General features: G+C 43.1%; 61 protein-coding genes and 1 pseudogene. 17 read left to right on the top strand and 45 right to left on the bottom strand.

All coding sequences use genetic code 11. The features are described 5' to 3' along the window. Window positions 1–606 precede the first annotated feature (606 nt). Together KWJ01_RS28225 and KWJ01_RS02630 are read right to left on the bottom strand one after the other, a co-directional pair. Complete coding sequence (locus KWJ01_RS28225) at window positions 607–1,170, bottom strand: DUF6320 domain-containing protein (protein ID WP_224994775.1); 564 nt, start codon at window positions 1,168–1,170, stop codon at window positions 607–609. A 166-nt stretch (window positions 1,171–1,336) separates the two neighbouring features. Continuing rightward, the gene (locus tag KWJ01_RS02630) at window positions 1,337–2,620 is read right to left on the bottom strand and encodes a hypothetical protein (protein ID WP_224994773.1); all 1,284 of its coding nucleotides are present in this window, start codon (window positions 2,618–2,620) and stop codon (window positions 1,337–1,339) included. 123 nt (window positions 2,621–2,743) lie between these two features. Here KWJ01_RS02630 and KWJ01_RS02625 point away from each other — a divergent pair, with 123 nt between their 5' ends. Then, on the top strand, window positions 2,744–3,634 hold the full coding sequence (locus KWJ01_RS02625) for an alpha/beta hydrolase fold domain-containing protein (protein ID WP_224994771.1): 891 nt from the start codon (window positions 2,744–2,746) through the stop codon (window positions 3,632–3,634). 381 nt (window positions 3,635–4,015) lie between these two features. Here the strand turns inward: KWJ01_RS02625 and KWJ01_RS02620 are convergent, their stop codons facing one another. The 9 genes from KWJ01_RS02620 to KWJ01_RS02585 form a co-directional block, all read right to left on the bottom strand. Continuing rightward, window positions 4,016–4,996: an amidohydrolase family protein gene (locus KWJ01_RS02620; protein WP_224994769.1), complete on the bottom strand. Its 981-nt coding sequence runs from the start codon at window positions 4,994–4,996 to the stop codon at window positions 4,016–4,018. Window positions 4,997–5,575: 579 nt separating this feature from the next. After that, on the bottom strand, window positions 5,576–5,707 hold the full coding sequence (locus tag KWJ01_RS27905) for a hypothetical protein (RefSeq protein ID WP_255651009.1): 132 nt from the start codon (window positions 5,705–5,707) through the stop codon (window positions 5,576–5,578). 57 nt (window positions 5,708–5,764) lie between these two features. Continuing rightward, window positions 5,765–5,962, bottom strand: coding sequence for a transposase (locus KWJ01_RS02615; protein ID WP_370634639.1), 198 nt, complete (start codon window positions 5,960–5,962; stop codon window positions 5,765–5,767). Window positions 5,963–6,109: 147 nt separating this feature from the next. After that, a complete protein-coding gene (locus KWJ01_RS02610) occupies window positions 6,110–6,997 on the bottom strand; it encodes an alpha/beta hydrolase (RefSeq protein WP_224994768.1) in 888 nt (295 codons plus the stop codon). Window positions 6,998–7,260: 263 nt separating this feature from the next. After that, window positions 7,261–7,680 carry a hypothetical protein gene (locus KWJ01_RS02605; RefSeq protein ID WP_224994766.1) on the bottom strand — a complete coding sequence of 140 codons (420 nt, stop codon included), beginning with the start codon at window positions 7,678–7,680 and terminating at the stop codon, window positions 7,261–7,263. Window positions 7,681–7,690: 10 nt separating this feature from the next. Further along, a complete protein-coding gene (locus tag KWJ01_RS02600; protein WP_224994765.1) occupies window positions 7,691–9,157 on the bottom strand; it encodes a GAF domain-containing protein in 1,467 nt (488 codons plus the stop codon). A gap of 855 nt (window positions 9,158–10,012) precedes the next feature. After that, complete coding sequence (locus KWJ01_RS02595) at window positions 10,013–10,312, bottom strand: GNAT family N-acetyltransferase (protein ID WP_224994761.1); 300 nt, start codon at window positions 10,310–10,312, stop codon at window positions 10,013–10,015. Window positions 10,313–10,664: 352 nt separating this feature from the next. After that, window positions 10,665–11,261 (bottom strand): NADPH-dependent F420 reductase, encoded by a 597-nt coding sequence (locus KWJ01_RS02590; protein WP_224994759.1) that lies wholly within the window; start codon window positions 11,259–11,261, stop codon window positions 10,665–10,667. A 136-nt stretch (window positions 11,262–11,397) separates the two neighbouring features. After that, window positions 11,398–12,297: a pirin family protein gene (locus KWJ01_RS02585; RefSeq protein WP_224994757.1), complete on the bottom strand. Its 900-nt coding sequence runs from the start codon at window positions 12,295–12,297 to the stop codon at window positions 11,398–11,400. Window positions 12,298–12,453: 156 nt separating this feature from the next. Here KWJ01_RS02585 and KWJ01_RS28220 point away from each other — a divergent pair, with 156 nt between their 5' ends. From KWJ01_RS28220 to KWJ01_RS02540, 10 genes and pseudogenes are all read left to right on the top strand, one after another. Then, the gene (locus KWJ01_RS28220; protein ID WP_370634640.1) at window positions 12,454–12,660 is read left to right on the top strand and encodes a DDE-type integrase/transposase/recombinase; all 207 of its coding nucleotides are present in this window, start codon (window positions 12,454–12,456) and stop codon (window positions 12,658–12,660) included. 58 nt (window positions 12,661–12,718) lie between these two features. Next, window positions 12,719–12,931 (top strand): annotated as a pseudogene (locus KWJ01_RS02580) (IS3 family transposase); the annotation flags it as partial. A 329-nt stretch (window positions 12,932–13,260) separates the two neighbouring features. Next, on the top strand, window positions 13,261–14,067 hold the full coding sequence (locus KWJ01_RS02575) for an SDR family oxidoreductase (RefSeq protein ID WP_224994755.1): 807 nt from the start codon (window positions 13,261–13,263) through the stop codon (window positions 14,065–14,067). Window positions 14,068–14,124: 57 nt separating this feature from the next. Next, window positions 14,125–15,036 (top strand): AraC family transcriptional regulator, encoded by a 912-nt coding sequence (locus KWJ01_RS02570; protein ID WP_224994754.1) that lies wholly within the window; start codon window positions 14,125–14,127, stop codon window positions 15,034–15,036. Between the two features lie 453 nt (window positions 15,037–15,489). After that, window positions 15,490–16,068 (top strand): TetR/AcrR family transcriptional regulator, encoded by a 579-nt coding sequence (locus tag KWJ01_RS02565; protein ID WP_224994752.1) that lies wholly within the window; start codon window positions 15,490–15,492, stop codon window positions 16,066–16,068. Window positions 16,069–16,104: 36 nt separating this feature from the next. Beyond that, window positions 16,105–16,731 (top strand): hypothetical protein, encoded by a 627-nt coding sequence (locus KWJ01_RS02560; protein WP_224994751.1) that lies wholly within the window; start codon window positions 16,105–16,107, stop codon window positions 16,729–16,731. A gap of 56 nt (window positions 16,732–16,787) precedes the next feature. Next, window positions 16,788–17,573 carry an SDR family oxidoreductase gene (locus KWJ01_RS02555; protein ID WP_224994750.1) on the top strand — a complete coding sequence of 262 codons (786 nt, stop codon included), beginning with the start codon at window positions 16,788–16,790 and terminating at the stop codon, window positions 17,571–17,573. A 353-nt stretch (window positions 17,574–17,926) separates the two neighbouring features. After that, window positions 17,927–18,448, top strand: coding sequence for a DNA-3-methyladenine glycosylase I (locus KWJ01_RS02550; protein ID WP_224994749.1), 522 nt, complete (start codon window positions 17,927–17,929; stop codon window positions 18,446–18,448). A 5-nt stretch (window positions 18,449–18,453) separates the two neighbouring features. After that, window positions 18,454–18,792 (top strand): nuclear transport factor 2 family protein, encoded by a 339-nt coding sequence (locus KWJ01_RS02545; RefSeq protein WP_224994747.1) that lies wholly within the window; start codon window positions 18,454–18,456, stop codon window positions 18,790–18,792. Window positions 18,793–18,807: 15 nt separating this feature from the next. Continuing rightward, window positions 18,808–19,131 carry a hypothetical protein gene (locus KWJ01_RS02540; RefSeq protein ID WP_224994745.1) on the top strand — a complete coding sequence of 108 codons (324 nt, stop codon included), beginning with the start codon at window positions 18,808–18,810 and terminating at the stop codon, window positions 19,129–19,131. An 824-nt stretch (window positions 19,132–19,955) separates the two neighbouring features. On the opposite strand, the gene panB is transcribed toward KWJ01_RS02540, so the two are convergent. From panB to KWJ01_RS02495, 8 genes are all read right to left on the bottom strand, one after another. Next, complete coding sequence (panB, locus tag KWJ01_RS02530) at window positions 19,956–20,777, bottom strand: 3-methyl-2-oxobutanoate hydroxymethyltransferase (protein WP_224994743.1); 822 nt, start codon at window positions 20,775–20,777, stop codon at window positions 19,956–19,958. A 53-nt stretch (window positions 20,778–20,830) separates the two neighbouring features. Then, window positions 20,831–21,508, bottom strand: a complete 678-nt coding sequence (locus KWJ01_RS02525; RefSeq protein ID WP_224994742.1) for an alpha/beta hydrolase — start codon at window positions 21,506–21,508, stop codon at window positions 20,831–20,833. Between the two features lie 145 nt (window positions 21,509–21,653). Next, the gene (locus tag KWJ01_RS02520) at window positions 21,654–22,562 is read right to left on the bottom strand and encodes a DUF4440 domain-containing protein (RefSeq protein WP_224994740.1); all 909 of its coding nucleotides are present in this window, start codon (window positions 22,560–22,562) and stop codon (window positions 21,654–21,656) included. A gap of 183 nt (window positions 22,563–22,745) precedes the next feature. Beyond that, window positions 22,746–23,237: an SgcJ/EcaC family oxidoreductase gene (locus KWJ01_RS02515; RefSeq protein WP_224994739.1), complete on the bottom strand. Its 492-nt coding sequence runs from the start codon at window positions 23,235–23,237 to the stop codon at window positions 22,746–22,748. A gap of 122 nt (window positions 23,238–23,359) precedes the next feature. Beyond that, window positions 23,360–24,010: a YceI family protein gene (locus tag KWJ01_RS02510; RefSeq protein WP_224994737.1), complete on the bottom strand. Its 651-nt coding sequence runs from the start codon at window positions 24,008–24,010 to the stop codon at window positions 23,360–23,362. A 94-nt stretch (window positions 24,011–24,104) separates the two neighbouring features. Continuing rightward, window positions 24,105–24,938, bottom strand: coding sequence for a 4,5-DOPA dioxygenase extradiol (gene ygiD / locus KWJ01_RS02505; protein WP_224994735.1), 834 nt, complete (start codon window positions 24,936–24,938; stop codon window positions 24,105–24,107). Between the two features lie 101 nt (window positions 24,939–25,039). Next, the gene (locus tag KWJ01_RS02500; protein ID WP_224994733.1) at window positions 25,040–25,702 is read right to left on the bottom strand and encodes an NADPH-dependent F420 reductase; all 663 of its coding nucleotides are present in this window, start codon (window positions 25,700–25,702) and stop codon (window positions 25,040–25,042) included. A gap of 104 nt (window positions 25,703–25,806) precedes the next feature. Next, window positions 25,807–26,385 carry a Crp/Fnr family transcriptional regulator gene (locus KWJ01_RS02495; protein ID WP_224994732.1) on the bottom strand — a complete coding sequence of 193 codons (579 nt, stop codon included), beginning with the start codon at window positions 26,383–26,385 and terminating at the stop codon, window positions 25,807–25,809. Between the two features lie 86 nt (window positions 26,386–26,471). Between KWJ01_RS02495 and KWJ01_RS02490 the strand changes: the two genes are divergently transcribed. Continuing rightward, on the top strand, window positions 26,472–27,383 hold the full coding sequence (locus KWJ01_RS02490; RefSeq protein ID WP_224994730.1) for a transposase: 912 nt from the start codon (window positions 26,472–26,474) through the stop codon (window positions 27,381–27,383). Window positions 27,384–27,484: 101 nt separating this feature from the next. On the opposite strand, the gene KWJ01_RS02485 is transcribed toward KWJ01_RS02490, so the two are convergent. The 17 genes from KWJ01_RS02485 to KWJ01_RS02410 form a co-directional block, all read right to left on the bottom strand. Further along, window positions 27,485–28,303 carry an alpha/beta fold hydrolase gene (locus KWJ01_RS02485; RefSeq protein ID WP_224994729.1) on the bottom strand — a complete coding sequence of 273 codons (819 nt, stop codon included), beginning with the start codon at window positions 28,301–28,303 and terminating at the stop codon, window positions 27,485–27,487. Window positions 28,304–28,568: 265 nt separating this feature from the next. Next, on the bottom strand, window positions 28,569–28,814 hold the full coding sequence (locus KWJ01_RS02480) for a DUF2798 domain-containing protein (protein ID WP_224994728.1): 246 nt from the start codon (window positions 28,812–28,814) through the stop codon (window positions 28,569–28,571). A gap of 67 nt (window positions 28,815–28,881) precedes the next feature. Further along, window positions 28,882–29,850, bottom strand: a complete 969-nt coding sequence (locus KWJ01_RS02475; protein ID WP_224994727.1) for a zinc-binding alcohol dehydrogenase family protein — start codon at window positions 29,848–29,850, stop codon at window positions 28,882–28,884. Between the two features lie 81 nt (window positions 29,851–29,931). Then, on the bottom strand, window positions 29,932–30,288 hold the full coding sequence (locus KWJ01_RS02470) for a nuclear transport factor 2 family protein (RefSeq protein WP_224994726.1): 357 nt from the start codon (window positions 30,286–30,288) through the stop codon (window positions 29,932–29,934). A gap of 47 nt (window positions 30,289–30,335) precedes the next feature. After that, the gene (locus KWJ01_RS02465) at window positions 30,336–31,205 is read right to left on the bottom strand and encodes an alpha/beta fold hydrolase (protein WP_224994724.1); all 870 of its coding nucleotides are present in this window, start codon (window positions 31,203–31,205) and stop codon (window positions 30,336–30,338) included. Between the two features lie 236 nt (window positions 31,206–31,441). Continuing rightward, window positions 31,442–32,122: a DUF1080 domain-containing protein gene (locus KWJ01_RS02460; RefSeq protein WP_224994723.1), complete on the bottom strand. Its 681-nt coding sequence runs from the start codon at window positions 32,120–32,122 to the stop codon at window positions 31,442–31,444. A gap of 184 nt (window positions 32,123–32,306) precedes the next feature. Continuing rightward, the gene (locus KWJ01_RS02455) at window positions 32,307–32,837 is read right to left on the bottom strand and encodes a DinB family protein (RefSeq protein ID WP_224994721.1); all 531 of its coding nucleotides are present in this window, start codon (window positions 32,835–32,837) and stop codon (window positions 32,307–32,309) included. A 28-nt stretch (window positions 32,838–32,865) separates the two neighbouring features. After that, window positions 32,866–33,981: a hypothetical protein gene (locus KWJ01_RS02450; protein WP_224994720.1), complete on the bottom strand. Its 1,116-nt coding sequence runs from the start codon at window positions 33,979–33,981 to the stop codon at window positions 32,866–32,868. A gap of 121 nt (window positions 33,982–34,102) precedes the next feature. Beyond that, the gene (locus KWJ01_RS02445) at window positions 34,103–35,671 is read right to left on the bottom strand and encodes an ABC transporter permease/substrate-binding protein (protein ID WP_224994719.1); all 1,569 of its coding nucleotides are present in this window, start codon (window positions 35,669–35,671) and stop codon (window positions 34,103–34,105) included. Next, entirely contained in the window at window positions 35,671–36,582 is a 912-nt protein-coding gene (locus tag KWJ01_RS02440; protein ID WP_224994718.1) for an ATP-binding cassette domain-containing protein, read from the bottom strand. Before KWJ01_RS02440 ends, KWJ01_RS02445 begins: the two co-directional genes overlap by 1 nt. Window positions 36,583–36,638: 56 nt before the next feature. Continuing rightward, the gene (locus KWJ01_RS02435; protein ID WP_224994717.1) at window positions 36,639–37,031 is read right to left on the bottom strand and encodes a nuclear transport factor 2 family protein; all 393 of its coding nucleotides are present in this window, start codon (window positions 37,029–37,031) and stop codon (window positions 36,639–36,641) included. A gap of 168 nt (window positions 37,032–37,199) precedes the next feature. Further along, complete coding sequence (locus KWJ01_RS02430; protein ID WP_224994716.1) at window positions 37,200–37,826, bottom strand: Crp/Fnr family transcriptional regulator; 627 nt, start codon at window positions 37,824–37,826, stop codon at window positions 37,200–37,202. Window positions 37,827–38,153: 327 nt separating this feature from the next. Next, complete coding sequence (locus KWJ01_RS02425; RefSeq protein WP_224994712.1) at window positions 38,154–38,546, bottom strand: tyrosine-type recombinase/integrase; 393 nt, start codon at window positions 38,544–38,546, stop codon at window positions 38,154–38,156. 158 nt (window positions 38,547–38,704) lie between these two features. Further along, window positions 38,705–39,058 (bottom strand): phage integrase SAM-like domain-containing protein, encoded by a 354-nt coding sequence (locus tag KWJ01_RS02420; RefSeq protein ID WP_224994711.1) that lies wholly within the window; start codon window positions 39,056–39,058, stop codon window positions 38,705–38,707. A 184-nt stretch (window positions 39,059–39,242) separates the two neighbouring features. Continuing rightward, window positions 39,243–39,368 (bottom strand): hypothetical protein, encoded by a 126-nt coding sequence (locus KWJ01_RS27895; protein WP_255651004.1) that lies wholly within the window; start codon window positions 39,366–39,368, stop codon window positions 39,243–39,245. A gap of 676 nt (window positions 39,369–40,044) precedes the next feature. Then, the gene (locus tag KWJ01_RS02415; protein WP_224994710.1) at window positions 40,045–41,079 is read right to left on the bottom strand and encodes a sodium:calcium antiporter; all 1,035 of its coding nucleotides are present in this window, start codon (window positions 41,077–41,079) and stop codon (window positions 40,045–40,047) included. 156 nt (window positions 41,080–41,235) lie between these two features. Beyond that, window positions 41,236–41,550: a hypothetical protein gene (locus KWJ01_RS02410; protein ID WP_224994708.1), complete on the bottom strand. Its 315-nt coding sequence runs from the start codon at window positions 41,548–41,550 to the stop codon at window positions 41,236–41,238. A gap of 308 nt (window positions 41,551–41,858) precedes the next feature. On the opposite strand from KWJ01_RS02410, the gene KWJ01_RS02405 reads away from it, so the two are divergent. The 3 genes from KWJ01_RS02405 to KWJ01_RS02395 all read left to right on the top strand — a co-directional run bounded on the left by KWJ01_RS02405 (window position 41,859) and on the right by KWJ01_RS02395 (window position 44,055). After that, window positions 41,859–42,821 (top strand): manganese catalase family protein, encoded by a 963-nt coding sequence (locus KWJ01_RS02405; protein WP_224994706.1) that lies wholly within the window; start codon window positions 41,859–41,861, stop codon window positions 42,819–42,821. 28 nt (window positions 42,822–42,849) lie between these two features. Beyond that, window positions 42,850–43,203 carry a heavy-metal-associated domain-containing protein gene (locus KWJ01_RS28215; RefSeq protein ID WP_370634638.1) on the top strand — a complete coding sequence of 118 codons (354 nt, stop codon included), beginning with the start codon at window positions 42,850–42,852 and terminating at the stop codon, window positions 43,201–43,203. 69 nt (window positions 43,204–43,272) lie between these two features. Next, window positions 43,273–44,055, top strand: a complete 783-nt coding sequence (locus KWJ01_RS02395; protein WP_224994705.1) for a DsbA family protein — start codon at window positions 43,273–43,275, stop codon at window positions 44,053–44,055. A 57-nt stretch (window positions 44,056–44,112) separates the two neighbouring features. On the opposite strand, the gene KWJ01_RS02390 is transcribed toward KWJ01_RS02395, so the two are convergent. Both KWJ01_RS02390 and KWJ01_RS02385 read right to left on the bottom strand, forming a co-directional pair. Then, window positions 44,113–45,123, bottom strand: coding sequence for a potassium channel family protein (locus tag KWJ01_RS02390; protein ID WP_224994703.1), 1,011 nt, complete (start codon window positions 45,121–45,123; stop codon window positions 44,113–44,115). Between the two features lie 57 nt (window positions 45,124–45,180). Next, window positions 45,181–47,388, bottom strand: a complete 2,208-nt coding sequence (locus KWJ01_RS02385; protein WP_224994702.1) for a copper-translocating P-type ATPase — start codon at window positions 47,386–47,388, stop codon at window positions 45,181–45,183. Window positions 47,389–47,520: 132 nt separating this feature from the next. Here KWJ01_RS02385 and KWJ01_RS02380 point away from each other — a divergent pair, with 132 nt between their 5' ends. Together KWJ01_RS02380 and KWJ01_RS02370 are read left to right on the top strand one after the other, a co-directional pair. Further along, on the top strand, window positions 47,521–48,132 hold the full coding sequence (locus KWJ01_RS02380) for a DUF2911 domain-containing protein (RefSeq protein ID WP_224994700.1): 612 nt from the start codon (window positions 47,521–47,523) through the stop codon (window positions 48,130–48,132). A gap of 473 nt (window positions 48,133–48,605) precedes the next feature. Next, on the top strand, window positions 48,606–49,304 hold the full coding sequence (locus KWJ01_RS02370) for a hypothetical protein (protein ID WP_224994698.1): 699 nt from the start codon (window positions 48,606–48,608) through the stop codon (window positions 49,302–49,304). Between the two features lie 3 nt (window positions 49,305–49,307). Here KWJ01_RS02370 and KWJ01_RS02365 read toward each other — a convergent pair whose 3' ends face one another. From KWJ01_RS02365 to KWJ01_RS02335, 7 genes are all read right to left on the bottom strand, one after another. Then, window positions 49,308–49,517, bottom strand: a complete 210-nt coding sequence (locus KWJ01_RS02365) for a hypothetical protein (RefSeq protein ID WP_224994696.1) — start codon at window positions 49,515–49,517, stop codon at window positions 49,308–49,310. 16 nt (window positions 49,518–49,533) lie between these two features. Next, a complete protein-coding gene (locus KWJ01_RS02360; protein WP_224994694.1) occupies window positions 49,534–50,793 on the bottom strand; it encodes a DUF389 domain-containing protein in 1,260 nt (419 codons plus the stop codon). Window positions 50,794–50,870: 77 nt separating this feature from the next. After that, window positions 50,871–52,214 (bottom strand): amylo-alpha-1,6-glucosidase, encoded by a 1,344-nt coding sequence (locus KWJ01_RS02355; protein ID WP_224994693.1) that lies wholly within the window; start codon window positions 52,212–52,214, stop codon window positions 50,871–50,873. Continuing rightward, on the bottom strand, window positions 52,204–53,802 hold the full coding sequence (locus tag KWJ01_RS02350; RefSeq protein ID WP_224994691.1) for a vitamin K epoxide reductase family protein: 1,599 nt from the start codon (window positions 53,800–53,802) through the stop codon (window positions 52,204–52,206). Before KWJ01_RS02350 ends, KWJ01_RS02355 begins: the two co-directional genes overlap by 11 nt. A gap of 108 nt (window positions 53,803–53,910) precedes the next feature. Next, entirely contained in the window at window positions 53,911–54,243 is a 333-nt protein-coding gene (locus KWJ01_RS02345) for a four-helix bundle copper-binding protein (RefSeq protein ID WP_224994689.1), read from the bottom strand. A 178-nt stretch (window positions 54,244–54,421) separates the two neighbouring features. Continuing rightward, window positions 54,422–54,958, bottom strand: a complete 537-nt coding sequence (locus tag KWJ01_RS02340) for an AraC family transcriptional regulator (RefSeq protein WP_224994687.1) — start codon at window positions 54,956–54,958, stop codon at window positions 54,422–54,424. A gap of 390 nt (window positions 54,959–55,348) precedes the next feature. After that, window positions 55,349–55,732 carry a hypothetical protein gene (locus KWJ01_RS02335; RefSeq protein ID WP_224994686.1) on the bottom strand — a complete coding sequence of 128 codons (384 nt, stop codon included), beginning with the start codon at window positions 55,730–55,732 and terminating at the stop codon, window positions 55,349–55,351. Window positions 55,733–56,100 lie beyond the last annotated feature (368 nt).

The raw sequence follows: 56,100 nt of genomic DNA, 5'->3' as shown, positions 1-56,100 counted from the left end.
TGTAATACTAACTCATCCTCTCTGTTTATCTCTAGCTTCTTTAATAGCTTACCCATCTTACCTCCTTTTTATTGGAAATGAAAAAGCTACTACTTTAGTTCTATTAATTATTTTGGAAGAGCACTAGTTGCTCTTGAAACTCTTACGGATGCCCCCTTCTATCATCAAAATCATTGGCCTGATGATATCGGGCTATATTTGAAAGATGTGAAAGTGTACTGGGACAGAAATTAGTTTTGATAAATTACATACAAAGCTTCTATCAATACCCATCATATCGTTCATAATCATTACCCATAGCACAGCTCATGGAGCATTGCTTGGCCAAAACATTAAAAACACAAATAATTCTAGCATCCATAAATAACTGCTTAGGGAGTACACAACTGCCCCAGTTTTTGGTCTGCAGATAAGCAGTTGGTGGGGCCAGCGTTGATCCCTGTTCAGCTAGGACTGAGAAGCATGTGAATGCTACCATCTGCCTGTTGAAAAATCAGGACAGGTTGTGGGCTTTGTTTGAACTGCAGAGTTAAGCCTAGTGCGATTACAGGCTGCTGATGCAGTTCATCTAAACTGTGAAGCCCCCCCTTTTGCCTGAAGACTGGCTCAAATATGAAAAGTTTTGTTTAGGTCTCGGCCTTTTTTTAACCTGAAGTGCATAAATAGCAGAACGGCCGCAACAGGTATTACACAGGCACAGACAATTAGACTCCAGGTCAGAGTGATGTGGTTGAAAATGTAATTATCAGTTATTGTTTCCACGCAAACACAAAGCAAGGCAGCAGCCAGGAAAGAATAGGCAATCAGATTTATCCCTCTTTGTCTGGAGATTCGGAAAGCGGCTGATAACCCAATGAAAATGATATTAGTGAAAAATAAAAGGGGGATTCCCAACTGGAGGGCCCAGCGGTCACCTCTGGTAAAGGTATCTAGCGCGAGAATGAGCGCTGAGGCAGTTACAAAGCTGCAGAGAAGCTGAACTTCCCTTTTCCTGTTGAGGAAAGCAAAAGAGGACACATAGGAGAAGATAACCAGGCAAACCACTACCGGATACTCCGACCAGGATATTGCTTTATTGATGATATAGTTGATAAGGCTCGTGGCCGTAATCAACAGAATAAGAATAATAGAAACCAACTCCCATACAGCCTTTCTCTGAGGTCTGCTCATTTCCCGCTTTTCAAGATAAGTTGAGCTGTTCTTGCCTATCTTTTTATGTTTTGCTTTTGCGCCCTCGACTGAAACCCTCTGGTTTGTTGGTGTTTCGCACAAAGGGCACACCTCCATATCAGGCTCTAATTCTACGCCACAGTTACTGCAAATGATCATAATATGTTCAGTATTGTTCAATTTTAACAGGAATTCCCTGGCTGATCAGAAAGCTGAAAAAATATCTTTCCAGTTTTTTTGATTCTGTTATATTACCAAAGCTCAGCACCAGTTTATTTTCGAAGCCCACCACCCCGCAATTCACTTTTAATATTTTATTGGCTGGTGGGGGTATAAATACTACTCTTTTAATGTGATTATTGATCTCCGGCGAAAAGTCCACCTTGCCCAGGTTGGTAATCACGCCACTGTATTTTTGTGTACCCGCTGCATAAAGCTGTGATAGGATAAGCGACTTTAGGAAAAGAGGCACTCCCCGGATAAAAAGATTCTTCTCCCCTCCCACATTCCGCGCCATCATTTTACTAATCAGCTTTTTATCAGTTTCCAGCTGCATCTGGTGGTGTACCACCTTCAGGAGTTGTTCAAACGTATACCACCCCATGCGCACATCTATTTCAGGCATTACGTATAGAGAGAAGTTCCTCATTGTTTTGGTGGGATACATATTGCGAAGATTTACTGGTACTTCTATCCTCACCTTTTTATTACTCCTGCGTTTGGCACGTTTAGGAAGCTCCTCATGCACTTTTTGCAATCCGTAAAGGTACACAGCCACCAGGTATTCAGTTAGACTTACCTTATGCTCCTTAGCCTTTTGAATAGTTTCCTTGATGGGTATGATGCCTAGTAACACATCGAAGCGTGGCCTTGGCTTCAGAGAAAAAGGTACATGAAAAGCTTTGGGTATAGAGATGGTTGGTGCTTCAGTTTTTTTGAAAAACCGGTTAAAAGCATCTTCGTGTTCTTCGGTAGAAGCTTTTTCACCTGGTCGCAGCCAGGGTACACCATCAGGTACTCGTTGTCCGCATTTTTCCAGATAAGTAAATAAAAGGGTTTTCAGGAATTCTAAGGTGCCGGTGCCGTCAGTTAAAATATGAGAGAACTCTACACTTACCTTATTTTTCATCACCAATACTCTGAACATCAGCTCATCCTTTTCAAATGCCCTGCATGGTACCCCTTTATCTGCCATTACCTTGATGGGAATATCTGCATGTTCCAGGAAATACCAGAAAAACCCTCTTCTTAATATTACTTTGTAATAGGGAAAACGCTCTTCAATAGCCCTGATCGCTTCACTAAAGGGTTCTGCTTTTATTCTTTCTTTCAGCTCCACCGAAATCCGGATTACCGAAGTTAACTCCGTGCTCCTGATAGCAGGGTAGATTTTTGCGGCATTATCCAGTCTCAGCCAAAAGTCTCTTTTTGTTTCATAGGTATTGGCCATATTAGCCTGCTAAAAAACTGTTCATGCTATTATCTTAAATAAAAAACGTTTCACTCACTCCTGTTGTTTAAAGAAGAAGCTTGCTTACAGTAAGACATTCCCCATCATTTAAAACCATCTATTTTGGTAAGTATACAGAGCAGGCTCGTCAATCTTCTTTTGAAGCTTGTAAATAAAAAGACACTCCTTCAAAAGCAGTTCAAGTACAATAAATTTGACCTTTTTACTTCTTCAGAACCTACACGGCAGGTTATGGCAAGCTGCAACGTACATAAATCTCTGGTACAGGAACATAACGTATTTACCTTAAGTCCTAAACAACCAAAAGAAGGGGTACACAAGCATATCCTGTATTTTCACGGTGGTGCCTATGTGCAAAGTTTTGCTCGCCCTCACTGGGACTTTCTATCCCTCCTTGTGAATAAAACTTGTTGCACTATTACTGCTCCCGATTATCCGCTTGCACCTGCTCATACCTATGAACAGACCTTTGCAGTGGTCAGTGAGCTTTACAGAAACCTGATCAACAAGGTAAATCCGAACGAATTCATCCTTATGGGCGACTCTGCCGGTGGTGGTCTTGCCCTGGCCCTGGCCCAGCTTATGAAAAATCAAAACACGCCCCAGCCCCGTCAGCTAATTCTACTCTCCCCATGGCTTGACTTAAGCCTTACAAATCCTGTAATAAAGGATATTGATCCCTCTGATTTATTTTTAGGGGTGGATGGTTTAAAATTAGCAGGTAAGGCCTACGCAGGGAATACAAGCCCAGACCATTATTTAATGAGCCCCATTAATGGTCCTTTAGAAGGACTTGGAAGGATCTCAATTTTTATGGGATCAAGAGAGATTCTGGTGGCAGATGCACGAAAGCTAAAAGAAATAGCCAAGGCAAAAGGTATTCCTCTAAACTATTACGAATACGAAGGAATGTTCCATACTTGGATGTTGCTGAATTTACCCGAATCGAAAAAAGCAAAGAAGCTGATTATGGAGTTGATCAATCAGCCTTAAATTTTTTTCGGTTTAGGCTCTATTAAAAATAAAATTACCTGATGTCTTACCAGAAACTGCTTCCCCTGGAGCAAAGATAACCATCATGTAAGAGACTAATATATCTTTTTCTCCAATGTTCATCCTATCGATAAAAGTTAAATTAGAGGATCATTTTCAGTAAAAAAAGTATTATCTGAATTAACAGATTTGCCGTGAAATTATGGATAAAATTTGTTCCCTATTTGTACCTCAAGCCCACATTACAATCCGTAACACACAGAAATTTAACTGCATAGGAAAACGTATTACATTCTGTATAAGGTAAATAAATTATACTATTACATGATCCTGCTACAGTCAAATGAGTCCACGGTGTGAGTTCCTCTTAATTTGAGAAATTCATTTGTGTACCATTGAATTTTGATGTTGATTGATTACGCCCTTCGGTAACTCAAGAAAATTTGCGGCATTGAAGTAAAAAATATCAGCTTTTTGCTGTATGCTTAAGAATGGTGCTGCATTTACCGCTTCAATACCATTTGCTATTTCAGCTGGCCATGTCATCTGATCACTGCCAAACATAATTCTTTTGGCAAAGCCGGCATCTACTAAACCTTTGAGGTAGTTGTGAAATTCTTGCCGAGGAAGGTTCCAGCTAATTACCGACACATCAACATGCACTTGAGGATGAGCATACATTAGCGCCTTCATATCTTCTAAAAATGGCCAGCCTGCATGCATGATGTATACTTTTACCTTAGGATGTGAGATTAGTAGTTCTTCCATCTGAAGGGGCTTCGCCTGACTGGCTCGGGTGAGCGGATAGGCAAAATAGGCCCCACCAGCTGGTCCTCCAGGGAAAAGATGAAAGCCAATCGGAACCTCTAACTCTTCTGCCAAATCAAACACTTTTTTAAGTCGCTGATCATTTGGTAGAATGCCCGCATAGTTAGGCATCACCTCCCCGATAATATCTACATCGCCCCGCTTAAAATAGAGCCTTACCGAATCTGCATTCAGCTTATCTGGATCTACCACACTTTGCCCGATCAATATCTTTCCAGGTTTACTCCTGCTCCACTCTTTGAGTACCTTATTTTTACCATCAGGAGAAGAAACAACCCCTAGCACAATGTTATGCTTTTCCATTATTTCAAAGGTTTCTTCTTTGTGAGAAGCAGGATTTTCAGAGCCATATCTTTTTTCACCTGTGACAGGATTGGATGCCTCTCCAAACAAAGGGTTAGGAGTGTTGTAAGCATGCATGTGCATGTCAATGATAGGACCAGTGTAGGCACTGTTACTATTTTCTCTTGCGCGGTTAACACATGAAAAAGAAAACAGCACTGCCAGCAAAAAGAATACCTGTAGCTTTTTCATGTCAGCCTTTATTTACATGCTCTTCCCAAACAATAAAAAATGCATCATCAACTGACTCATACATACAAGCTAGCCCATGCCCCTCTTAAAAGCCATAACTGCTCTTTTTGAAAGAGGCGACTTAACTTGAACTTATTTAAGATAAAGTTAAAATATAAAAACAAATCAACAATAGCTCTCTAAGTTATTTTAGTTAAGCACCTGATTGTAAGGTACGGGTCTATCACCTTGTCTATCATTTGTAACCAACCTCAACACTGTAAATTTAATAGACTGTTATAGATTACTGTCGAATGAAAAGTGTAAAGAAACTATCTAATCAGGGGTGAAATTATGCAGTAGATCAGTACCTTATGCAAGTCATCGTTTACGCAAACTGCTGTATAAAAGTACATTAACAAGCCGCTTTACATTCTGCATCCGGGAAAGACTTTATCGAAAAACAAACAGCTAGAATCGAAAATGCAAACAAACGGTCTCTTCCCACCCCCTGTTGACGCAAGGGTTCATAAAGAATCTCATAGCGTTTGCATGTGCCTAGGCGGCGCAGGCTCTTTCTGTCTTCTTCGAACTGCTCAATTATACGAGTGAGGATTTTTTTCTGATATCGATGCTGTATTCTTTCTCGGCAAGCTCGATCATCATATCGAAAAGAACAGACTTTTTATCCGGGTGCTCCAGATGCTTTTTCTGCTTCTCTGAAAGGCGCACCTTCTGCTCGAGTTCAGGAAGCTTTTGTTCCGGAGTTTTAGCTATATTCGACGGGGTTTAATTATACCAGTCGAAGCTACCATATTTTCTTAACCAGCCCATAACAGTAGAACGAGATTGTATCCCATACTTGCGCTGGGCCGCTGTAGTGCTTAATTCTCCTTTTTCAATCTCCTGCACTACCTGTAGCTTAAAACTATAACTGTAGTCTTTTTGTGTCCGCTTAACATACTGATGTTCTTCTCCTTCTTTCATAGCTTTACTTTTTGTGTATCGCTATGTCAGGACGGGACACAGTAGAAAATGAAGAAGGCCCTGGAAATCACACCAGGGCCTTCTTTTATCATTAGTCATTCTGCATGGAGAAAAACTCCATACAGAATGACTTTTCCTGCTAGTAAATCAAAGTCCTTTCAGAATGTTGATCAACAGGTTGGGCTTAGAGAAGAAGGGAGAGTGGTCGGCCGTCGGCATGGTGATGACTTTCGTTTCGGGGAATTTGGAGTACATGCTTTTCTGATAGCCAGGCGTAATCGCATGGTCACCTAGACAGCTGATGTACACCTTCTCCAGGTTATAGTATCCCTCTGAAAGCTCAATGGGATCAAACATGGTACCCAGCGGATGAGGTTTCAGCAGGGGCAGGATGTTTGCTACCTCCTGATCATACTTAGGATCCTCATTCGATAAAGAATTGGTATAGAAGATTTCAACTAGCTTGTCTTCCTGCACCCAAAGTGTTTCCTCCTGAAAAACCAGATAAGGGACTGCGGGAGACTCTGTGTCACCTGCAGAAAGCTCTACCTGCGACTGTCCGTCTTGTGGCATAAAGGCACTTACGTACACCAGCTTTTTGATATGAGGAGCCAGATCTGAACCCGCCTGCGAAATTACGGTACCACCATAGGAGTGCCCTACCAGAATAACTGGCTGACCTACAGCCAGAATAGTTTCTTTAACAACTTCAACGTGGTCTGCAAAGCTCACCTCTCCGGCCGGAGTGGTGTCTCTTCCTAATCCGGGTAATTGCACAGTTACTACCGTATGCCCAGCCTTTTCCAGACCAGTTTTTACCAGGTGCCAGCTTTCTTCCGGATGCCAGGCCCCATGTACCAGTACATACACCTCCGAGGATGCATAGGATTCTGAGTTAGCCCGCGCAGCAGCTTCAATAGCACTGATGGTGCTGGTTTGCGTTGGCTCCAGAACACCCTCCTGTTCTTCACAGGCAATAAAGGAGAATGCCAATGCTGCGGTCAGCACTGTGTAAATGTTTTTCAACAATTTCATGATGTTTGTTTGATTGTAAAATGGTTGATATTAGAGATATTAAAAAGAATGAAGCAGGCAGATCTGCTAACATTGCAGGATCACTTCCGCAGCCCTGCTCTGTAGCAAAATGGTTACCTCAATCTGCTTAATGCTGTAAATGTTGGCAAGAGAGTGGAATGGATCAGCATCCTGAAAAAAGATGCTGATCCATTCCTGTAGTTATCTAAAAAATTGCACAGTGGTTTTTGTTAGGCAAAACTGTGTTGAATATGTTATATAGATCAATGCTCTACCGTCTTCATGAATTCGTGCGCTTTCTCCAGGCTTGGGAAAGCCCGCTGGGTAATTTTACCCGTCTGTGCAAAAATACCCTCTGTTGTATGAAGTGAAATCTGACCGAAAACATCTTCAGGAAATATCATTGCAAAGTTTCTTACCCCTAGCGCTACCAGCTTATCGCCTAAGCCTTCTCCTGCTATCCAGGCATCCAGCTCCGGATCATTTCCAACATGTTTTGTACCATCCACTACCCATTTCAGATTTGGGTATTCTTTGATGTACTTGGCAAATAGTTCATAGTAAAGATACATTTGCTCTTTGGTCTCACTTACCGTCATTGCGCCTTTGATGGTGTAAACCAGGGAAGGCACAGTGGGATCAAGCGAATGGGTACCATTGCTGCTGTCTGCAAGAATAATCATCTGCTTTAGTTTAAATTGTTGTGTGGTTTATTTGTAACTGTTGAATCTGTTCTTCCCGCTCCTTGAGCTGCGCCATCAGCTCTTCTTCCTTCTGCTTACTTTTTGTCATAATCATCTGCACATAATTTCGCTGCCGGTCCTGCATTTCAAGCATTTTAGCTTTTTCCGTCTCTTTCATCTGCTCTATCTCCCGGGCCTGTTGCTGCAGTTGATGCTCCTTAAGCTGCGACTCTGCCAGCAAGCGCTCGTTTTCTTTCTGCCTGCGCAGTATTTCCTCTTGTGTGGCCTGCAGTTCTTCCAGGCTCTGGCGCATTTCTTCTTCCTGGGCGCGCATTTCTTCGGCCTGCTGCTGCGACTCTTCCAAAAGCAGGCGGGTAGTTTCATTGATTCTGGTACTGGCAATGACCGATGCGAGGTTTTCGCTTAGCTTATCAATAAAATCCATTTGATAAGGTTCGAATACTTTGAAAGAAGCAAGCTCTATCACACCCAGCACTTTTTCATTCAGTTTTAGCGGGACTATGAGGATACTCCTGGGATTAGACTCACCTAGTCCGGAGGTAATCCGGAGGTAATTGTCCGGAACATCAGTCAGGTATACCCTGCCTTTTTCCAGATATGCCTGCCCGATCAAACCTTCCCCTACAGCTATTCTCTTGTTGATGTATTTTTTTCGGTTATAGGCATAGCAAGCCTCCAATTCGAGGTAAGGGGCTTGCCCGTTCTCCTCTTTGAGGATGAAAAGCCCTCCCTGATTAGCCTCCAGATACCGGACCAGTTGCGAAATAACCTCATCGCCCAGCTGCTTCATGTTATCCTGGTTCCTGATCAGATCAGTAAACCTGGCCAGTCCGTCAGAAGCCCACTGCCGCTTTTTATCTTCCACCCTTGTGTTCTCAATTTCAGCAACATAGGCATTCATCTTACGCTCATTTTCTTTTGCCATTAAATCCCTGTCCTGCATCTCCTCTATCAGATTTGCCGCTTCCTTTTCTGCGGCATGATTAGCCGTTTGCAACATGTGCATCTCCACAAAAAGTAACATCCCTGCCATGACCAGCATTGCAAGATCAAGGCTTTCTCCGGAGATTGCCTGTAAATTAATGCTTGTAATGATCCAGGCATGTGCTGCATGAGTCGATAAAAGGCACAAAAGACCAAAAAGGGACGAAAGCCATAGTGGGAGTCCTTCTCGGGCATCGAACACAATCCAGGAAATAACCAGGGCCGTTACCTGTAGGGCAATAAAGCCAGGTAGCACCTCTCCGGCCGCACTGTTAACGGCAGCATTCAGTAATAAGAAAATTAGCGGAAGAGAAAATGAAAGTAATAAACGTGCTAAGGTTCGCAGGCCAAGCGCATTTAATAGCAGCACGGTTCCAAATCCAAAAATACTGGCAAACAAACCCAGCACAAGTTCAGGCAAATAGAAAATAGCTGCTAATGTGTTAACACCAAACAGGCCAATGAACAACATGGCCAGGCAATTCGCTAGTATCGTTTTCCTTCTTAGGTATGTAGGATCACTGGATTGGACACCTAACCTTTCAAACAGCAATAACCAAGTCATATCAGTGTCAGTTGAGCATGGGCATTTACAGAACCATTATCACTTGCCCTAATTAGCATTAATATACTATTCCAATAGAGGCTTTATTAATCACATAATAAATACCCTTACCATTGAATTTCGATGTACAATGATATTTGCATCATATTACATTAAACTATTTACCCCTTTTTTTGCTGTGCAAGGTTAGTCTAACCATAACTCACTTCAAAATGATGACTCCTTGAGGTGCGTAATAAAAAACAGCGTATTGGTTGTTAAATTTGCCTGCTGGTAAGGTTACCTTTTGTGTTTGGCTTTTTCGAGCACCAAAAGGGCACCTCTTTTTAGCAGCTTTTTCATCTTCAATTACACAGAACTCATACGATGGCTTTTAATATGCACAGAAGCGTTCAAGATGCGGTGTTCATCTTTTTTTTTTGAAAGGTTAGTTTTCTTAAACAAAAAGAAAGCATTTTGAACTACACACAGCAGACTAGATATGTGCTAATGCTTTGATGATAGCCGGAAATATTACCGGTCCGCCATTGTCCACGCCATTACCGATTGCGGCTATTTCCATGATCTTCGGTGACAGAAACATTGATAGCTATCAAATAATCAATGACCAGATTATTGCTAACATCAGGATTTGCAAGTTCTGCATTTCAGACTTCACCATGCAGAGTAACGGAGGCTACTTTGAGGTGGGCTTTGCGCTCGGATTAGGTAATTCTCGAATCATCCTGAAGTAAGGAACACCCACGTCTGAAGATTAGCAGGCTAAGCAAGTACATTCTGCCATTCATGGGTTTTGTGAAAAGTTGCAGCAGCAAAAGGGCACAGCGGAATTACCCGTATATGATTTTCTCTAACAAAAGTGACTAAATTGAAGAGGAGCCTTTTGCCGATTCCCCGGCCTTTTAAGGAAACATCCACAGTGGTATGGTCGATAATTATCTGATGATCCCCAGCCCGTATATAATTCAGTTCAGCCAGCCTCTTGCCGTCTATTTCATAATAGAATGATCCCCCTTTATGATCAGTGGAGTGGTAGAAGCTTTCCATTAGGAGCTCTTTCATAGGAATAAATTTAAATCTAAAAATGAAGCACAAGTTGTTTTTTGGTTCGTGTTCCGTTATGTGTTAAAGTTGGAGAATAGGAGGTAGAAACAGATCCCGCTCAGGATGCTGCGTGCAATGATGCAATCCAATTACCTTCAATGTCCAAAAATCTGGTAAATTAGATTCTAATTCACAGGGAGGCAATCGTTACTTTGTCTCCCTGTGAATTATACAGCAGATAAATTAATTTATAAACTTCCGTTGAATTTCCTACTACTTAACAAAAGCTTATTTTTTTATAGCCCCGATAAAATAGGCAGGCTATAATCATCCGACTACAAAATCAATCTTTCCCTGATAGATATTTTGTCTAGGAGAGTTTTAGCAGATTCAGTGTTGAAAGGGGGCCTCCGGGGAATGACTGCAGTTTTCCGCCAGTTATCAAATCACCCAAGTCTATACCGGCAAAGCCTGCTTTTCTGATCATTTCACCCACTACCTTTTTCGCCTCTACATCATCACCTGAGTAAAAAAGAACCCTTTCCCCGCCACTCTCATTAGGGTCTGCTGCTAAAACTGCCCGCAAAAGGGTGTTGAAGGCTTTAACTACTTTGGCACCTGGCAGTAGTTCTGCAACAACCTGGCTAGATGTTTTTTCACCAAGTTCTGCTTTTTTAAAACCAGGCAGAATGGGATTGGTCGCATCTATGACGATACGGTGCTTAATTGAAGACAATTCTTTCACTACCTCTTCTACCTTGATCCAGGGAAGAGAAAGAAAAATAACTTCCGTTGCGGCTGCTTCTTCAAGGGTTGCTGCTTTTACATTTACCCCCAGTTGTTCCGCTACACTCGCTAAAGATGCCGGACCACGGCTGTTGCTGAGTAGTATTTCGTATCCGGCTTTCGCCATGTGTTTAGCAAAGGCCTGGCCAATGCCGCCTGCTCCAATAATTCCTATTTTCATGATAGTTGTATTTTAGTGTTAAGATTAGTTATGTTTTCCCCTCCCTAAGCTTAGGAACTAAGGGAGGGGAATTTAAAGATCTGTAGGATCCTTCTTTTGCAGAATACATCCTTCGTTTTAAATGGATATTTATTTATCAGAACTGGGCCTGTACTCCTGCAGTGGCTTTGTACTCGATTTGTCCGTACCTGCCATTAAAGTAGTCTTCGTAGGCTTCGGCTATTTCTAAGCGGCTGTTCATGATAAAAGGTCCCTGGGCCACCATGGGCTCCCTGTATGGTTCGCCTCCAAAGAGCATGATGTCTGCTAATGCAGCACCCGGATTGCTGAAGATAACAGGGGCTTCATCGGGACTAAAAACCAACAGTTCGCTGTTACCATGCGGGCTACTGTTGCTGATTACCTCTTCCTGAGGAATAAAGGCGGCGTATTCCCAACCAGCCCTGGTATCTAAAGTAAATGAAGCCCCGGCTTTTAGCTGAAGGTGGTAAAGGAATTGCTTTGAATATGTTTTGACAGGTGAGGTTTTATCTTCAAATGTTCCTATAATAATGCGAAGAGTACCAGCATTATTGGGTAATACCAGCTGAGGTACATTTTGGGGATGTAATGCCAGGTATTCCGGAGATTCTGCTTTGTTTTTGGCAGGCAAATTTATCCAGAATTGTAAGGCGTGTAAAGTTCCTCCCTCCAGCTGAAATTGTGGACTGGGATTTTCGTCATGAATAACCCCGTTTCCCGCTTTCATCCATTGGGCTCCTCCGGCTTCAACAATCCCATGATTGCCATTACTGTCGTAATGTTCGAGTGAGCCACTAAATAAATAGGTAAAGGTAGCAATGCCTCGGTGGGGGTGTGCAAATTCTCCTGTGGGTGCCTGAGGGATTTTAGGCGCTTGTTGTGAAGGTAGCAGATGATCCAGAAATACAAAAGGTCCTACTGCCTGAGTGTACCGGTTGGAGAGTAAGCGATTTACTTCCAGGTGAGCAACTTTTGCTCTTGTTCCATAGGTGCTTGTGATAATTGTCTTTTCCATGGTCTATTATTGTTTTGTAAAGTGTTCGTCGACCTGACAATACAAAAATAGAGGGGCAGCAAGCCTTTTTTCATTGACATTTAACAAGAAGCTTCCTTGACAAATGTCAATGAAAAGAGGGTTAAACCTTAGGAGCGGAAGACTTTCTGACGCAACCTGCTAAGGGTTTCAGGGGAGCTTACACTGGATTTAGCGGATAGAAAAGTAATAGGCTGGGCCTTGAGTGAAACCATGAAAGCTAAGGATACTACGGTGGCAGCTTTGAAAATGGCTATCATCAACAGGCCTGTTATTGAGGATCTCATCTTTCATTCTGACAGAGGTGTGCAGTATGCCTGTGATGAGTTCAGAAAAGAGCTATAGACTTATCCTTTGATCCGTCAGAGCATGATCGGAACGCCGAAGCGGCCGTAGAGCCAACTGCTGGGATAATGCTGTAGCTGAAAGCTTCTTTAAGAGCCTAAAAGCTGAATGTGTATATGGGAATAAATTTGAAAACCAGAGAAGGGCAGCTATGGAAATATTTGAATATATCGAGGTCTTCTACAATAGAGAGAGGCTTCACTCTAGCCTTGGCTACCGCACACCTGCTCAGATGGAACAACTGCTAAATCAGAAACCTTTAGCAGCTTAATCTTTTGTCCGCTTTTTTGTTGCAAGTCCAGACACCCAGCAATCGGCTTTCAACCTATCGATCATTGATGATATTCTGGTTAACCATAAATCGAAGCGGTTGAGTCATACGGTTGCCCTATAATACTTCCATATGAAGCCAGTATTGTTCATCATCAAACATCTTAGCAGAGTAGGTCTTTAAAGTAGCGACTGCTTTGAACATTATAGTCTTTAGATTACCTTATCACCTTACAAAAGGTTATTAAGGCTACTATTTCCACCATTTCGGTTAATTCAGAAACTGAAGGTTTATTGAATTTTGCATTATACAATCATAACGAGATAGATATGCAAAAGACAATTTTTATTACAGGAGCATCCGCAGGATTAGGAAAAGCTACAGCCAGATTATTCAATTCAAAAGGCTGGAAGGTGATTGCTACCATGCGTAACCCAGAAAAGGAAACAGAACTTTCGCAACTAGACAGCGTAATGCTGCTGCCTTTGGATGTGACTAATTCAAAACAAATCAAAGAAACCATAGCTAAGGTGCTGGAAGATCACAATGTTGATGTAGTATTAAATAATGCTGGATATGGTTTAGTGGGACCATTGGAAGCATTTACAGATGAGCAGATTGATGCGCAGATCCAAACCAACTTATTTGGAGTCATCAATGTCTCACGGGCATTTTTATCTTACTTCAGAGAAAAGAAAAGCGGCACTTTTATCAATGTAACATCCTCTTTCGGATTATTGAGTTTCCCTACCTGTTCCATTTATAGTGCTTCCAAATTCGGCGTAGACGGATTTTCCGAGGGATTGGCTTATGAACTAGCCCAGTTTGGTATTCTGGTAAAGGTAGTTGCTCCTGGTGGAATGCAAACTGATTTCGCCGGACGTTCTTTAAAAGGGGGTATGCACGATGCCTATCAACAATTGACAACCAAAGTAAGTGAAGGGTACAGCGCCGAGCAAGTTGCAGCATATACCAAAGCGGAAGAAGTAGCACAAATTATTTTAAATGCGGCAACCGATGGTAAAAATCAGTTGAGATATATTGCCGGAAAAGATGCGATTGCCTTATACACAGAGCGATTAGAAAGCGGACCAGAAGCGCAGGTGCAAAAGATTAAATCTCAATTTGTATTTTAACTGAATGAAATTCCTGTCCGTGCAAAATAAATCGGACAGGAACTTTATTTGTTCCGTATGAAAAAGCAGCCTGTTATATTCAATTCTCTATCCCAGCTCCATAAAGCAATGGGTCAACCGGCTCCAAGCCATCCGTTAATCAGTATCTTGAACTACGGGGAAGCCCATTTTGACCCTAAAGACTTCGAACAAGGTATTATTCTGAATTTCTATAAAATATCCTTCAAGACCAGTTTCTCGGGAAGGCTTAAATATGGACAGGGCTACTATGATTTCGAAGAAGGCGGGATGTCGTTCATCGCTCCCGGACAACTACTGCGCATGCAGGAGGAAGAAGCAAATTACGACGGGATGACCTTGCATATCCACCCGGATTTTCTACGGGCCTATCCTTTGAATAGCATCATCAAACAATACGGGTTTTTCAGTTATTCCGCAGCAGAGGCACTCTATCTCTCTGAAAAAGAAAAGGCGACTATTTTCAGTGTCTATCGCTTTATTCAGGACGAATTAGGTGAAAGGATCGACAAATTCAGTCAGGATGTGATCATTTCCCAGATTGAGTTGTTGCTCAACTATGCCAATCGTTTCTACGACCGTCAGTTCATTACCAGGAAAGCGGTAAACAATGATGTGTTGAGTAAATTAGAGGCTTTGCTGGAGAATTATTTCAACGATGACAAATCACTGATGAACGGTTTGCCATCTGTTCAATCTGTAGCGGAACAATTGCATCTTACACCACGGTATCTGAGTGATTTGCTGCGTAACCTGATAGGGCTGAATACCCAGCAATACATCCACGAAAAAGTTATTCACAAGGCAAAGGAATATCTGGCCAAAGACGAATTAACAGTTGCCGAGATCGCTTACCATCTGGGTTTCGAGCATCCGCAATCATTCAATAAGCTCTTCAAGAGCAAGACTGCGTTATCGCCATTAGATTATAAAAAAAGTTTACTGAATTAGATAGACAAGCTTTCCTATACTCTTGCTTTCGGCTATATATCATGGTAATCGGCCGGAAAATGAATCCCGCCAATAGAATGGCTACTTTAGTCGCTTACTGCATGGGATTATAGCTGAAAGCAATATTGGTTTCAAAATATCGGGAATAGAAAGAAATGTTCTTTTATTTTACCGAATCGATACTCCCCCTACGGTTGAAGCCATTCTAAGCTAATTCCCCTGGATGCTCATAGGTTCCGGAAAGATTGTTCCTTACCCACGAGCAACGTTATCTGAATCCGTTGAAAGAACAGCCAAACATTGTCCAAGGTGTCGCCTCTTATTCATATCGAGTCATTTCTGGGCATCAAGAACCAATCTTTGAGCCGGATAAAGAAACGGATACAGGGAAATGAATAAAAAAGAAATTCTGAAATGATTGTTTCAAATATTAGTTTATCTTTGCCTTATATCATGGCACGAAACGTAGAATTTGATGAACAACTGGCTATTTCCAAGGCAATGGACGTCTTTTGGAAAAAGGGCTATAATGGTGCATCCATGCGGGATCTTACCGAAGCAATGGGTATTAACAGTAGCAGCCTGTACAATACCATCGGCGACAAGCACCAGCTTTTCTTAAAAGCCATCAAACACTACACGGAATCACGGATGGAAGCCGCCAAAAAGCAGTTGCAGCAGATCACATCTCCATTAAAAGCAATTGAAAAGTATATCAACGCTTCCGTTTACACGATCACCAATGAGCCTAATAGTTGCCTGGCCATCAAGACCACCTTTGAAGTGGCTACTGGTGATGCGGAAGTGCAGAAGGTAATCAAGGCTGACAATGAGTTTACTTATCAGCTGTTGATCGGATTGGTTCAAAAAGCTATTGAAAAAAAGGAAATTAAGGTAAGTCAGGATGCAGAAATGCTGACAGACTATATCATCAATCACTTTACAGGCTGGCACGAGTCCTTTATCATTCACCAGGACAAAACAAGAATCAAGAAAATGGCGCAGTTCCTGATCGAGCAGCTAAGCCAATAATTTTTTACCTTTTATTGAAACGAACGTTACATAATTATGAATCCCATAGACCTACAACAGAAATACAGCAGCTATTATACTGCGGGTGAATCACCGGAGGTCGTAGAAATCCCTGAGGTAAGCTATGTTTCCATTCTTGGAGCAGGAAGCCCCGGAACGGCCACTTTCTACGGGAAGAAAAAAGCTATAAAAGACTTTGTTTACCATTTGCAAAAAAAATATGAGGGAACGGAGCAGGCATTTAAAAGCCAGGTAGTGGAAATCTTCTATTGGTTTGATGAAGAGCAAACGGGTTTTGTGGACATCGGTGAATTTTATACCACAGTGGACCTGGACCAGCTTCATTATCGGATAGCCATACGCATCCCAGATTATGTTTCAGACAAGGTTATCCAGGAAATAGCCCAACGTTCAGCGGAGAATTCATTTTTCAAGGATTTTGAGCGCTTTACCTATACGGCTGGAAAATGTGTGCAGCTCTTACACACAGGACCCTTTGCGGGAGAATTGGAAACCCTTCCGCTATTGCAGCAATTTGCGACGGCCAATGGATTGATAAAGTCAGGCATGCACCACGAGATTCATGTCGTGAATTTCGAAAAGGGACAAAGCCAGGCACATCTTCAAACTATCCTGCGGGATCCGGTAGTGGCCGTCAAATAAACGTATTTTTTTATTCTAATCTGAAACATTTGTTTCAGTTAAATCAAAAACATAAAATGAAAATAACAGAAAAAGAATTATCAGGTAAGGTTGCCTTGGTTACCGGTGGAACAAAGGGCATAGGAAAAGCTATTGCAGATGAACTGGCAGCATTAGGGGCTACCGTTATAGTTTCGGCAAGGAGCAAACCCACAGAAGGTATAGACCATGATTTTATAGCTGCGGATTTAACGAAGAGTTTGGACAATGAAGAATTAGCCCGGAGAATAACCGTGCAATATGGCGAGTTGGATATTTTGGTCAACAATGTAGGTGGAACTTCTTCCCCGGCAGGTGGTTTCAGCGTGCTCTCAGACCAGGACTGGGAGAATGACCTGCAGCTGAACCTCCTGGCAGCTATTAAATTGGATAAGGCACTTGTCCCTTCCATGATTGCACGGGAATCGGGGGTAGTTATCCATATATCTTCCCTCAACGGTAAACTGCCCCTTTATGCTTCTAATTTCTCTTACGGCGTTACCAAAGCAGCCCTGAACAACTACAGCAAAACACTGGCTAATGAAGTGGCTTCAAATGGTGTTCGGGTGATAACCATTTCCCCCGGAATGGTCAAAACCAAGGCGATGGAGACATTTCTGAACAATTATGCAGCCTCCATTGGGAAAAGCGCTGATGAAACCGCTCAGGTAGTGATGGATAGCCTGGGGAGTGTACCCATGAAACGGCTAGCTCAACCAGAGGAGATTGCGCATTTAGTTGGCTTTTTGGCCTCACCCAAAGCGTCTTACATTACCGGTGCGAATTATGTAATAGACGGCGGAACAATCCCGACTGTTTTTTAAGGTCCTTTCTTAAAACAAAACCATCCTGCGACCCATTATTTTGGAAGGCAACAAGGTAGTTATTCACCTGGATTACCATGCGAAACGGATTGATGGGGAAATTTATGATAATGGGATTGTCGTTCTGATGAAGCTGGGAATGGCCTGATTGTGGAAGAACGGGAATTTCTAGATATAATCCATGTAAAAGGAATATTCTGCGGCGGGATCGAAAGTTCGCAATGACAACACAGCTGGTCAAAATGGCAACAAACCTCTTCGTTCTGGCTAATTTATTCTTTCGAGTTTGGAGCAATTTTGTGCTGTATAAAAGTTAAAAAAATAAAATGAGTTATTGCAGTCATATCCAAAAGATGAAAGAACCCAGCCGAAGCCTTCATCAACACTACCATGACAACCATTACGGATTTCCCATTCATGATGATAACGAATTATTCGGTCGCCTCCTGATGGAAATCAACCAGGCAGGGTTAAGCTGGGAAACCATCCTGAAGAAAGAGAAAGGCTTCCGTAAAGCCTATGATGATTTTAATATCAAAAAGGTTGCCGCATATAACGAAACAGACCGTGAAAGGCTGCTAAATGATCCAGGGATTATCCGTAACAAACTTAAAGTAAATGCAGCAATAGAAAACGCGAAGTCAATCCTTGAACTGCAAAAAGAATATGGAAGTTTTGAAAAATGGCTGGTACATCACCATCCCAAAACCAAACAAGAATGGATAAAACTGTTTAAGAAAACATTTCGATTTACCGGTGGTGAGATAGTGAACGAATTTTTGATGAGCATCGGGTATCTGCAAGGAGCACATTCCGAAACTTGCCCCGTCCATCAAGAAGTTATAAAAGTAAAACCTATGTGGCTAAAGAAATAACGGAAATGAAAACACAAACTTTCATCAATGATTGGATTGCCACCGGCAATGATTTCAAAACAAAGGAATATCTGGATTTTTACCTGCCCAATGCCATTTTGGATGATCCTTCTGTTGGAGCGGAATTCATAGGACACAACGGCATCACAGAATACTTTGACAGTTATTTCATTGGCTTTCAGACGCAGACTAAGCTGGTCAGATTAGATGTTTTAGATGACGAAAATGCGCACCTGGAAGTAGAGTTTACAGGAAAGTTTCCGGAGGGGAAAATAGGAGGAACCTTTGATTTTACATTCAAGGATGGTAAGATCTCCTTTGTAAAAGCAGATTTAATACTTTAACCGAAAGAAAAAAACATGAGTAAAAATAATTTTGACGAAATCATCCATCGTTCATTGGAGATACGGGAGAAATACCATGAACTTGAGTTACAGCACCACGGAAGCGAATGGACGGTGGAAGAAGACGCGTTAGCCTATCTGACCGATGCGGGCTTAGTAGGTAGAAATATCATGTCGCAGCAGCAATGTTGGCCAAAAGAGAATTCTCAACAAGAATTAGAGCATAAATTGGGTGAGAATATTTGGTGGCTGATTGTATTGGCTGACAGATCAGGTATAGACATTAAGGATGCGGTACAAAAATTTATCAGCAGCAAAGAACAATTACTGTTTAACTAGCTGCGCCTAGAAATCTTATTCTGAAAAAGTCAAGACTTAATCTGACGGTTGAATGGTAAGCTCCCCAGTTTACAAACTGGTTTTCAGTTGAAATCTTTCAAATATATCAGAATGTTTCTGCTATCGCTATGGGTGTTGATAGTGGCCGGTACACCGATGGGTAAGTCCGCAGGTGTTATCCACCGGGCGTCGGTCGCTGCTAACACCCCGTTTGCTACACAGGGCTCATTCTCTTCAGGCTGTCATGGGGTCTGAAAAGATTGTAGCGGCCCGCCACCGCGGTCCTGTATCCATTTTCTGTTATCTCTCTTACCTCATCTAAGGTATCAAAAAGATACACATCCGCGCGGCGGCCCCAAGCACATTTCGTCTGTAGGTGCCATTGTGCCTTTCTACAAAAGCATTCTGGGTTGGCTGCGCGTCCCGGGCTTACCAGCTTGAATATAGAAGAACTCAATGCCTTGCATCTTGCTCCATGCCCTCATAAGTGAAGCGGCTAGTTCTGGTCCATTGCGCTCCGCCACCGCGGTCCATTCTGATTTTCCTAGGCTTTTGCCTTCTTTTGATCAGGTGGTTAAGCACCCACACTACCCTGTTGCTCTTAATCTAGTGGTCAATCTCAATGCGCAAAGCCTCCCTGCAGTCCGCCGCTGCGGTTAAAATCATCTGCGCGGCGGCCGCCATGACGTTAAGGTTCTGAATTTGCAACCATTCCCCAGTGCCATCGCTCATGAAGTCAACACTGACCCGACCTAAAAACTTTGAATTGATTGGGGTGATTTTAGATTTTGGTTCTGATCCATGTGGGCAACTTTTGACAATAATTAATAGCTCTCCTGTAAACTCGGGAAATCTGCAGCTTTAACATCGTCAACATACTGTTTGACGGCGCTATTAATTACAGTGTGCAAGTCTGCATATTGCCTGACAAACTTCGGATTAAACTCTTTATTCATTCCCAGCATATCGTGAACAACAAGTACTTGCCCATCAGTACCAGCTCCCGCACCAATTCCGATGATTGGAATATGTAATGATGCTGCTACCTCCTCTGCCAGGGATGCCGGAATCTTTTCTATCGTTATTGCATAGCAGCCAAGTTCTTGCAAAAGTAGCGCGTCCTTCTTCAGCTTTTCAGCTTCTGCGTCAGCTTTTGCTCGAACACCGTAGTTCCCGTATTTGTTGATGGACTGCGGCATTAAGCCCAGATGCCCCATGACAGGAATACCGGCATTGATGATTTTCCGTATATCCTCTGAAATTTCCTCACCTCCTTCTATTTTGAGGGTATCAGCGCCAGTCTCCTTTATGATTCTAATAGCTGATTTCAAAGATTTACTCGGGTTTCCGCTGCATGTACCGAATGGCATATCAACCACAACCAATGCCCTTTTTACGCCTTTGACTACGGATTTTCCATAAAAGATGATCTCCTCTAAAGTTAGCGGTAGTGTGGTTTTGTTTCCTGCCATTACATTAGATGCGGAATCTCCTACCAAAATAGCATCAAGCCCAGCCTGGTCAAGGATGCTCGCCATCGTATAATCGTACGCGGTCAGCATGGAAATCTTCTCACCGCGTTCCTTCATCTTCTGAAATGTTTGTACAGTTACTTTCCTTTTATCAGTATCAGTGCTAACGGACATAGTAAGGTGTAATAAGTGATTGTATGATTTTGAAAGCTAATTTTTCATATCAGCTACTTAGCATTAAGCCACGCATTTAAATCTTTCAATACCTCACCGCTGATTTGATGACCCATGTTGTACTCTTGATAAGTTAATGGCACATCCAGATGCTGGAGGAAAGTTTTGGCTTGTTTTGCGTAATGAACTGGCAATGTTGCATCCTGCATCCCGTGTGCAATGAATACCTTCAAGCGGTACAGTTCATCATTTTTAGTCACTGTGGATTGGAGATCTTCAAGAACTCTGCCGCTTAAGGCTATAATTCCGTTCACCTCCTTGGGATGCCTTAACCCTATACTATAACTCATAATGGCTCCCTGGCTAAAACCGCCGAGGTACACTTCATCAAGACTGTACTTTTGTTTTACCTCCGCTATAAATTTTCTAATGGTTTCTCTGCTTGATAATTCCTGTGCTTCATTGAAAACAGGTTTACCAGTTGAAAAATCGACCTGGTACCAGGCAAATCTTTCAGGACCCAAAGCAAAAGGAGCACGGGCTGCAATAACAAAAAACTCAGCAGGTAAATGTCCTGCAAGATTGAACAGATCCTGCTCATTACTACCAACACCGTGTAACAGAATGATGGCTCTATTCTTTGAAGTCTCAACTTTTGGCTCCCGCACAAGATGTTTTAGGATGAGATTATTCGATGTTAGCACGAGTTCTTTATCGGATTTATTTTTCATTTGAGTACTGTCTATCAGGTAGAAGTTGATTGTGAAGAGAAGTAAGCTCAGCAACATGTAGAAAAAGTTGTAAATGGCTGGTAGAGGTATTTAATACTTCCACCAGCCTTTCCATTAATATTACTTCCTGAAGATTATAGCGTTACTATTCAGGTTGATTATACAGATACCAGGCGATTCTCCAGTTTCCCTCAACCTTTTTGACGATAAAAATCTCTCTATAGCTCGCAGGAACAGTTTGACCATTTGAGCGAATCAAAGTTGTTCCCTCGGAATGTGATCTTACGTAGCCGTATTCACCGTCAACAGCGATTTCGTCAATTGTAAAGGCTAGATCGAGTTCAACTGCATCAAACACGCTTTCATAAGTACTTTTTATGGCAGTATTGCCTACCATAGTAGGAGCATCCGGAGCCATTAAAACGCCATCTGCAATGAAAATACTTGATACTGCTTGTGCATCTGAAGAAGAAATTGCATTCGCATAAGCTGAAGTGATAAGTGTGCGAATATCATTTATATCTTCTTCAGTGTAACTAAGAGGATTATTTTCAATGACCTGTGTGTTGTTAGCCTGGCTCAAAACACCCATTTTATTGTAGATATAGCTGGCTATTTTCCATTGATCATTTACCTTTTTCACAACAAATAGTTCCCTGTTTTCTTCAGGAGCACTAGCGCCCGTAGCCTTTATGGTTGCCGTACCTGCAGAGGTAGATCTGACGAATCCATATTGATTGCCAACGATTATTTCATCAATCTTAAATTCAAGATTTAGGTCAACAGCACCAAAGATACTCTCATAGGTGTTTTTCAATGCAGTAGCACCTGTAGCAGTAGGCGAGCCAGGGCCCATCACAACGCCATCGGCCGTAAATGCAGATGTTACAGCATCTGCATCTGAAGCTGCTAATGCATTTTGGTAAGAAACCCCAACCAAACTTTCGATAGCTTCACTTTCTTGTTGGACATTGATAGATTCGCTGGTGTCATCGTCCTTTTCACATGAGGCAAACGCTATGGCGATTGCCAATAAATAACATACCCTTTTCATTTCTTAGTAATTTTATACCCGGAGGATTTATTAGAAATTTTTACACGCCCTGCTATGAAAGCAGGCACTTTAGTCCACTCGCAAACGCTTTCCTGTTATAAGCTAGCTGCCGTTCATCTGAAGTTCTTATTTCTACTGGTAGGAAAAGTAGCTAAGCTAGCATTCCACTCTTAAAGAGCCCTGTTATTTGGTCTTATTGTACATGTAGCGGGCAATCTTCCACTGACCTTTTACTTTTTCAAATACAAATAATTCGCGGTTTTCATCGGGAATGCTTTGTCCGCTCTTTTTTATGATGAAACTACCTTGAGAGCTTGATCTGGCAAATGCAGTATTACCGTTGACTTCAATTTCTTGAATGGTAAACTTTAGGGTGTAGGTAAAATTGTCAAAAACATACTGATAGGTGCCCTTTACTTGTTCGACTCCATCGGCTGTAGGTGCTCCATTAGCCATTAATACCCCATCAGTTGTGTATAGGCTGATAACCTTGCTTACATCGGATGCATTAAGCGCATCCTGATAACTATAGATTAACTTTTCAATAGCTGTTTTCTCTGAAGCATTTTCAGTTTGTGCTTTGTTAACCTTCAGACTCTTAGATTGGCCTTTTGCTTCATTCTGGAAGAAGAGCGCAGATGCAATCAATGCAACAATCATTAATGATTTTTTCATTGGTTTTTGTAGTTAAATTGTAGTACAAAGTTGCCAATGATTGTGCTCTGCAGCTTATAATCTAGTTTAAGAAACACTCTTAAACTAGATTAAGGGTGTTTCTTAAACCTTTGGTGAATAGATCACTTACCTGTAGCAGTGGCCGTAGTACTTGCAGCTGTAGTGACCAGTTTTAGGTCAATAATAAACTCATTGTCAAGAGCTTTATCGCCCAGATCTGCAAAGAATGAAGGGGAGCCATAGCGCACATCAAACTTGCTCCGATCTACCGTAATTTTTGCCACGGCCTCGGCTGCATCTCCGTTAAATTTTACAGTAGCAGGAAAGCTGATTGTTTCTGTCTTACCCTTAATGGTAAGATTGCCAGTGATCTGGTAGTTACTTGCGCCAGCTTTGGCTCCGGAAATCGGTGTTGCCTTGGTAATCTTGAAAGTAGCTTTCGGATGCTTTTCAACCCCAAAGAAGTCATCTGACTTGAGGTGCCCCACCAATTTCGCATTGTAGCCTGCATCAGTAAGATCAGTGTTGGTGATGCTGTTCATATCGATTTCGAAGGCACCCCCCACCAGCTTGTTCTTCGCTACCTGTAGCGAGCCGGATGTTAGAGAGATATTGCCGGTATGCTCGCCGCCAATCTTTTTACCCGTCCACACCAGGCTAGATTTTTGCGTGTCAACTGTAAAAGTTTTAGCCGCTCCACTCTGGGCAGCAAGTTGTGTGGTTGTGATAGCCAGGATGGCCAGAGCGGCAAAGAAATACTTAGTAATTTTCATGTTTTAAGTGTATTAGCTATTGAAATAAATTGAATGATAAAATGTGTCGGAGTACAGGATCATATGACTGCTGGTTCAGGTATAGCTCGTTTTCTTAGCCAATCTTTACAGAGGTCATGGTTAGGGAACCGCCTACTACTCTGTCGTTGAAAAACGAAACCTCATCCTTACTTCCCTTAAGCCCTAGCGAATAGAGTAAGGGCCAATAATGTTCTGGGGTAGGGATGGCTAACTTGGCTTCTCTGCCCAATTGCTCGTATTTTATTAGTTGATCGTGGCTGCCGTTACTGATTAGGTCTTTGAATTTTGTATTCATCTGCACAGCCCAGTCATACCCCCATTCTGGTTCGTCAATTTTATCCCAGGCTACCATGCGCAGGTTGTGTACCATGTTACCGCTACCCATAATGAGTACACCTTTTTTTCGAAGGTCTGCCAGCTCTTTTGCCAGCTGATAATGGTATTGCGGACCTTTGGAGTAATCGATGCTTAGCTGCAGCACAGGGATATTCGCTTCGGGGTACATATGCCGGATAACAGTCCAGGCACCGTGATCAAGCCCCCAATCATGGTCCATTTCAACTGCCGTGGATTTGATAAGGGAAGCCGTTTCTTTAGCCAATAAAGGGTTGCCTGGAGCATTATATTGAACATCGAATAAGGCCTTAGGAAAGCCTCCGAAATCATGAATGGTTTTCGGAAAGTCCATAGCAGTGACACGAGTGCCCTTGCTCAACCAATGCGCAGAAATAACAAGTACCGCTTTTGGGGTAGGGATCTCTTTGCCGAGTTGCTTCCACTTCCGGCTGAATTCATTATCCAGAATGCCATTCATGGGGGAGCCATGGCCAATGAACAAGACAGGCATTAGTTGCTCTTGCTCACTTAGACTTTCTGTAAACCGGTTAAAAGCTGATAATGTGCTCATACCTACTACTCCAGTGATAAGTGTTTTAATAAATTGATCCCGTTGCATAACAGCTTGATTTGCTACAACACCTACTCAATATTGAGTGATAGCTGTTTAGTTTACTGGTGTAGGATTTTCCATCCAGCCAGCCAGTTGTAGTTGTACTTCATGTTCAGCTGTATGAGTAGGAGCTGCATGTTTTCCAGCGTTCTGCTTACAGAGAGATCACCTGCTAGGAGAGGATTGAAGCCGGCTGTGCTCACCAGTTCAGAAACCGTCCTCAACGCATCTTCCTCATTGCCTGCAACAAAAGCATCTGCTTGTCTACCGTCAATTACTGGTGTTGAGAAGTCTGCAGCAAAGGTGGTGTTGAATGCTTTCACTACTTTAGCATTGGGCAGGCTCTTTTGCAGTTCTTCTGCTGCGCTGGTATCAGGTGCTGTTACCAAGCCATTATAGCTGCTGTTTAGAGGATTTGATATACTGATGACGATCTTTTGGTTGGAGACTTCCCGAATCTTTTGGGCTACTTCTTTTTCCGCTTCATAAGGAACCGCAACAATGATGATATCGGCTTCCCAGGATGCTTCTACGGAGCAATCGATAGCCTCTACAGCTGCAGCAGGATTGCTGCTCCTAATTTCCTCCACTACTGCTTGAACTTTGTCTTGCTCCCTGGCGCATAGGAGTAATCTGTAATTGCCTTTCGACAGGCTTTTTGATATAGCAGAGCCCATATTTCCAGAGGCTCCGATAATGGCGATGGTTTGCATTGTTTTCATGATTTTGATTTCTAACAATGCAAAGTTACCTACGCTCCATGCCCTGTGCATTGAGCTCGATCAAGAAAAACCATTGACTTTTGTCAATGAAATGGAAGGTAGTTTTATTCGCGATTTGCCATCTTCTTCCTGATCCGGCTCAAGGTTTCAGGGGTCAGGCCCAGGTAGGAGGCTATCATGTGTTGGGGCACGCGTTGCACAATGTCAGGATACATTTCCGTGAAATTTCTGTAACGCTCCTCTACAGGTAAGCTTATATTAGAAGTATGGCGTCTTTGAAGAGCTATATAAGCACCTGTGATCAGCAAGCGCATATAGGTCTCATATTTAGGCTGCACTTTTAAAAGTTCTTCATGTGCACTCTTGCTAATTAAAATCAATTCGGCTTCCTCTATCGCTTCGATATGATAAGTAGCAGGCTCTCCAGTCAGAAAACTGAACAGATCGGAAATGGTCCAGCCTTCTATAGCAAATTGAATGATATGTTCGCTGCCGCTTTCAACCGAGTATTCCCGTAATGTTCCCTTTTCTACAAAGGCAATGGCTTTACAAACATCTCCTTTCTGCAACAGATACTGCCTTTTCCGTAGTTTCTTTGGGGTTAGGTATGCTTTGATTTGTTCCTGCTCTTCATTAGATAGCGGTACCTTCTCCTGGAATTTCTGAAAGAATAAGTCGTACATAATAGACCTTATTACGATAATTTACTAAGGGTCTGATAGCGAAGGGATAAAAGAACTAAGGCGGTAGGAGATCTTCTTTTTGTATTATGCGAATAATCAAAAGTGAAGAAATATCCCACCGCCAGTTAATAGGCTTAACGAGTTTACGAGCAGATGAGTTTATGGCTATTTTATCAGAATTCGATAAGTTATGGCTGCAGTACTATAGCTATTATGATTTGAAAGGAAATAAGAGAAGCTTGCCCAAGCACAGCGAACACAGTGATATTAGTCTAAAAGGCAGTCATGATAAGCTTTTATTCATTCTGATTTACCTGCAGCAAAATCCTACACAGGCATATCATGGGTTAATGTTTTCCATGAGTCAGGGAAAGGTGAGTCAATGGCTGAAACTACTATTGCCCTTATTGGAAAAGAGTCTGCATCGGCTCGGGATGCTCCCTCAAAGAAGGGCAGATCAACTGTATTTGAGCCTCAAAGCACTGGCAGAGTACTTTATTCTCTTGGATGGCACCGAAAGAGTTATTCCACGTTCTGTGGATTATGAGCGCCAGAGGTTCTACTACAGTGGTAAAAAAGGGGAGCACACAGTAAAAAACAACCTGATTATCAACAAGGAAAAGAAGGTACTTTTCCTGAGTGCTACTGTAGAAGGAAGCATGCACGATAAGGCACTGGCTGATGAAATGGAGCTGCTTTTTCCCCCTGAAGGAGTGCTGATGCAGGATCTGGGATTCCTGGGCTTTTCCCCTGATAAAGTTAAAGTAGTGATGCCGGAGAAAAAACCTAAGAATCAAGAGCTAAGCTCAGAAGATAAAGCATTTAACCAGCTGGTGTCTTCTATGAGAGTTACAGTAGAGCATGCCATCGGAGCTATCAAAAGACTCAGAATCGTACAGGAAAAAATCAGACTCAGAATTGAAAATATTCATGACAGAGTCATGCTAATCGCCTGCGGATTGCACAACCTTAGAATTGAGTATAGAAATTTATCGTAATAACCTCTAATAAATCACTTTAAATAAGAATGGACTCTAAGCTGAAAATGGGTCGTACTAAATTTTGTACTACTTACTTTTAGTAGAGTTTTCCATTCTTATTACGGCATCAGGCATTGCAACACTAGATTTTTTAGTTGCTCCGGATTGGTCACATGGGCAATGTGCCCTTGGTTATAAACCGGATACACAGTAATTCCCCGAACCCTGGCTACTATAGCTGCGCTTGCTGTCCTTATTCCATGAGGACTTTCCGTGCCTAATAGTAAAAATGCTTTTGATTTTATTTTGTCCGTATCAGCTATGCTTGGGTTGAGATTATCCAATGCTTCTACCTCACGAAGGAAAATCTTTGTCATTTGAGTGAAAGCAGCCCAAGTTGGGCTTCGTTTAGAAGCCTGTACTACAGAAGGGTCAAAACCAACAATTTTGATTTGTGTTAACACTGTAGCTTCATCCAATTTACCTTCAGCAACTAAAGATTTCAATTGAGGGAGCAGACCCTTGCTTACCGTATCGAAGATCCCGTTCATAGGTTCATAAAAAACAATACGACCCTCGAAAGAAACCTGTTGCAGATAACTCAATGCAATAGCACCACCATAGCTGTGGGCAATGATAGAAGTCCCGTGCCCGGCAAGATCTACGATAGCAGCAAGATCATCAACCTCCATTTGGAACGAAAACGGCTTGTCGTAATCAGAACTCTGGCCACGTCCCCTCCGATCATAAACATAAACGGTGTAAGTGTCAGCTAAAAGACGAGCAAACTCAAACCAGTTTTCCTGCACAGAGTAGCTGCCATGAACGATAACCACAGCCGGCCCTTGGCCGAATTTTGTATATCCGATCTTAAGCCCGTCTTTCGATACTATACTACCGGCTATAGGTTTTTTGTCTGTAGCGGATGAATTTCTCATCTTTTTCTGTACGTGTGATAATTTTTATGAACTGTTATGTTTCAGTAAAAAGCAGCTTTACTTAGTCGGTTTAAGAGCACTGAATTCAGCAGGAAGAGCTGTATCTACTTCTATGGCAAGAGCTTCTCTGCGGTCCGTCGAATCGGTTTTAGAAGGCCACCATGGCTCGGTGCCTTTATGAATGCCTAACTCTTGGTATATAACAGCTACCTCCTTGCCTAACTTATGCTTTTTTGGTGAGGCTACTATTTAAGGATAGACGAATTCAAGATCTATCAACTGTTTGTTCTGCCTTTGCAGCAACTTTCTCTGTAAGTCTTTTTGCAACTGGTATAATAATAAAAGCTGCAACATACGCTACCGGGAACATGACGCTCCAGGTATTCAATACCTGATACATCCATCCATCTTGGAAACCATAATTGCGCGATATTCCAACGGCTGCCATAATCAAGGTCATAGGAAACACCACAAGTAAAGTATTAATGTGTTTCAAATATTTATTCTTCATTTAGTAAAAAGACAGTTTTGTTTTGTAATAGCTCCGATCGATAATCAAATTTGAATAGAATGTAGCTCTAAGTAAGTACTACAATCTTTCCTCCAGCAGAATTGCTTTCCATAAATTGATGTGCCGCTGAAATTTCCGCAAAGGTAAATGTTCTGCTGATATTAAGCTGAATTAGTCCGGCTTCCACATCATGAATAAACTGCTGAAAACTTTGCTGATCCACCCGGATTTGTCCGCTGTCGTAAATAGTAAGGTGAACAGTAGCGGGGATGTATTCCATGGGAGCAAAATCTGCGATCGACCATTGTTCTGCCAGCATGCCTGTCATGCATATGGTGCCACCAGGGGCAGCACATTGTAGCGAATCCTTAAGAGTAGAGGTACCCACCAGTTCTAGTACTTTCTCCACGCCCGTTGGATAGTGAAGCTTCACCTTTTCAGCCAGCTGGCCGGCATCTATAATCACGAGGTCAGCACCATTGCTTTGTAGTAGAGCTGTCTTTTCCGGTTTCCGGGTAGTGGCGATGACTGTGAGGCCGCTCCTTTTGGCCAGCTGGGTAGCTAGCATTCCAATAGAAGAGGTGCCGCCCCTAATCAGAAGCGTTTCTCCTGGCTGGATTTTCAGGGCCAGGTATAGGGATCCCCAAACGGTTTGGAACATTTCAGGCATGGCACCAAGCTGCTCCCAGGCTAGATTACTTTCAAATGGGTACAGTAAAGTTCTGGGAAGCAGAGTATATTCTGCGTAGCTACCGTCAAACTCTCTGCCCATACCCCCCATGAAGGCAGCAACTTTTTGTCCCGGCCTAAATTCTCCTGCCGGATCCTGTTCTACTTCTCCAACACACTCTATGCCCAGCACCCTTGGGAACCTGACGTTTGGGGAAAGACCTTTACGCGTCATCAATTCCGAGCGGTTGAGCCCAAAGGCTTTTACCTTCACCAGCACCTGTTCAGCATTGGGTATTGGTTGGGGCCTGTCCTCCAGTACAAAGCTTTCAGGTCCACCAGGATGATGTAATACTGCTGCTTTCATAGGTGTATTAGGCTTATAGTGGGGAAGAGCGATTACTACTCCACTAAATGGTTTTAAGATGTAACGGAAAATCTGTTACACTTACTTTGCCAGCCTGTAATCTGCCACAGTGTGGAACCTGATCTTATCACCTTCCAGGAAAAAGGTATCTGTACCCATGGGTATTTTGGCAGCTGCTGTTTCGCTTGCCCATGCAATGTATGCCATATTACCGCTTACTATCAACTGCTTCATTTCAAAATCAGAACCTGTGGGAATTGCAGTGAAAAATTCTTCAAAAAAAGTACGGATGGGAGCTAGTCCCTTTAAAGCTCCCCCTGGTGTCAGCACTTCCGACTCCTCTGTATAATCTTTCATGATCTCGTCAAGATCATTATTGCCAAAGGCTGTGAGGTGATGGGTTAATACTGCTCTTGTTAGTGTTTCGCTAGTTGTCATAATATTTCTGTTTATAATTTATTTGCTCTTAAAATCTTTTGATAATACTACTGCTTCAGGAAGGGAAGCATGCTTGTCCATACAGCCGGAAAGTTTACCAGAAATACTGGGTGCGGCGCATTGGGAATTACACTTAGCTGGCTGTTCGGAATCATTTCGTACGCTTCGATGACGGTCTTCAAAGGCGCATTTTGGTCAAGCTCACCTGTCATTACTAAGACAGGGCTCTTGATGGCACTTAGGGTTTCTTTACCTATGCTTAGCGAGTTATAGTAGTTATTCAGGGTTACCAGCCACTCGTCAAATCTCTGCGCTTGGGGCATTAGCGCCAGTTGCTGCTTAAAGTAAAGGCTGTCCATACCGAAAAGCTGTTTTCGGCTAAGGTCGAATGTCCTGAAACCCTGCTTCCATTCTCCGGCACCTATCGCAATCAGCTTCTTTACTTTATGCGGGTATAAGGCGGCAAGAAAATATCCTGTATATGCGCCATCACTGAAGCCTAAAACCGTTACACTGTCTTTCGTTACAGCACTGATCACGGCATTTACATCCGCTGCCTTTCGCTCGTAAGACGGCATTTGTGTACCCATTTCCGATTTACCATGTCCTCTGGTAGTTATGGCAATGACCTGGTAATTCTGTTTAAGGCTGTCAATAAACTGATGCATTTCATAGGTAGAACCTACCACTCCGCCGTGAAGAACGACAACGGGCTTTCCTTTGCCGTACAACTCGTAGTAGATTTTGGCATCACCAGCTTTTACATAATGTCCCGCCTTAGGGTTGTTTCCGTAGGGTATGGCATGGGCCGGTGTAGGTGTCTGTTGCATAAAATGGATCAGACGCTTAGGTGTTTGCGCCTGGCCAGCTATCCATGCAAACTGAAATGCTATTAGGAAAAGGAGTATGCGTTTCATTTGTATTGTTTTTATATTCTGCTTTTCTCCGGCTTCAGCGTACCCATTTTGATATTCTTAGCGCTATTGGAGAGCTCTTTGCATCAGTCTGATTATAGGAGGGCCGGTGTTATTAGAAAAGGAGTTTAGACTGGTCCTTCTATAGAATAGCTTTTCTGTAGATCTTAACTTGGGACGTATTGGCGTTGCCCATGCACCACCATTAGAAGTTTAGAATCTAGTTTTGCATTGCCACATTACTGTTGATGGCTTACTTTTAAATCTCTGAAGTAGCCCTCTGTTCCAACATCCACCCATAAACCAATGGCTCCTGATGCATCTGCTCCCAACTTCAGGTCATTGACAATAAGAGAAGGCTGATCATGGCCATTTAAATAAAGCTTAGCCTGCTGCCCAGTCACAACAATCTTCATGGTGATCCATTCATTCAGGGCCATATCGGAATACGATTCATATTTCTCGGGTGATTCTTCTCTAAGCCGGTCAAACTTGTAATCCGGATAAGCATAATACTGAATGCTGTGATTGCGCCTCACCTGTTCATTTGCCCTGGCGTTCGTGGGGCGGATGTAGATGCTTTCATACCTTGAGTTATCTTCGTTGATCCGGAAGGCGATACCAATAAAGCCACGAGCAAACTCCGGAGCATCCTTCAGTAGGCGGCTCAATACCTTTACTTCAATAGTGCCATTCCCAAAATCAACGTCTTTGATTCTGACGAAGGTTGGTTCATCAAATTTCTCTACAGAAGCGTCTTTGACTACTTTTATAGCCTGCTTGCCTTTTATTTTCTCGATGGACATCGACACCTGGACAGGTTCTAATATGGCAGGCTCAAGCTTAACTGTTTGAGCATAGAGCTGGGTTGCAGCGAACAACAAACAGTTTGAAAGGATTAGTGCGATTCTTATCATCATGGTTTCTTTTGTTCAATTCCGCACAAAGCCAGGTGCTTAAGAATAAATATGCAGATGTGACAGATTTTGCTGCGAGTGGTGAGTTTCTTTATTAGCAACTGCTCACTCAAAAACAGTACCCATCACATCTGCACAAAAAAACAGTACTAAGCGGTATCTGTGGATTACTTTCCCCTCTACCAGTTTAGAAAAGCTTTTCCTGTGGTGGTGTGGCGCCTGCCAAGCGCAGGTATACAGTTGTTTGTCCGCGATGGTGCGTCTGGTGCTCAAAGAGCTTATCAAGCGCCGCCTTCTTGGTCATGTCAAACTGATTGAACAGCTTAATACTCTCATTGAGTTGAGCAGGCGTCATTTTCTTTAGATTGTTGATCACAAAATCATAACCTGCCATCACCTGCTTTGTGACACTAGCCTTAGATTTATCAGCTGACTTTTCTGATTCGCCCTGGCCTATAGGACTTTTTGCTCCTGTTGCCGCAGCGGCAAAACCATAATTACCGTCTGTTAAGTGTAGCATCTGCTCTGCAAAAGAACGCATTTCAGGTGTGGGTTTAAGGGCATAGCCAGATTCAGGCATGGCATCCAGGTATTCTTTGGTGTAGGCCTTAGCACGCTCCCAATCCTTAACCATTTCATCAATGGAGGTTTGTGCCTGGGCAAAACCACTAAGACCTAAAACAAGAAAAAGTGTGAGTACTAGATTTTTAGCTTTCATGATTGTATTGTTTGATTGTGCAAAAAGTTTATTTAGTAAATAATCCAGCTCCAAGGTTTGCCCCCAACGTGCCCGGCTTAAGGTGAAGGTAGTTTCGGTTGGTTTGATCTTCTTCCAACTCTATTTTGCCTTCTTTTTTGATGATAACATCTTTACCGAACTTCAACTTCTTTGGATCGGCTTTAACACCAAAACCTGTTGCTCCTCCCCCTTTATGCACTAATTCATTATACCCAATCACCATGGAGTTGGAGATGTTGTAGGAGTTTTTCGCGTCTTCATTCAAAACCCAAAAAATGTTAGCATTCGCTACCACGTTGTTATAATATTTGAAATCCTCAGCCACTGTCCAGGACCAAACTGCAGCACCATAATTGCCTACTATAAGGTTGTGGTGCATCTCGCATCGTTCAGCAGGACGTTCGGATTGAAAGAATACAACGGCATCTTTAACATTGTAAAATACACAGTGGTCTACCACTATCCCCTGTCCGCTGGCCAAAATGGGTAAATGATTGGGTATAGCATTTTTGTCCCCTAAAAAAAGACATTGGGTAATCCGAAGGTCATCCAGATTCATGCCTTCCCGAACGATTGGATAGTTTCTTCTGACAACTCCATCTTGCGGGCTCTCGTGCACAGGTGTTCCCAGGACCCGCAGGCCTTGAATGGTAACATGGCTGGTTTCTATTTGAATCCCGTAAGAAGTACCTGGATCATCAGAACCACCTGGTTTAAAATTAAGGGGCATAGTAGATACAATTACGGGCATCCTGGCAGGACCCCAGTCGGCATCATCGGGTAAGACTTCGGCGCGGATGGTTAGCCTTTCATCTTTGGTGAAATGCCAGTTTACGGGATGAAAGGTAACGGTAGCATCCAGGCCATAGATTCCTTCGGTCAGGAGAATAGTAACAGATCCTTTACCATTAGCTTGATTTACCCTACGAGCTGCTTCATACAGTGATTTTAGCGGACTTTCTTTCGTACCCTCATTAGTATCTACGCCCAATTCAGGGTTTAAATAGATATTACCATCTTTAGGTATAGAGGCCTTATTGTTCCATCCTTGACCAAAGGCAGTACTAAAGGTTAGCAACAACAAAACTATTGTCGACAGATAGTATCTATAATTTTTATACATGTAACTTAATTTTTTGCAAAGGTAAGTTGGCAGTCCTCAAGCATCCCTTAAACAATCTTAAGTAATGCTCTTAACATTGTTTAAGAGTAATGACCTCGCTAAATATTAGATATGGCTAATATCAATCATTCTTGAGATAGTCACTTAATTGTGAGATCGTTGTTATTCCCAATGATTCAGCCTCTTCTTTACGCATCATCAGTGCATAACTGTTATTAAACCCAAGTGGCTGTGTCCACTTTAGATTGTATTGTGACTGAAATTCCTGCTGAACGTAGTTGTATACACTGTCAGCACTTAGCAATACCCTTTTCAAAGTCTGTTCATCAGGATGAAGAATCACAAGCAAACCCGTGCCCGTGTACTCCACATAAAAGTCAATCTGATTATTAAGCAGTGCATCAAAACAGATCTTTGTTCCACCCAGGCCTGTACTGGTTACTGGTTTTAACTGGGTGTGGCCGGCAATAAGCATTGAATAGATACTGGCCAGGGTGTATTGCTCGGTAAATACTTTAGAGCCAATGCGAAAAACCCCTCCCTTTCCGCTTTGAGGTTCACGCCATAAGCCATGCTGCAGCAAAAACTCCTTTGCAACCTGTTCGGGGCTTTGCTTCAGGTGGTCAACCTTATAGTTCATGGCAATCATCACTGAATCAGTGATTTTTCCGGCTAATAGATTGAGTACCTCTTCTACTTCGGGATGTGATTTAAGAAAATCCATTCGGACAACAGGCGCGGCATGGTATGGCGGGAAGTTATGTTGATCATCCTCTAGGATTACCAGATTGTAAGCTTTCACACGTCCGTCGGTGCTATAGCCTCCAATAACATCCAGCTTACCATCATCAATGCCCTTATACATCATGGCGTCATGAATCATCACTGTATTCATGTCTAGCCCATAGACCTTTTTTAGCCCCGGATACCCATCCTGACGTCCCATGAATTCTGGTTCGAAACCGGCTAGCATTTCCTTGCCAGCACCAAATGGTGCGAAATTGATCCATGCTGCTGCCAGTAAGAATACAGGAACTACTATGGAAACAGCTTTGATACTTCTGATAGAGATACCCCTAAACAGCGCGAACAAATGATCAAGAATTATAGCAAGTACGGCAGCAGGAATAGCGCCCGCCAGAATCATGTTCGAGTTATTGAGTGCTATGCCTGCGAAAATAAATTCCCCAAGTCCGCCTGCAGCAATAAAAGCTGCCAGCGTGGCAACCCCAACATTGATAACAGCAGCTGTTCTGATACCCGACATGATCACCGGAAAGGCTAATGGCAGCTCGACCTTCCAAAGCCGTTGCGATTGACTCATACCAATGGCGGTTGCCGCCTCCAATACACTGCGGTCAACCTGTGTTATTCCCGTGTATGTATTCCGTACTATAGGAAGGAGGGCATACATAAACAGCACCACAATGGCAGGCAGCATACCGATGCCCAGAAAAGGAATCAGAAAGCCAAGTAGTGCAATGCTGGGGATAGTTTGTAGAACGCCTACAAAGCCAAGCACTACACCTGCAACTTTTTGCTTTCTGGCGATCAAAATACCTAGTGGAACCGCCACCACAATGGAGATAATCAGGGAAATAAATGTAAGCTCAAGGTGCGTTACTGTTTGCTCCAGTATCTTGCCTCCCTGCTGTAGGAAGAATTGCCCTAATGTTTGCGATTGTTCCATCAGCGATAGTTTGATTTAAAGGCCCTGAATGCCTGCATCAGCGCTGAAAAAGAAGTTATTTTCTTTTCTCCGCTAGTATGAACAATAGTAAATGCTTCGCCCTGGTATGGAACATCAATGAGGCTTTGCAAAATATCAAACAGGTGTTGAGAAGCATTGAATTTCAATTCAGATTGCGTAGTCTGATCCACTGTTTCAATGGCATCCCAATAAGCATTAATAGTAACTGCCTTTAATTCTAGAATGAGTTGTTGATCGCCCAAAAACTGTGATACAAAGCCTTGCTGATTTCGAAATACAATTTCACTTGCTGATCCTGATTGTATGATTTTGCCTTCGCTCATTAAGCAAATGCGATCTGCCATATCAAATGCTTCCTGTACATCGTGAGTTACCATCACGATGGTCTTATTCCGGAGCTCATCCAGTTCGCGAAATTCTCTCCTGATGTTCTTGCGGGTAATTGGGTCAAGAGCTGAAAATGGCTCATCCATCAAAAGCACTGGCGGGTTGGCTGCCAATGCTCTTGCCAATCCAACTCTTTGCTGCTGGCCCCCACTAAGATGGCTGGGATAAACGGAAGCATAGTCATGATAGGGAAGCTGAAGTTTCTCCATCAATTCGCGAACCCTTCCATTTATTCTTTTTTTGTCCCATTTCAACAAGGAGGGGACAACTGAAATATTTTCCTCTACGGTATAATGTGGAAACAGCCCCATGTTTTGCAACACAAAGCCAACTTGCCTTCGGAGCATTTCAGGGGGTTGTGCTAATGCATCTTTACCATCAATAAACACCCTTCCTTGATCAGGTGATATCAACCCATTGATCATTTTAAGGGTAGTAGTTTTGCCCGATCCACTCGTTCCCAGTAACACCATGGTTTCGTCCTGGTGAACTTCGAAACTCACATCTGATACTACTGGTTTTCCCTTGAAACTCTTTGACAAATTCTCTACTCGTATCACTATAGGTCAACATTAAACATGTAGCGGTAAATCTTCCACACGCCATTATCATTACGAAGCACGAACAGATCACGGCTGGTATTTGATTCTATCTGATTATTAGATAGTTGAAGGGTTGTTGCCGTTGTGGCCACCGATTCTACAAATGCAAAGTCCCCATGAATAGCAATATCCTTGATCTGATATTCAATCTTGAAATTTCTATGATCGAAGAAATCACCGGCAGTAGCCTCTAATTGATGTTGATTTAGCGTCCGATAACCATTTGGCAGGAAGCGACCATCTGAAGTAAAGTAACCTCCTATAGCTTTTACGTTAGCGGTGGTCAAGACCTCTGCATATGCATTGATAAGATCTTTTATCGCTTGTGTTTCATTACTTTGTGTGCCCATATCTTATTATTTATTAAAATCCCTTATCCACTTGGCCAGCGTACTGAAATAAATTCTTAGATGGGTTTCAGTCGCTCATGACTAATGGAAAACCTAGGGCAATTTGGGCACTTTACTTCAGGTACACCTATAAAGAAGTTTAAGAAGTACCCTTAAACAAGTTTAAGACTAGCGTTTTGAGGAGAGGCTTTTTCGAACCTTACTCAAAAATTCAGGAGTGACACCGAGATAGGATGCGATTTGAGTTGATGGTAGGCGGTTGGAGAGATTTGGGTACTGTTCTATAAATGCGGTATATCTTTCTTCAGCCGTAGAACTGATGTTCTGCAGAACCCGGTTTTGCAGTTCTACATACTTGTTTTCGATGATGACCCGGAAATAGCGATCAAACTTGTGATGATTGATGTATAAATGAAGGAGGTCTTTCTTCTCTATTTGTAACACAAGACAAGGTTCTATGGCCTCTATAAAAAGCTTGCTGGGTTTTTCGGAGAAGAAGCTTCCTATATCAGCTATCCAATTATTCTCTGGAGCAAACTGGAGATTATTTTCAGTGCCCTTCTGGTCTACACCAAACATTCTAAAACAACCGCTGACAACATAAGTATAAGCCTTACATACATCCCCTTCCTGCAAAATATACTGCCTTCTGCGAATAGTTCTTTCACGCATCATGGAGCGAAGCTCGTCTCTCTCGATTTCCTTTAATGGCATGATGTTGCCAAAGTATTGGAATAGACTCTCCAGACTCTCATTTGATACATTTCCAGGGTTTTTGTCCGGTGACATATCCATTTCAAAATCTTGATTTTATACCCTTGAGTAAAAGAGTCATATTATATGTTTACTGAAATTGATCCTCCTAGTTCTAAGGAAGGTTAAAATATAGTTTACTTAAAAATAGAGAGAAATCAAACTTACTTATACTTCACTATTCAACTTTTAGCCTTGATACTACCGAGCGATTTATATATTCGATTCTATTGATTTCACTTTGGCTAAAGTGAAACTTTGCAAAACCCGCTCCTATTCAATTGAATACAATTTTTCAGAGTTTCTCTCTTGTGAAGGTTTCACTTTCCGTACTTCTATGAACAAACTGAAACCAGAACACTATTGAACTCACTCATAGACAGCCCCACATAACCGATCCCTCAACTGCAATATATCCTCACTAAGTTTCTTTTCCACAACTTTGGCATAGATCTGCGTGGTGCGGATGCTGCCATGCCCCAGCATTTTGCTCACCGACTCAATGGGAACACTGTTGGCCAGCGTAACGGAGGTGGTGAAGGTATGGCAGGCCAGGTGAAAGCTTAGGTTATTATCAATGCGGCAAAGGTATGCAATCTCTCCCAGATAGCTGTTGAGCTTCTGGTTAGAATGGACAGGCAGCAGTCTTACCTGCACATGTGCCCGGGGGTCTTCTTTATACCGCTCAATAATGGAGAGCGCCTGGGGCAGCAGCGGCATTTGAAGAATTATCCAGACTTGCGGCGTTGCCCCATCAGCCAAAGCGCTCCATCCATAATCTGACTACCAGGTCTGCTTTCAGTTCGCTTACTTCCACATAAGAGGCACCGGTTAGCAACTGAATACAAACAGATCACGTACCCGGTCCAGACACTGTACAGAGAAGCGCTTCTGCTCCACCCTAAGCAGTTCCTCTAGGCTTAGGTGTCCCCGCTCGTTTTTTCTAATCGTGCTTTAAACTTCTGAAAGGATCCTTTTGGATCCATTCTTCTTAAAAAGCAAGGTTGATCATCATGCGTAGGCGCACAATGTGCTTCATTGCACCATTCTGGCCGCAGGGCCTTATGATCGGTTAGCTTACGGTTCTTTAGAAATTTCTCAGAGTTTTTGATGAACTTGTAGTTGAGCTCCTCCAGGTAGAGATCAGTAGTTTTGTACTTCTCCTTTAAAAACAACCGCACATACCTACAGGTAGTGTAGTAGTTCTTTTGTGTACCCGGCGCCAGCTCCCCTTTCGTAATCCAGGAGCTCCTGCAGCGATTTGCTACTTTCATCCTCGCCCAGGTAGCGTTGTTTAACAGCCTATGCCGTAAGTAGCTTTCTTTCCCTTTCCAGCTCCTGCCGGCAGTCATAGAGGCGGTTGCGCACCTGCTCCAGGTAAGCGGCCAGTGCCCGCATCTCCTCTTTGTTACCCCTGACGCTCCCCTATCCCTCATCCCAGTTGCGCATGGTGACTTTTCATTTCAGGGAGAGGTCCAGGCTTTTGCCATCAACGGTAATACGGGCATAGACCGGCGCCAGGTCTCCCTTGAGCTTGTATTTCTTGATAAAAAAAGAAATGCCAAAGGTGTTTTTTGCTTTCATACAATCTTATTTAGCGGTACTTGAATCCAAATAATCTGTGCCCTTTCAAAAAGGGGCACGGAAAAAGGCCTAAAAAACACTAAATCCAGCCGTTCGCTACGCCCTATAATTTCACCGTAATGCGCTGTAATACAATTATATACAACTGTTTTCGTTCCCTTAATTTATAAAATAAAAAAGGGACCACGAATAAGCACATTTTTGTTGAGATTGTATGAATGATTTAGGGGGTATAAAAAGAAAAAAACCTCGGAATCTTGCGATTTAGAGGGTTTTGGGGGCTTTTGACAAGCCACTTAGTCGGGGTGGCAGGATTCGAACCGTACCCACACCCTAAAAAAGGCCTTTTCCTGCATCTGGAGGCGGTTTTTAGGCCAAAAAAGCTACATTTTAGGCCTAAAAAAATTCCACTGGAAGCTGCCAGTTCATTTTGAAAAAATCTGGCTTTAGGCTACCTCTCTCCTTTTTCTTGGTGAGTCATTACTAGGAATGTGTAGTCAAGATGATTGTATTTTAAAGGTATCTTCAAAACTCTTGGTTTTATTAAGATACTTGTTTTAACTGTCACTGGCACCCCTCAAGATTCACAAGTTATTCTAAAGAGCAAAATAAAATCTACCACACTTAGGAGGTTAGTGACAACATTTTCGGTGTGACCTCAAACCAGAATTAGGGATTAACTACTACTTCCCGACCCACCAGTAAAAACCTGCAGTACTCCAAACAGTACCACGGCCACATAAACAAGTGCAACAGCTGCTAAGGTAAAAACCTGCCAGCGCTTGAAGCCGTGCACTCCTTGGCTTCTACCCCAATGGATAAAAGCAGCATAGAGAACACCTACTAAACCTACGAAGCTAAGGACAGTGGCAAAAAGGGGAAAATTGTTTACCGGAACCGTTACCAGGGCCAGGGGAAGAAAGGCTACCGTTAAGGTAACTGCATGATCTCCTATTACGCTGCTTACTCCTGAAGTAATCTGTCCGCTCTTGGCCACACTCCAGGTAGCAAAGATCTCCGGCAATGCTGCCATAGGAGCTGTGATAAATAAACCACCTACTATTTTAGAGATCCCCAGTGCCTTTACAATATTTTCAGTAGCCAGCACGGTAAAGTAGGCTCCCAAGCCTAATACAGCCACCCCTGCTACCGCTAACCAGATCTCTTTCTTTTTCCACTCCACCTGCTCACTTTCCTTTTTTCCCCGGAGTAGTGCCTGTAACAGAAATACAACATACATCCCCAGCATGATCCAGCCATCTATAGGCTGCAGGCCACGCCAGTCAGGGGGAACAGTTAATATGGCCACTACGGCTATAATTACCAGATAAGGGAGAGCCAGTACTGTAACCGCTGTTTTATTTACCCTTAGCAGGTGCTCCCTTACATGCATTTCGTGTCCCTTATCTCTATTCTCCTTTTTCAGGTGACGGGTAGCAATGTAAGCAGTGACCACCATAATAGGAATTGCTATAACGTTGGAGCCAAACATGGTACCCAAGCCAATATCTCCAACTCCGGTAATGGCTGCTGTGATGTTGATCCCTATTTCAGGGCTTGCTGCAGCCAAACCTACCAAAGCACCACCCGCTGCCACGGAAAAGCCCCATTGCTTCCTCAACTTCTTTAAAGGATGTGCCAGGTGCTCGGCACCCCAGTGAGCTGCCCATACAGCCGCTAATAAGACTAATACCCAGATCCATACACTCATAGAGCACCTCTTTTTGTCAGTTCAGCACGTTTCGATCGAAACATGAATAAATTTTCATGAATCATTTTTTCGCGTCCATCTAATAGACAGGCAAGCAGAGAAAAATAATTTTTCCTTCAGTAACAGCTTCTAAGGCTACCTAAAGCACCTTTGTTTTTATACTGGAGCCTTAGCCTCTTCTACCTTTATGGTATTCATCTTTCCCTTTTTTTCTTGCCGATCGACCTGCAGCCATATTTCATCTTCTGCATTTATCTGCTGCAGTACGGCGACTATCTTAGGAGTAGCCTCATCGTCTAGCAGTACCACTTCGCCCTGTGTGTTTACCAATCCATAACCACTTTCTACACAGTGCCCCATTAGGGCACAGGTCTTGGTGTGGTTCTTGGCTCTGCTTCCCATTTCTGCCACAGGATTGGTTCTGATGCAGGCAATATCCATGAGATAGCCTTTTAGTGTTTCTTTTATCATATTACATCTACTTGAACTTCGACCTTTTTCCCTGCCCTACAGATAGTTTTCTTCTTAACTGATTTCAGCAATACCCTCTTTAACAGCATTCATACTTTATGTTGGGATACTACAGTCAATGAGGGACGCTTATGCATTTTGAGCACTATCATTAGTTAAGCCTTTGAGCAACTGATGCATTACTATAAGCTCTGTATAATAGGTAAAATTTATATGCTTATAAGTATCGTTTATAAACTTAGTCTATGATACTCTGTTGCATCTTTGGGAGAAATGCTCCCTTTAGTGTTTAACAAAATTTTTTCATTATGTTTTATCATGTAAAGGAACTGCAATTCAATGCACGGGTATCAAAGCCCGATCCTAAGTTTGCCAGCATGCTGCTTGAGCAGTTTGGTGGAGCGAACGGAGAACTGAAGGCTGCACTACAGTATTTTGTGCAGGCTTTTCCGGCTAAGATGCCCCATCCCGATAAGTACGACATGCTTATGGACATTGCCACCGAGGAATTCTCCCACCTGGAGATTGTCGGTGCTACTATCCAGATGCTCCTGGGCCCTACCAGCGGTGAGTTAAAAGACCAGGCAGATCAGTCTGAAATCATGGACCTGCTAAAGGGTAAGGAAGCGAAAGAAGAGTTTATACACAAAGCCATGGTTAATCCGCAATTTTTTGATCTCAACGGAGGTGGCCCAGGCTTAACAGATAGCCAGGGTAATCCCTGGACAGCAGCCTATGTAACAGCCAATGGTGATTTAACTGTTGACCTGCGTTCAAACATGGCGGCAGAGTCAAGGGCTAAAATTGTGTACGAGTACCTGATGCAGTTTACCGACGATCCCTATGTAAAGGAAACGCTCCGCTTCCTGATGACCAGGGAAATTGCACACTATCAGATGTTTGAAGCAGCCCTGGAAACCATTAAGCCTAACTTCCCTCCCGGGGTGCTGCAGGGCGATCCACGCTACAGCAACACCTACTTCAATATGTCTAGTGGAGAGTCCTACAGAGGCCCCTGGAACGAAGGCAAAAGTCCATTCCTGGGAGAAACCTGGCAGTATGTGGATGATCCTATTGGTCATGTGATTCAAACTAACGGTATGCTGGACCAGCGGCCAATAGGTACTCCACGCACCCAGGATGATGTGGAGAAACAGAATAAAGAGTTGGGCAAAATGCGCAGCGAGAAAATACGTGAGTCTGTTCCTAAAGCTGATATTCACTGGAGTAATTACAGCTCTCGAGATCGTGAGCCAGGTCGTAATCTGTAAAAGAAAGTTAAACTATTCATTGCGATCATTGAGAAAGGAAGAGCATACCCTGCTCTTCTTTTTTGCCCTCATCGCAGATTGTGGGATAAATAGTGTTCCATTGCATAGTAATTTAGCCCTTTATCCTGCTTTTTCGTTACTAAAGAAGCAAACATTATTTTTTACTATGGAGATTGTACATTTTAAAACCAACATCAACTGCGGAAGCTGTGTAGCTTCGGTGAAACCTTTTCTTGATAAAGAAGAAAGTATTAATAATTGGCAAGTGGATACTACTGGTAAAGACAAGCTACTGCGTGTTTCAGGTCAGGATCTGGATCCACAGAAAATCAAAAATCTAGTAGAACAGGCTGGATTTAGAGCAGAGCTGGTAGAAGAATAGAAAATCCATTGAACAATTAAACACTACCGCCACAGCCGTAGTGAAAGTCCATTTTTGAAGAGTAATAAAGTGAGTAGCACTGTACGTCCACCAGAAGATCAACCTCAACAAGAATCTCTTATTGAGATCGAATATTACACCGACCCGCTTTGCTGCTGGAGCTGGGCATTCGAACCCCAGTGGCGGCGCCTACGCTATGAATATCAAGGATTGATAAAATGGAAATACCGCATGGGAGGGTTACTAGCTAACTGGAATAACTTCAGCGATCCTCTGTACTCTGTTAACCGCCCCTTGCAAATGGGAGCCGTTTGGCTTGAGGCCCATCAGCTAACAGGACAGCCCATCCACAATAGAATCTGGGGCGATGATCCCCCTTCTTCTTCTTACCCTGCTTGTATCGCTGTTAAATGCACTGCTCTTCAATCTACAGATGCACAAGAAGCATACCTGCGTCATCTGCGGGAGGCAGTAATGCTCCAAGGGCAGAATATTGCAAAGGAAGCTGTGCTGTTTGATGTGGCAAATGAACTAGCGTTTCGACAGCCAGGCCTACTTGATGTAGAACAACTGGAACAGGATTACCGCAATGGCAAAGGGCAAGAGGCTTTCCGTGAGGACTTGTACAAAGTGCGTTTTGGCAATATCTCCCGCTTTCCAACACTTATCCTGCGTAAGCAGGGCAGACATGCTTTCATGATTGTGGGCTATCGTCCTTACCATGTACTTCAGGATGCTCTCCGACAGGTAGCTCCAGGACTTAGACCTGTTCAAGAGGCTGATGGTGCAGCCGTTTATAGGAACTTCTGGGGCAGTACTACAGAGAGAGAAATAGAAGAGGCGTTAACATAGGGAAGCAGTTGATGCTGTACTACCGCAGGTAATCAAGGAACAAGCTGCAACAACCACTCAACTAGTTGTATTTTGAAGGTCCTGCCATTTCCATCCATCCTCTTTAACCAGTTTAGCCAATACAATACGTGCTTGCCTGGTAGCATCATCTACTGAATCCAGCACTGCCTGCTGCTCTACCAGTCCTTTTTCTATCAGCATGTTAACTTTGGGGAGTTCAGGCATGGTGCCTTTTTTATTTATGGAGGAAACCTCTGTGATTACTTCAATGTAGTTTTCAAGTGCTGTTTGCAAGGAGCTTAGGTCATCTTTGCTGGGCCTTATGTCACTTTTTACGTACTGATTCAGGATAAGCAAGGCATCATATAGTGTAGCAATTCTCAGCACAATGGCATGCTTTGCTTTGTGGGTGTGAAAGTAGTGTATGACTGGATATGCTTTATGATTTTGACTGTGTTCAATCAGCATATTAGAAACGTCAGAGGCCTGGGCAGTCAAACGATGAAAGCTTTTTCCATCCCAGCTGCTAAGCACCAGCTGCTGCGCACTTTGTCCCATACTACTTAACATGATGCCCAAATTACGCTGTTTTATGACCCCTGAAAGTACTGGCAAAAAATAGGTGATTGACATGGTAATAAGCACCAGGCCTGTTAAAGCATAAACATCTGTCAATATTCTCCACTCAATCTGGGAGCCAATAAAATCTCCCACGCCCAAGGTAGAAACTGTAAATCCAGCGTAGTAAAACTTTTCCCATGCATCTGCTGGTAAGCGTGTACTACTGCTGATGATGGAGCCTGATTCGGATAGGAGTATCAAGAAAAAGCTTCCCCAAAGACCCAGTATCCAAAACAAAAGAATTATCACTAACAGAAGATAGCCAACATGATCTAACATACGAGACCTACCATTCTGACCAGAAAGCTTTAAAAACAGTAACCATATACCATGAGACATAGGGCTGGTTAACCAGCCCCCTCCCTGCATGGACAATGTGGTTTTGATGATATCCATTACAACAGACATATAGATGATAACACCTAGAATAATAAAAATGTAGTTCATTGTCTCCAGTTAAAGAAATGGGCTATCTTCTTGTAGAAGTACCGCCCTAAATAAGGTTTATTGTTTTATTTGTCTTTTAAGCAGTTGTGCATTGATGGCTACGATAACAGTACTTAAGGACATTAGTGCTGCGCCTACGGCAGGAGAAATCATAATGCCCTGCTGATAGAGCACACCAGCTGCCAGCGGCAGTGCTATGATGTTATAGCCTGTAGCCCATATCAGGTTTTGAATCATTTTGCGATATGTAGCTTTACCAAAAAGGATCAGAGAAGCAATATCCTGCGGATTACTGTTCACCAGGATGATGTCGGCTGTCTCGGCAGCAACATCGGTACCAGAGCCTACGGCAATACCCACATCAGCTTGTGCTAGCGCCGGGGCATCATTTACTCCATCGCCTGTCATGGCTACAAACTCCCCATTTGCCTGTAGCTCTTTAGCTTTTTCTTGTTTTTCATGTGGCAACACGTTAGCCATGTAACCATCCATGCCCAGTGCATCGCTTACGCTCTTGGCTACACGTTCGTTATCGCCTGTAATTAGTAAGTTCTTGATACCGTTTTCCCTAAGCACCCGAATGGCTTCTGCTGATTCAGGCCTGATCTGGTCGCGAAGGGTAATGTAACCGACTACCTGGCCATCTACCATAACATAAACAGCTGTCTCAACACCCTCTTCAGCGGCACTATTAGGCACTGATATGTTAAACTCTTTGATGTAGTTAGGTCCCACTACTTTTACATCTCTGCCTTCTACCTTGCCTTCCAGGCCTTTGCCGGGCAGGTAGTTAAATGACTGCGATGCAGGAACCTGAATGTTTTCTTCTTTTACTTTTTTTAGGATGCCCTGGGAGATGTAATGCTCTGAATTCTGCTCCACCCCGGCTGCCAGCCGTAGCATTTCCTGTTTGCTGATACTATCTCCAAAGGTAACTACACCGGCTACCGTGTGAGAGCCCTGTGTAAGGGTCCCGGTTTTATCGAAGAGGATGGTCGTAATTTTTCTGGAGTTCTCAAAGGCTGTTCTGTTGCGGATCAACAGGCCATTCTTAGCCGATACTGCTGTTGAAATGGCTACCACTAACGGTATGGCCAATCCTAGGGCATGCGGACAGGAGATCACCATCACCGTTACCATACGCTCCAGGGCAAAATCAAGCTCTGCACCTGCTATAAGCCAGCCAGCAAACGTGATAAATCCTGCTGAAAGTGCCAGATAGGTAAGCCATTTGGCCGCACGATCTGCCAGCCGCTGGGTTTCAGATTTTGTTTTCTGGGCGTCCTGCACCAGGTTAATTACCTTCTTGAGGTAGCTTTCTTCCCCGGTATGTTCTACACGCATCTGCAAAGAACCATTGCCATTGATAGAACCACCGATCACTTTTTCTCCTTTTGACTTCTGCACGGGCTTGCTCTCCCCGGTAAGCATACTTTCGTTTAAGTAGCTTTCCCCTTCCACAACCATTCCATCAGCTGGTACTTTTTCACCAGGCCTTACCAGAATCACATCTCCCTTTTGTAGTTCTTCAATCGGCACCTGCAATGTTTCACCACCTCTGATTACATGGGCAGTGGCTGGCATCATACTTACCAGTAGTTCCAGTGCCTTAGATGCCCCAAGAACAGATTTCATCTCAATCCAGTGTCCTAGCAGCATGACCACAATTAAAGTGGCCAGCTCCCAGAAAAAGTCCATGCCCTCTAGCCCAAACACAACAGCGGTGCTATAGATATAAGCTACCGAAATGGCCACACCAATCAAGGTCATCATGCCGGGAGAACCTTTCTTTACCTCCTCCACAAGACCTTTTAAAAACGGCCAGCCACCATAAAAGTAAATGATAGAGGAAAGTCCAAAGGCGATGTAGCCAGCATAAGGTACCTGGAGGTTAAAACCCAGAATATGCTGTACCATTGGGCTTAAGATGATCACTGGTACGGAAAGGGCCAGCGAGATCCAGAAGCGGCGCTTAAAATCCTGAATCATCTTTCTATGATGATCTCCATGTCCTGCATGACTACCATGGCCACCATGCATGTCATGGCCGCTATGGTCTGCATCCATCTTGTGCCCCTCATGTAATTCATGATCCTCATGCCCTCTATGCATTGGCGGCCTGTCTCCTATCTTTTCCTTTTCAGGGATTGCCTTGTTGTGAGCATGCAGTGTCTTTTCCTTTAACTGATCCTGGCTGTTACGCACCTGACCTTTTGCCTTTTCTTTTGGGTTATGATCATGATGATTGTGGTGTGAATGATCCATAGCGTTTAAAAAATTTGATTTTTTAACAGTTGAGAGTACTGCATTTAGCGCTCCTATTGCTTTAAAAATAACCCAACAGCACCCTATTAGTTTTTTTCAAGCATATTTGTTCTAATAAATCATTGTCTAAACATGAAAAATACTTTTGCTATAGCCATTATTTTGGCAGTTGTTGCTGCATGTCAAAGTAATACTGCAGATGAGCAACAGAGCAGCCAGGCAGCAGAACACCAGCACCATTCAGAAGTACAACAAGAAAGTAAGCCTGAAGCAACAGAACAGAAGAAGCCCCTTAGTCCTCACACCAGCGCTATGGCCATGGTGGGCGATGCACACATTCATATTGACTACAGCTCCCCCCGAGTGCGTAACCGTGTGATCTTTGGTGGGCTGGTTGCCATGGATGAAGTTTGGGTATCTGGAGCGCACAAAGCAACGTGGCTGGAAACCAATAAAGCTTTACGAATAGCAGGCAAAACACTGCCTGCAGGAAAATACGCGCTCTTCACAATTCCTGGACAGGAGCAGTGGACGGTGATTTTTAACAAGCGTTGGGACCAGCATGGCAAGGATGAATATATTGAAGGGGAAGATGTTTTCCGCTTTAAGGTACAGCCGGAAATACTGGAGCAGCCCCAGGAAGAGCTTACCTATGAGGTAAATAAAAAAAGCGAAACAGAAGGCACTATTTCTCTGGCATGGGAGAAGAAGAAGATTAGCTTTCACTTTGAAGTGGTGCAGTAGTCGGTGCAACTACACAAAAGAGGCTGTTTCAGGAGAAGACCTGGGATAGCCTTTTTTTTTGCCTCTAGTTTAACACATTAAACAAGCATGATTTCTACCCGTTACATTATTAAGCAACGGAAGTTTAGTTTTAAGAAGTTTAGTTTTAATCAACTTGTATGGAAATATTAAATTTCAAAAAACAACATTAAATGCGGAGGATGTGTAAAGACAGTCACTCTCTACCTGAATAGTGAAGAATCCATTTCAAAATGGCAGGTGGATACGGATCATCCTGACAAGATATTAAGTTTTTCCGGTGAACATGTAGACCTAGTGTAGTGAAAAGTCTTGTGGAACAGGCAGGCTTTAAAGCAGAAGTGGTGCGGGTGTTAGGAATCAGCGGTGACGATTTCTAAAAGGCTTATATTATATCTTAAACAGTTAGCAAGTGTGTTTGCATACTTAACAGTTACACTCATAGAGCTTAGCTTATGAATAACGGCACCGATGTACTTATTGAATATAGCCAGCAGCCGCTACAGGCAAACCAGCAGGTAGTACTGACTTTGGCACCATTCAATACAAATCAGAACAATAAGCTACTCTCTCTGGAAGAGCTTCACACCCGCTACTATCACCTTCTAATCGTCTCCAAAGACCTTTCCTTTTTTGCCCATGAACATCCCCTGCAAAACGAGAGGGGTTATACCTGTCCATTTGTTTTTCCCTTTGGTGGCGAGTTTGTCCTCTATAACGACATTAAACCTGTAGGTGAAGAATCTGTAGTGATACCTAAATCAGTGCATGTCGAAGGTGAAAAAAGAGCAGCTGTAAACTACAATGAAGAAAAGCTGGAGGCTTCACAAGGTGAACTGCACGCCCGGCTAGTATACGGTGGCTCTGGTCCTGTTACAGTAGAACTCCAGAAATCAGGTGAGAAACTTTCTGCCAATATGGTTGAAGATTATCTAGGGGCTAAGGCCCATGTGGTGATGATCGAAGTGGCCAGCAAAGCCTTTCTACATGTTCATGCTATGGCCCATGATGATAAGCTGGTGCTGCACACATCCTTCACCTCCACTGGCACCTACAGAGTATGGATACAGCTTGTCGTGGACAAGAATCTTTATACGCTGGATTTTACCCTTCCCATTCATGCTGTTTCCAAGCAGGGCCACCATAGCCATTGATTATTACATCATCTGGAATAAGGCTAATAGTTGTGTTTCGATCCATCGTTCAAGCCAAACCATCAGCACTATTCCAGCTACTACAACTATTAGCGCTTTTTCTATTTTCATGCGTAATAATGCCGACATGTCTTTGCCCCAAATAGAAAAGAGCATGCCATAAAGCAACAGTAAGGCAATAGCACTTATCAAACTGGATAACAATAAAATCATAGCTCTGAAAAGTTGATCATTCCTCTAACACGGTTATTTGATATATCTTATGAATACTTTCATCACGAAAATCAAGGTTATCTTCCAGGTACTGCTTTACAGTTCTTTTTAAACTTTGCTCTGCTAAGGTAGTGTCCTTGGAAAGAACCGTTGTCTGAATGTAGACAACCGGTTTGCCATGTAGTGTGGTGTTTGTGAAACTAGCACTTTTACTTATCACTTCGATATTGTCAATGTTCTTTAGTTTACTCTCCAGTTCCTGGGTAAGTTCAGTACTGATGCTGCTCTTTTGTAAGTAAGGTGGATTACTAAACTGCCAGTACATCATAGCACCAATGGCGAGTACAGCAAGCAAACACGTGCTGATGAGGATTGATTTTTTACCGTTCAGAAATCTAATACCGCCAGGAGTAACTTTTCCGTAAAAGTAAAAGACCATCGTTGCTGATAAATGAATACCCAGGAGTTGTAGAATAATCGTGAAAACGCTACTGGAGATGATTTCTGCATCCATCAAGTACAATCCGATGCCAACCAATCCAACTGGAGGGGCCAGTGATGCCGCTACAAGTATTCCAACAGCAGCTCCGGAGACTAAGCTATCTCTTTCAGATTGACAAACATTCACTGCACCTGCAAATCCTGAAATCAGAGGAAGAAATACAGCATATTTTGACACATGGCTCACACCAATCATCATGGATGTAAATGATTGTAGAGAAAAGATCATTGTCATCAAAAAGCTAGCTGTAACTCCAATGAGAATAGCCAAGCCATAGCGTTTAAGACTGCTTTTCAGAAGGGGAGTTTTACCAGATGCTGTGGCCAGAGCTGCGTTCATCGCTGGCCCTGCAAATGGTGCCACAAGCATGGCTGCCACAAGCAAATAGGAGGTGTTTGTTACAAGGCCAATCCAAACAATCATGCCTGCGACAAAAGAGTACCCGATAAGTCCAAACATGGAACCAACGCTCTGGATACCTCCCAGATATATTTCGAAAGAACTTTTGGCACGTACATCTGCTACCTGGTCAGGTGCTTCTGATTCAGGGGGATACAAGGTGATGACACCTCTAGGAATCAGACTTATTTCCCTTTCATCAATCTCTCCTATGCTTCTTAAAAAGTCATCTATGTTATTATTTGGTAGGAAAATGATGAAAACGTCGTGCTCCTGGTTTTCAAATTTGATGGTGTTTTTGCCTTGATGTTCACTTATTGCTTTGTTTATTCTTTCCTTGTGGCCTTGTGGGACCTTTAGTATCAATTGACGCATTATGTAAAAGTATGTTCATCTATAGAAACTTGTTAAAGTAATTGTTGTTAGTTTACATTTTAGTCTGTACTGTTTGCTTACTGCACTAAACGACCGCTTCTGCTGTTTTCCATCTTTACCATATCCACGATCAGCCCTGCCCAGGTAAAATCTTTTGCTCCATAGCCCTGGCCAGTGTAAGGGTTGTAGTATTCCCTGAAGCCACTGATTTCTATAAGTTTTCTTATGCTTTCTACCAGCTTTGCTGCTTCCTGTTGATGCCCCTTCTCCATCAAAAACTGATGTAGAAACCAGTTATTAACAATCCAGGTGGGCCCTCGCCAGATATAGGGAGATTCTGTAGGATTGAAGGAAGGGCTGTTTTGAGCAACCGATGGAAGTGGAAAAGGTGTATCAAACTCCTGACTATTGAGCAGATGCCGATTGATTACTTTTTGAGTTATAGATTCAGGTATACCCTCTAGCACAACCGGAAAGAAAATGGTGGGCGTTAAGACCTTGATTTTTTCGTTTTCCTTGCCGTACACATCAAGAAAAGCAGCTGATGCCTCATCGTACATTACGGAAATAATACTGTTCACTACTTTTCTTCCAAGCGTTCTGTAGCGCTCTGCATCAGGATCGTTTACTGCTTCGCATAAAGAGGCAATGGCAAACAGGTTTTGTGCATAAATGGTGTTGAAGCCAACCTCCTTTACCAGAAAGTACCCTTTTTTATAGATCTTCTTTAAGTTATAGTTATTGGCAAAATTCCTGAAGTCCACTCCTACATACCGAAGAAACAGCCGCCAGTCTCCCTTTCGCTGAGGCATGCCCAAGGCTTCATCAAACGTGGGTTTGAAGTCAATACCAGACTCAAAGGGGGAAATAATGGTGATTAGTCCATCACCTTCAAAATCACGGTTACGAGCAATCCAGTCGAAGAACTTCTTAAGCTTAGGGAGCATTAGCCGCAGAAACTCTTTGTCTCCGGTATTATCCCATATTTTAGCAACCGCCTGGGCTACCAGCGGGGGTTGGATCAAGGCTGACATGTGCTCCTGAAAGAAGCGCCTGCCCAGGCCTGGTTTCAGTTGGAAGATGTCAGTACTACGACCAGGTCTTAACCTGTCCCAGTAGATCATGTGCCCCACAAATCCATCTTCTTCCTGAAGGGCAAAAAGGCTTATAAGGTGCTCCTTAGCCATTTCCTGCTCCCCCAGGGCACTGAAAATGAATACATGAAAGCAGGTATCCCAGAAAAACTGGAATGGGTAACGACTAGGGGAAGGCTTGGTGTAGTGAAACTCTATTTCCTTCCCCCGGCAGTGGCCTTTGATCATATTTTCGTGCAGCAGCTTACGCACCCGATCAAAAAGCTCCTGGTCTGATGGGGAAAGAGGTTTGTTGGTAACGACACTTGTTTGATTTCTATTTAACATACTTGTCCCAGAAGCCGTAGTTTTCAGTTTTAGGCCCTTTTGGAAGTGCTAGTGCTGCAACCAACAAGCCTGCAACTGAACCGATAATGTTCAGCGTTAGGTTATCAGAGTTTACCAGCCATGGCCCTACAGCTACTATCAGGCCAAGCAGGATGTTGAGGTAACGGCCCATACGAAGCACTTCACCCATACAAATCACGGATACTACTACTACAAGCGATCCGCTAAGATGAAAAATATCTGAAGGCGTAGCCTGTATATCAAAACCCAGCAGGCCAGGCACAAACATCAGCCCAAGACCGATAAGAGTAGAAACTGTTAAGGTCCAGGGAAAACTCATGCCCCAGATAGAAGCCTTATAGACTTTGCCGGGCATTTGGGGCAACTGCATCAGTTTAGGTGAGCGTTCATCTTTGTTCATCTCAAAGGGTTTACCACCTTTCCAGAATACCTTCCAAAGGTTATCACCTCGCTTCTTCGCCTGTTTCATGTGCTGAAACATGGCGACAACCTCATCGGCTTCTAGTGGGATCATAGGTAGCATAATGGCTGCTGCAAGCAGGCAAAGGGTACACCAGGCTCCCACCATTACTGGCTGGGAAATCACTAAAAAGATGTGTACCAGCCCTAGTGGAATTACCAGAATACCAAACACTGCCACCATCCACGGCATAGTTCTCCAGCGGCTGGGGCTGCCCATAAAGCCCATCAAAAACTCAAAGGTATAGGCCAGGGCACCCATGGCACCGTCAGAAATAAAAATAGAGTGCGACATCTTAGAGTTGAGCACCTGCCGGGTACTTTCTCCAAAGAAGGGATCCCAGGCGTGATCAATATACCCCAGCTGAAAAGCCCCCAGGTAACGTGATACACCCCAGCCTGCAAAGGCTAGCACAATCATGATCCAACGCTGGGGCCAGCTGGAAGGGTTGTATGTCCAGCCTGGAGGTATTTCAGAACCCATTTTCATGTACATGATCATATTGGGCATGCCTGGGATCAGGATCGTAAGAGAAATTACCAGCATGCCAATCAGAGTGTTGTTCAGATAGCCGGCAGCCGTTGGAGACCAGAACAGCACGGGTGCAATACTAAGCCAGATGCCGATAAAGCAGCAGATCCAAAGACTGACAGGCCTGTTGGGCGTAAGCGAACGCCAGCCAAAAAAGATCAACCCAAGGCCGCTGATGATATCACTCCATTTCATAAAAAGGATGCGCTGTTCCAGCGACAGCCAGAGGTCGCGGCCACCGCTGGGATCTACTGTTCCTTTGGCATAGCTGAATGTCAGAGGTGAGAGCACCATCCACACCCCCAGCATAATGATGACCCAGTAGATCCAGAGCGTTTGCATATGGTGCATGTGCAGCATGTTCTCCCGCATCTCCTGGCTCATCTTATGACCGTCGCCATGTCCATGGTGCTGCTTATCTTCATTTCCTTTCTCGTGCTTCTGGTGGCCTTCAGCATGATGTTCCTGTTGGTGCTGCCTTATCTGCTTCTCTGCCATGGGGCGGCTCACGCCTCGCATAGCCATGCCTCCCTGCTTTTCCTTTTTATCTTGATGATCTTTGTTGTGCTCTTTCATGATAGTGCTAGCGTAAAAAAATGAAAGCTTAAATGTGTTGTAGCCCATAACACTAAAAGCACTAGCCCCCTAGAGCCAGTGCTTATAATTAAGGAATCTTTAAAAAGATTAAGCGCCTACACCTGCATAGCTGCGGCACGCTTGCTCGCATTCAAAGCATGCACGAGCACACTTCTGGCAGTGATCCATCTTATGCTGCTGGCATTCTTCGCCACAGGCACGACAGATTTCAGCACACTGTTGCAGGATAGCACCTGCATAGGCCGAATGCGAAGCTACATAGCTGTGGGCCATCATACATATTTTAGCACAATCCCGATCTAGGCGAATGCACTTCACCATCATTTTGATGTTGTCTTCGTCCAGACAAGCATCTGCACACATTTCACAAGCGGCGGCACAAGCAGCCAATTTTTGAAGCAATTCTCTATCGTGAGCCATGATTAAAAAGTTTGAAGGTTATAAAAATCATTATTCCTTTAACGTGCTCTCATTGGTTGTGTTTATGAAATGCGTGTTCTGCAGCTTCAAAAGCTGTACAAGATCCAGTTTATTATGTATAAAAAATTGGTAAGTTAGCCTCACCAACTTCAATAGACAAGGATTCTTTAAGATGGATCTATAGCTGATCCAGGCAGTTACGTTTAGGTATTTTTAATTCCTTAAATTCAGAGACGGATAAGCCCGCAACATTTTTGAACTGCGTGGAAAGGTAATGTACGCTGCTATAACCAAGTTTTGTGGCAATCTGGCTTAAACTAAGGTCACCATAGTCCAAAAGCTCTTTTACCCGCTCAATCTTTTGCAGCACCAGGTATTGCTGAATGGTAATATGCTTTGATTTAGAAAAGAGCTTGCTCAAAGAGGTATAGTTAGTGCCCAGGCGCCTGCTTATGAAGATAGATAGGGTTTCATGGCTCCCCGCTTCCAGCTGATGGAGGTAATCGAGCACAGCTACTTTGATTTTTTCCACAGTAACCGCATCCTTCTCCTGAATGTATTCGAACCCTACGGCTTCTAGTTCCTTGCTAATTCTGGGCAGGTCCAATGTTTCCGCCCCAACTATATCGACATAACCAAGATCTACATGCAGTACCTCCAGGCCAAGCCGGCTCAAGCGTTCACGCACAACCAGGATGCATCTGGGGCATACCATGTTTCTAATGTGAAGGGTAGTGCTGTTTTTTGATTTTACCGGAGAGTTCATTGGCTTTTAGAGTACAATACCCAGTCGAAAAGGCTGGTGGTGTTAGAGTTTCTATTAACCCTTATATAAGTGAATTATGTGTGACTTTGTTAAGTCTGCAAAAACGGCCGTTTATTAAAACATAAAACCCTCCTTTTCCGGGACAGCCAGACCAAAAGCAAACCAAAAGCAAACGTTTTCAAATCGAAATCAAACCTGTTGCAAACTGAATTGACAGGACGGGGATTGCCTGTCTCATGATTCGGCCGTTTTATTAGACAGAAGTATTGCACCTAAGGATAAAGTGTATGCAAACTAGAGGTACTGACATTCTTCTGCTAGAATACTAAGCCTAGCATTTTATTTTTTTCCTGGAAGAAAGGAACTCTCATCTAGCTGGACAATTTCAACTTCATCAATAGCAGCTATCCTATACCCCCATTCATAGCAGAATTTATAGGTTCTATTATTCAGGTCCTTTACCTGAGTGTAGAAGTCAAAGTTGAAGCCCTTCATGAGAAGCATATCCTTTTTGGGTTTCAGTTTCTTCACTTCATTTAAGTCTTTCAAAACCTCACGATTATTAAGTAAAATTTTGTTAACAGCCCTAACACATCGCTCATCTACAGATTTTTTTCGGTTGTGATATGTAGCTCGACACAAATCATTACAATAAATCTTGTCAAACCTTCCATCTAGCTCTTTTGAGCACGTTAAACAGCGTTCATTAGCAAGAAATGCCATTTTTATCCATTTTATACCCTCGAAAATATACGGAAACAGTACGTAAAAACCACGTATAAAAACGAATATAAACGCTTAAATACATCAATAAGGTACTCTTTATTCAAATAACACCCAGCCATATACTGCTAGTTCTGGAGCAACTATCTGTAATCAGAATATTTTTTGACTCACATTTATCTGTTAAAAGGGTCAAAACATTTAGGGAAGAGTCACGGATTTAGAGTTATACAAAATCGACTGACTTGTCCTGAAAAAAGTTGACCACAAAAATGGTTAACTTATGGTAGAACTTTTTCAGCTACGCATGCAAGAGCATGAACTTTCAATGCGCCAGATGGTGGAAGAAATCCACCGGGGTCAGCTCA

This window comes from Cesiribacter sp. SM1, from assembly GCF_020178975.1.
GTDB lineage: Bacteria > Bacteroidota > Bacteroidia > Cytophagales > Cyclobacteriaceae > Cesiribacter.
The sequence above is the reverse complement of the archived record's forward strand: the minus strand, read 5'-3'. Positions and strand labels throughout refer to the sequence as shown.

What these genes read in the sequence shown, in the direction of transcription:
- KWJ01_RS28225 (WP_224994775.1), bottom strand. Translation starts at nt 1,170, where the DNA reads ATGAGCAGACCTCAGAGAAAGGCTGTATGGGAGTTGGTTTCTATTATT.
- KWJ01_RS02630 (WP_224994773.1), bottom strand. Translation starts at nt 2,620, where the DNA reads ATGGCCAATACCTATGAAACAAAAAGAGACTTTTGGCTGAGACTGGAT.
- KWJ01_RS02620 (WP_224994769.1), bottom strand. Translation starts at nt 4,996, where the DNA reads ATGAAAAAGCTACAGGTATTCTTTTTGCTGGCAGTGCTGTTTTCTTTT.
- KWJ01_RS02615 (WP_370634639.1), bottom strand. Translation starts at nt 5,962, where the DNA reads ATGAAAGAAGGAGAAGAACATCAGTATGTTAAGCGGACACAAAAAGAC.
- KWJ01_RS02610 (WP_224994768.1), bottom strand. Translation starts at nt 6,997, where the DNA reads ATGAAATTGTTGAAAAACATTTACACAGTGCTGACCGCAGCATTGGCA.
- KWJ01_RS02605 (WP_224994766.1), bottom strand. Translation starts at nt 7,680, where the DNA reads ATGATTATTCTTGCAGACAGCAGCAATGGTACCCATTCGCTTGATCCC.
- KWJ01_RS02600 (WP_224994765.1), bottom strand. Translation starts at nt 9,157, where the DNA reads ATGTTGTTCATTGGCCTGTTTGGTGTTAACACATTAGCAGCTATTTTC.
- KWJ01_RS02595 (WP_224994761.1), bottom strand. Translation starts at nt 10,312, where the DNA reads ATGAAAGAGCTCCTAATGGAAAGCTTCTACCACTCCACTGATCATAAA.
- KWJ01_RS02590 (WP_224994759.1), bottom strand. Translation starts at nt 11,261, where the DNA reads ATGAAAATAGGAATTATTGGAGCAGGCGGCATTGGCCAGGCCTTTGCT.
- KWJ01_RS02585 (WP_224994757.1), bottom strand. Translation starts at nt 12,297, where the DNA reads ATGGAAAAGACAATTATCACAAGCACCTATGGAACAAGAGCAAAAGTT.
- KWJ01_RS02575 (WP_224994755.1), top strand. Translation starts at nt 13,261, where the DNA reads ATGCAAAAGACAATTTTTATTACAGGAGCATCCGCAGGATTAGGAAAA.
- KWJ01_RS02570 (WP_224994754.1), top strand. Translation starts at nt 14,125, where the DNA reads ATGAAAAAGCAGCCTGTTATATTCAATTCTCTATCCCAGCTCCATAAA.
- KWJ01_RS02565 (WP_224994752.1), top strand. Translation starts at nt 15,490, where the DNA reads ATGGCACGAAACGTAGAATTTGATGAACAACTGGCTATTTCCAAGGCA.
- KWJ01_RS02560 (WP_224994751.1), top strand. Translation starts at nt 16,105, where the DNA reads ATGAATCCCATAGACCTACAACAGAAATACAGCAGCTATTATACTGCG.
- KWJ01_RS02555 (WP_224994750.1), top strand. Translation starts at nt 16,788, where the DNA reads ATGAAAATAACAGAAAAAGAATTATCAGGTAAGGTTGCCTTGGTTACC.
- KWJ01_RS02550 (WP_224994749.1), top strand. Translation starts at nt 17,927, where the DNA reads ATGAAAGAACCCAGCCGAAGCCTTCATCAACACTACCATGACAACCAT.
- KWJ01_RS02545 (WP_224994747.1), top strand. Translation starts at nt 18,454, where the DNA reads ATGAAAACACAAACTTTCATCAATGATTGGATTGCCACCGGCAATGAT.
- KWJ01_RS02540 (WP_224994745.1), top strand. Translation starts at nt 18,808, where the DNA reads ATGAGTAAAAATAATTTTGACGAAATCATCCATCGTTCATTGGAGATA.
- panB (WP_224994743.1), bottom strand. Translation starts at nt 20,777, where the DNA reads ATGTCCGTTAGCACTGATACTGATAAAAGGAAAGTAACTGTACAAACA.
- KWJ01_RS02525 (WP_224994742.1), bottom strand. Translation starts at nt 21,508, where the DNA reads ATGAAAAATAAATCCGATAAAGAACTCGTGCTAACATCGAATAATCTC.
- KWJ01_RS02520 (WP_224994740.1), bottom strand. Translation starts at nt 22,562, where the DNA reads ATGAAAAGGGTATGTTATTTATTGGCAATCGCCATAGCGTTTGCCTCA.
- KWJ01_RS02515 (WP_224994739.1), bottom strand. Translation starts at nt 23,237, where the DNA reads ATGAAAAAATCATTAATGATTGTTGCATTGATTGCATCTGCGCTCTTC.
- KWJ01_RS02510 (WP_224994737.1), bottom strand. Translation starts at nt 24,010, where the DNA reads ATGAAAATTACTAAGTATTTCTTTGCCGCTCTGGCCATCCTGGCTATC.
- ygiD (WP_224994735.1), bottom strand. Translation starts at nt 24,938, where the DNA reads ATGAGCACATTATCAGCTTTTAACCGGTTTACAGAAAGTCTAAGTGAG.
- KWJ01_RS02500 (WP_224994733.1), bottom strand. Translation starts at nt 25,702, where the DNA reads ATGAAAACAATGCAAACCATCGCCATTATCGGAGCCTCTGGAAATATG.
- KWJ01_RS02495 (WP_224994732.1), bottom strand. Translation starts at nt 26,385, where the DNA reads ATGTACGACTTATTCTTTCAGAAATTCCAGGAGAAGGTACCGCTATCT.
- KWJ01_RS02490 (WP_224994730.1), top strand. Translation starts at nt 26,472, where the DNA reads ATGCGAATAATCAAAAGTGAAGAAATATCCCACCGCCAGTTAATAGGC.
- KWJ01_RS02485 (WP_224994729.1), bottom strand. Translation starts at nt 28,303, where the DNA reads ATGAGAAATTCATCCGCTACAGACAAAAAACCTATAGCCGGTAGTATA.
- KWJ01_RS02480 (WP_224994728.1), bottom strand. Translation starts at nt 28,814, where the DNA reads ATGAAGAATAAATATTTGAAACACATTAATACTTTACTTGTGGTGTTT.
- KWJ01_RS02475 (WP_224994727.1), bottom strand. Translation starts at nt 29,850, where the DNA reads ATGAAAGCAGCAGTATTACATCATCCTGGTGGACCTGAAAGCTTTGTA.
- KWJ01_RS02470 (WP_224994726.1), bottom strand. Translation starts at nt 30,288, where the DNA reads ATGACAACTAGCGAAACACTAACAAGAGCAGTATTAACCCATCACCTC.
- KWJ01_RS02465 (WP_224994724.1), bottom strand. Translation starts at nt 31,205, where the DNA reads ATGAAACGCATACTCCTTTTCCTAATAGCATTTCAGTTTGCATGGATA.
- KWJ01_RS02460 (WP_224994723.1), bottom strand. Translation starts at nt 32,122, where the DNA reads ATGATGATAAGAATCGCACTAATCCTTTCAAACTGTTTGTTGTTCGCT.
- KWJ01_RS02455 (WP_224994721.1), bottom strand. Translation starts at nt 32,837, where the DNA reads ATGAAAGCTAAAAATCTAGTACTCACACTTTTTCTTGTTTTAGGTCTT.
- KWJ01_RS02450 (WP_224994720.1), bottom strand. Translation starts at nt 33,981, where the DNA reads ATGTATAAAAATTATAGATACTATCTGTCGACAATAGTTTTGTTGTTG.
- KWJ01_RS02445 (WP_224994719.1), bottom strand. Translation starts at nt 35,671, where the DNA reads ATGGAACAATCGCAAACATTAGGGCAATTCTTCCTACAGCAGGGAGGC.
- KWJ01_RS02435 (WP_224994717.1), bottom strand. Translation starts at nt 37,031, where the DNA reads ATGGGCACACAAAGTAATGAAACACAAGCGATAAAAGATCTTATCAAT.
- KWJ01_RS02430 (WP_224994716.1), bottom strand. Translation starts at nt 37,826, where the DNA reads ATGGATATGTCACCGGACAAAAACCCTGGAAATGTATCAAATGAGAGT.
- KWJ01_RS02420 (WP_224994711.1), bottom strand. Translation starts at nt 39,058, where the DNA reads ATGAAAGTAGCAAATCGCTGCAGGAGCTCCTGGATTACGAAAGGGGAG.
- KWJ01_RS27895 (WP_255651004.1), bottom strand. Translation starts at nt 39,368, where the DNA reads ATGAAAGCAAAAAACACCTTTGGCATTTCTTTTTTTATCAAGAAATAC.
- KWJ01_RS02415 (WP_224994710.1), bottom strand. Translation starts at nt 41,079, where the DNA reads ATGAGTGTATGGATCTGGGTATTAGTCTTATTAGCGGCTGTATGGGCA.
- KWJ01_RS02410 (WP_224994708.1), bottom strand. Translation starts at nt 41,550, where the DNA reads ATGATAAAAGAAACACTAAAAGGCTATCTCATGGATATTGCCTGCATC.
- KWJ01_RS02405 (WP_224994706.1), top strand. Translation starts at nt 41,859, where the DNA reads ATGTTTTATCATGTAAAGGAACTGCAATTCAATGCACGGGTATCAAAG.
- KWJ01_RS02390 (WP_224994703.1), bottom strand. Translation starts at nt 45,123, where the DNA reads ATGAACTACATTTTTATTATTCTAGGTGTTATCATCTATATGTCTGTT.
- KWJ01_RS02385 (WP_224994702.1), bottom strand. Translation starts at nt 47,388, where the DNA reads ATGGATCATTCACACCACAATCATCATGATCATAACCCAAAAGAAAAG.
- KWJ01_RS02380 (WP_224994700.1), top strand. Translation starts at nt 47,521, where the DNA reads ATGAAAAATACTTTTGCTATAGCCATTATTTTGGCAGTTGTTGCTGCA.
- KWJ01_RS02370 (WP_224994698.1), top strand. Translation starts at nt 48,606, where the DNA reads ATGAATAACGGCACCGATGTACTTATTGAATATAGCCAGCAGCCGCTA.
- KWJ01_RS02365 (WP_224994696.1), bottom strand. Translation starts at nt 49,517, where the DNA reads ATGATTTTATTGTTATCCAGTTTGATAAGTGCTATTGCCTTACTGTTG.
- KWJ01_RS02360 (WP_224994694.1), bottom strand. Translation starts at nt 50,793, where the DNA reads ATGCGTCAATTGATACTAAAGGTCCCACAAGGCCACAAGGAAAGAATA.
- KWJ01_RS02355 (WP_224994693.1), bottom strand. Translation starts at nt 52,214, where the DNA reads ATGTTAAATAGAAATCAAACAAGTGTCGTTACCAACAAACCTCTTTCC.
- KWJ01_RS02350 (WP_224994691.1), bottom strand. Translation starts at nt 53,802, where the DNA reads ATGAAAGAGCACAACAAAGATCATCAAGATAAAAAGGAAAAGCAGGGA.
- KWJ01_RS02345 (WP_224994689.1), bottom strand. Translation starts at nt 54,243, where the DNA reads ATGGCTCACGATAGAGAATTGCTTCAAAAATTGGCTGCTTGTGCCGCC.
- KWJ01_RS02340 (WP_224994687.1), bottom strand. Translation starts at nt 54,958, where the DNA reads ATGGTATGCCCCAGATGCATCCTGGTTGTGCGTGAACGCTTGAGCCGG.
- KWJ01_RS02335 (WP_224994686.1), bottom strand. Translation starts at nt 55,732, where the DNA reads ATGGCATTTCTTGCTAATGAACGCTGTTTAACGTGCTCAAAAGAGCTA.